We start from the raw sequence: 57,671 nt of genomic DNA, 5'->3' as shown, positions 1-57,671 counted from the left end.
AATTTCGTGCTGATACTTGCGCGCAGCGGCGCCGGATGCGGTAAACAGGGAGGTACCATTGCCGTAGGGGTTGGCATTGATGAGGCTGATGGCTTCATCCAGCGTGTCCACCTCCATGGCCACCAGCACGGGGCCAAAAATTTCATCGGTGTAGATCGACATCTCGGGGGTCACCTTGGTGAACAGGGTCGGCCCCACCCAGTTGCCATCGGGAGCACCTTCCACCACGCAGTCGCTGCCATCGAGCACACAGTCGGCACCGGCATCCTTGCCTTCCTGGATATAGCGCAAAACACGCTCGCGGGCCTGGGGATTGATCAGCGGGCCGTAGCCGGCCTTGGGATCATTCCAGAGACCCGGGCGCACCTGGGCCAGGGCTTCACGCAGCTCCGGAATCCAGTTGCGCGCCTCACCGACAAACACCGCCACCGAAATGGCCATGCAACGCTGACCGCCGGCCCCCACGGAGGCACCCACCAGGTTGTTGATTACATGCTGCTTTTGCGCATCCGGCATGATGACCATATGGTTCTTGGCGCCGGCAAAGGCCTGCACACGCTTCATGTTGGCGGTACCGGTGCGATAGATGTGCTCGCCCACCGCCACGGAACCGACAAAGGAAATCGCCGGCACATCGGGGTGATGCAACAGCTGGTCGACCTGTTCCTTGCCACCGTGAATGACCTGCAGCAGGCCATCGGGCGCGCCGGCCTCCTGGAACAACTCGGCCAGACGCATCGGCGTCAGCGGATCCTGCTCCGAGGGCTTGAGTACGAAGGTGTTGCCGCAGGCAATGGCCATGGGGAACATCCACAGTGGAATCATGGCCGGAAAGTTGAACGGCGTGATGCCGGCGCAGACACCCAGCGGCTGGGTATAGCTGTAGCAGTCGATCTTGCGCGCTACGTTTTCAACGGTTTCGCCCATGGAGAGAGACGCGATGTTGCAGGCGTGCTCCACCACTTCGATACCGCGCCAGACGTCGCCCTTGGCATCGTCGAAGGTCTTGCCGGTTTCCTTGGCCAGAATGGTAGCGATTTCATCGTGGTGCTGCTTGAGCAGGTCCTGGTAGCGCAGCATCAGACGGGCGCGCTCGGACACCGGGGTTTCCTTCCAGGTTTCAAACGCCTTTTTGGCTGTAGCCACAGCCAGGTCCACTTCCTCCACCGTGGCACAGGGCACCTGGGCGATGACTTCCTGGGTGGCAGGGTCCGTCACTGGAATCCACTGCTGGGTTTCGCTGCGGAGCATTTCACCGCCAATCAGAAGAGGAACGTGCTGAGTCATTACTATCACCTGCTTATGGTTACTGTTATCGGGTGTTGCTATTGGGTGCAGGCATGGCCACCGAGGCCGGCACTGCGCAATGGGTTATTTGTACCATGGGCACCCCCGTAGACAGATTGATAATCTTGCGCACTTGATGGACTATATTGCGATCAAATACATAGATACCCCAGGTTGGTAATGCCGCCATGAGTACCCCATCGAACTGGCCACTGACCAGCGACAGCATTCGTTTTGTTATTCCCAGGCGCATAGTGGCGTCGCTGGCAAGCCACCCACTGAGCCAGCAGCTCTACCCGCTGGGTATCGGCTATTATCAGCACGCCCGTGGACACCAGATGCAGCGTTCCACTCACGACGACAATCTGCTGATCTACTGCCTGGAAGGGCGCGGACGGCTGACCCTGAAGGATCGCACACGCACCGTAAAACCCGGAGATCTGCTGATCCTGCCCCGAGGCCTCAGTCACAGCTACGAAACCCGCAACCAGAACCCCTGGAGCATTCTTTGGGTGCATTTCGAAGGCGAGCTGGCCGCAGAATTCATCCGTCAACTCGAGCTTGATGACGGCTCCGCGCTCTTGCCACTGGGGATTCATTCTCGCCTGGTGGCTGACTTTGAGGCCCTGCTCGATGCCCGTCAGGCCAGCCATAGCCTTGCGTCCTTCATTCACTGCGCCAATCAACTGCGCCAACTTCTGACACATATTGCGCTTCTCAAGCCCATGGCCATCCGGCCGGCCAGCGACAACATGGATCTGGAAATCATTCACAGCCTGATGCAGGCGCGGTTGCACGAGCAGCTCGATATCGACACCCTCGCAGCAGCGGTGAGCCTGTCGAAGTTTCATTTCATCAAGAAATACAAGGCGCTGACCGGCACCACACCGATCAGCCACTTTATTCATTTGAAGATTGAACGGGCCTGCCATCTGCTGGATGTCACCAGCAAGGGCGTAAACGAGGTTGCCTGGGCATTGGGGTATGAAGATGCGTACTACTTTTCCCGCATCTTCAAAAAATCCATGGGCATGTCACCCAGCCAGTACCGTCGCATCCGCTTTGGTGACTTCAGTTACAAGAGCTGAAGCCCGCGCTCAGGCCGGCGGTTGCACCAGATTGTAGGGATTGCCGTAAAGATCCAGCACTATAGCCGACACGCCCCAGGGCACTTCACTGGGCTCCTCCGCCACCCGAACACCACGGGCCCGCAACAGCTCGCAGTCGGCGCGACAGTCATCGCTGGCCAGCACGCAGAAACCATTGGCACCGATACGGGCCTGATCGCCCTCCTGCATCGGCGGCATCAGCACCAGCTGCGGCCAGCCGCCTTGCATTGGCGCAACGGTGAGCCAGCGAAACCCGGGCATGAAGTCACTGTTGTCATCACAGACCACAAAGCCGAACTTGTCGCGATACCAGTCCAGCGCCTCGTCCTGATCACGCACAAAGACCGACAGATGCGTTACGCTCTTAATCGTCATAAAGCCTCCCACCCCATGTATGGACGCCGCCTCTCAATGCAGGCGTTATTTCTCAATACCGTTATTTCTCAATACCGTTATTTCTCAATACAAAGGGTAGGCAACTTCCGCGGGGCCTGCCCCGGCTCGGGGCAACTCAGCATTCAGATCAGTTCGATCGCCACCGCCGTGGCTTCGCCGCCACCAATACAGAGGGACGCAACACCTTTCTTCAGGCCGCGCTGCTTCAGCGCGTGCAGCAAGGTGACCAGGATACGCGAGCCGCTCGAACCAATAGGATGACCCAGGGCGCAGGCACCGCCGTGAACATTGACCCGGGCAGGATCCAGGCCCAGTTCGCGCACCGCCAGCATGGTGACGACGGCAAAGGCCTCATTGACCTCGAACAGGTCCACTTCATCGGCTGTCCAGCCCGCCTTTTGCAATACCTTCTCGATAGCCCCGATGGGCGCAATGGTGAACTCTTCCGGCAACTGGGCGTGGGTCGAATGGGCCACAATACGCGCCATGGGCTTAAGACCGCGCTGCTGCGCTTCGGACGCCGCCATCAGCACCAGCGCTGAAGCGCCGTCGGAAATTGAACTCGAGTTGGCCGCCGTGACCGAGCCATCTTTCGCGAAGGCCGGTTTCAGGCCACGGATTTTGTCGGGCCGGGCATTGCCGGGCTGCTCGTCGGTATCAACCTGGATATCTGCGCCACGTGCTGCCACAGTAACGGCGGCAATCTCCTCTTTGAAAGCGCCGGATTCAATGGCCGCCAGCGCCTTTTCCAGCGAACCAATCGCAAAGTCATCCATGGTTTCACGGCTGACATCAAAACGATCCGCCGCCTGCTGGGCAAAGGCGCCCATGAGCCCACCCTTGTAAGCATCCTCAAGACCGTCGCAGAACATGTGATCGATCACCTGACCATGCCCCATGCGCATGCCCTGGCGTGCCTTGGGCAACAGGTACGGCGCCTGACTCATGTTTTCCATGCCGCCCGCCACCATGGTCACGGCAGAGCCCGCCAGTATCTGGTCATGGGCCTGCATCACGGCCTTCATGCCCGAACCACACATCTTGTTGACCGTGGTGCAGCCGGTGGCGACCGGAATGCCGGCGGCCAGGGAGGCTTGGCGTGCCGGCGCCTGGCCCAGGCCCGCCGGCAGCACGCAGCCCATAAGTACTTCGTCGATATCCTCAGGCGCGAGGCCCGCACGGGCCACCGCCGCCGCGATGGCGGTGCCACCGAGCTTGGGTGCCGACACCGTCGACAGCGCGCCCATCATGCCCCCCATAGGGGTGCGGGCTGCACCCAGAATAACCACTGATTCCCGCTTCATAGATACCTCACAGTTTACGTAAACGTCAATTTAAACAAGTGCCGAGGGTTGCCAAATAGTGACTGCAACCCCCGGACCCGCCTCCGCTGCTTGAGCTTCAGGCGTGATGGATAGCCGTACTGTCCCGCGTTTCTAGCCTCCGGGTCAATGTCGGAAACACAAAAATAAGGGCTAACACCTACTACTTTAGTAGCATAAAGCTTTAACATCTTCGTCGATACGACTGCCACTTCCCTTTAATTTCAGTCAGTTACCATTAGTGTACAGACTGCGCTAAGCTTTGATGCAGCGCGAAGGATGTTTACGTTCACGTAAACTTGATTTACTCTCGGACCCAACTCAAGAGTCATACATGAACACACAGACCCGTTATTCCATCAGTGATCTTGCCAGGGAGTTCGACATCACGACCCGCAGTATCCGCTTCTATGAAGACCAGGGACTGCTGTCACCGGAACGTCGCGGCCAGACCCGTATTTACAGTCGCCAGGACCGGGTACGGCTGAAACTGATTCTGCGCGGCAAGCGCCTGGGATTTTCGCTCACCGAGTGCGGCGAGCTGTTCGAACTCTGGGATCACAGCAACAGCGGCAGCGAATTGCAGCTGCGCCTGATGCTGACGCGCATTGCGGAGAAGCGACAGGCGCTGGAGCAGCAACTGCGCGACATCGCCATGATGCAGCAGGAGCTCGACGGTGCCGAAGTACGCTGCAACGAAGCACTGAATGCCCTGGCACCTGCAGGCACTGCCGCCACGCCGGCGCAGGAATAAAGCGCCGCTCCCCGTTCTCCAGACGGCGAACAACAGATGGCGGGCGGCACGCACATTAACCATGCCGGCATTCACAGCGCCGGCTCCAACAATGCCGGTGCTTATGCCTGGCCGGGAAGGACGCCTCCATGCCGCAGCACAAGTCAAACAGTCAGGCACAACAACAGACACAAAAGCAGGGCCCGGTAACCGCGCTGAATCTGCCCATACCGGCGCTCAAAGACCTGCCGGAGCCTGTCGCACAGTACTTTTCCAAGTGTCAGGAAAAGCTCGGCCTGGTGCCCAATGTCCTCAGCGCCTACAGCCACAATCTCGAACAACTCGACGCCTTCACCCGCCTCTACAATGAACTGATGTTTGGCGACAGCGGCCTGAGCACGCTGGAGCGGGAAATGATCGCCGTGGTGGTCTCGGCCCACAACCGCTGCTTTTACTGCCTCAGCGCCCACGGTGCCGCCGTGCGACAGTACTCCGGCAATCCGCTGCTGGGCGAACAGCTGGTGATGAACTACCGGGTGGCCGACATTTCACCGCGCCAGCGAGCCATGCTGGATTTTGCCCAGCGTCTGACCGCACAGCCAGAAACCATTGAAGAGACGCATCGCCAGCTGCTGCGCGAGCAGGGTTTTAGCGATAGCGAGATCTGGGATATTGCCAGCCTCACGGGCTTCTACAATATGACCAACCGCCTTGCCGGTGCCGTCGAGATGCAGCCCAACCCCGAATACCACGCCAGCTTTCGTACCGGCACCGCGCCTGCTGGTGAACCGTCCCCGACCTGAATCCCGGCCCGGACACTCCCGCGGTCCGGACCACAACATTTCGACTGATTGAGCCATAACAACAAGAGGTTCAGATTTCATGAACAACGCGCTTCCCAGCTATACCAGCGGCACCTCGGATCAACCCCTGATCGGCATGACCATCGGCGACAAGTTTGACCAGACCGTGGCCACCTACCCGGACAACGACGCCCTGATCGTGCGCCACCAGGCCATACGCTGGAGCTATCGCGAACTGCAGCAACAGGTCAACCTGTGCGCCCGCGCCCTGCTGGCCATCGGCATCAGCAAGGGTGATCGGGTGGCGATCTGGTCACCCAATAATGCCCAGTGGACCACGTTGCAGTTCGCCACGGCCAAGATCGGCGCCATCCTGGTAAACATCAATCCGGCCTACCGCCTGCATGAGCTGGACTACGCGCTGAATCACTCCACCCCGCGCCTGCTGGTGATTGCCGAGAACTTCAAGAGCTCGGACTACACCCAGATGCTGTATGAGCTGGCGCCAGAACTGAAAGACTGCGCCGCCGGCAAACTGAAGGCCGCCCGGGTGCCGCAGCTGGAGATGGTGGTGAATCTGGCCCAGCAGCCCCATGCCGGCATGTGGAGCTGGGGCGATCTGATCGCCAACGCTACTGGCATCGACGAGGCTACCCTGGCCCAGGCTCAGGCCGGGCTGCAGTTCGATGATGCGATCAATATCCAGTACACCTCGGGCACCACCGGTTTCCCCAAGGGCGCCACCCTGTCGCACCACAATATTCTCAACAACGGCTTCTCCGTTGCCCGCAGCATGGGCTTTACCGACCAGGACCGGCTGGTCATTCCAGTGCCGCTGTACCACTGCTTTGGCATGGTGATGGGCAATCTGGGCTGCATCACCCACGGCGCCACCATGATTTACCCGGGTGAGGGCTTCGACCCCAAAACCGTGCTCGACACCGTGGCCGAAGAGCGCGCCACCGCCCTCTACGGCGTCCCCACCATGTTTATCGCCGAACTGGAACACCCCGACTTTGCCGGCTACGATCTCAGCTCGCTGCGCACCGGCATCATGGCAGGCTCCATCTGCCCGGCCGAAGTCATGAAAGCCGTGAACTCCAAGATGCACATGCAAGAGGTGCAGATCGCCTACGGCATGACCGAAACCAGCCCGGTGTCGACCCAGACCGCCGCCAATGACCCCTTCGACAAGCGCGTCACCACCGTTGGGCGCACCCAGCCACACCTGGAATCCAAGATCGTGGATCCTGCCACCGGCCAGATAGTGCCACGCGGCACCATCGGCGAACTCTGCACCCGCGGCTACAGCGTCATGCTGAAGTACTGGAATAATGAGGAAGCCACCCAAAGCGCCATTGATGCCAACGGCTGGATGCACACCGAGGACCTCGCCACCATGGATGACGAGGGTTATATCCAGATCGTGGGCCGTATAAAAGATATGGTGATTCGCGGCGGCGAAAACGTCTATCCCAAGGAAGTGGAAGAGTTTCTCTATACTCACCCGGCCATTTCCGATGTGCAGGTCACAGGTGTGCCGGACAAGAAATTCGGCGAAGAGCTGATCGCCTGGGTCAAGCTGCAGCCGAACGCCCCCGCCGTCAACGCGGACGAACTGCGCGCCTTCTGCAAGGGCCAGATTACGCACTTCAAGATCCCGCGCTACTTCAAGTTTGTCGATGAATTCCCCATGACGGTGACCGGCAAAATTCAGAAGTTCAAGATGCGCGAAATCTCCATCGACGAACTGGGGCTGGACCAGGACTGACAATGTCCATCGACCACCACTACGGCAATAACCTGCAACAGCAGCAGGCGCTGCTGAGCGAACTGCGCAGTGCCTGCCCCAATGGGGCTGATGCCTGGCAGCTCGCGCCCATTGATCAGCTACATACCGGCGGTCTGCAGGCCTCCTTGCACCTGCGCGATACATTGGCGGCCTGTCTGGCGTCACAGCCGGCGCCGCGCATTCTGGATGCAGGCTCAGGCGCCGGCGGCCTGCTGCGTCTGCTGGCACAGCTGCCAGGCGCGGATGTCACCGGGCTGGACCTGTGCCACAACCTCAACCGGCTGAGCCTGGCACTGTGCCAGCTGTACCAGCCACCCTGTTACCTGATGCAGGTCTCGGGCGATGCCCACTGCATGCCCTTTGCCAGCGATCATTTCGATGCCATAGTACTGCAGCACAGCCTGCTGAACATGCCCAATCCCGACCAGGCACTGGATGAATGCCTGCGTGTGCTCAGGCCTGGCGGCCACCTGGTGCTGCACGAACTGATTCAGGGGCCCGCCCCCGCGCAGATGCAGTTTCCGGTCCCCTGGGCACGCGAACCTGAGCAATCCCACCTGCACAGCGCTGGCACCCTGAGCGCACGGCTGCAGGCCCGCGGCTTTCAGATTCGCACCACCACCGACCTGACAGCATCCACCCTGGCCTGGCGCCAGCGTCAGGACAACCGCCCCCAGGCCCAGACGTTCAGACTCACACCCGCACTGATTCTGGGGCCAGACTTCCCCCTGATGTTTGCCAACCTGCTGCACAACCTTCGCCATGGCGCCGTCGGCGTGATGCAATACCTGGCATCCAAGCCTGCGTCAGATCCGCGTTTGCGATAACAGGCCCCTGCGCCCTCTCGCACCTCTCACCGATCTCAGGCCTCTCGCGCCAGCGGCACCTTTTGCGTCCAACCGGCCCCCTGGGTGCAAACAAACGCAGGATAATTAGGAAACCTTCGTTTAAGATGATGTTCGGAACAGCCTGTTGTAGCCCGCGATTGGCGCCAAAACACTGTGGCGCCTGGAGTACGGGGAATATATGGGTCGCTGCCGCCAGGCATGCACTTGCATCAGGCGCGAGGCCTGACCTACAGTGGACGTTGTGGACCCTGTCAGCCGTGCTACGACTGTGGGCTCATCTGATGGAATAGGTGTATCAACATGCTTTTAGCCAGGATAGCGCGTCTTTTGCCACCAGGCCCGATTGCGGGATACGGTCTGGCATTGCTTGTGTTGCTGCTTTTGCCGCTACAGGCCTTTAGCAATGAAGACTACACCCCGCTGGATGACTATCTGCAGCAACACCCCGAGCAGACTGAACGCATGGCAAAGTTTGCCAGCATCGTCAGCAGCCCTGCCGTTGCACTGACCGCGCCACAAAGTCGTCCCGTGCGCATCGCCATTATTTACCCAGCCTTTCAGACATCAGATTACTGGCGCCTGAGTATCCTTGCATTCGAGGCACGCCTGAAGGAATTGAACATCAGCTACGAGCTGCAGACGCATCTTTCAGGGCTCAGCGACGACCCCGCGGCGCTGGCGACCCAGCTGCAGCAGTCCCTGGACTGGCAACCTGACTATCTGGTCTTTACCCTGGGTGCGCTGATTCATCGCCAGCTGATCGAAAAAATTCTGGCACAGAAGACACCCAGGCTGATCCTGCAGAATGTCACCACACCGCTGCAGAACTGGTCCTCCCACACACCCTTCCTTTATGTCGGCTTTGACCATCAGGCCGGCACCCGATTGCTGGCGCAGGCCATGCTGGCCGACACCAGCACCCCGAAGCAGTACGCCATGCTGTACTCATCCCACGGTTACATCAGCCGCCTGCGCGGGGACACCTTCATCCGCCTGGGCAACGACAACCCCGTTACCCGCCAACTCGGCAGCTACTACACAGACAACGACAGCAATCTGGCGCGGGATGCAACGCTACAGGAACTGGACCGCCACCCGGACCTGAACATGCTGTTTGCCTGCACCACCGATACCGCCCTGGGTGCCATCGAAGCGCTGCGCATGCGTGGCAAGCTGGATCAGGTAACGGTGAATGGCTGGGGCGGCGGCAAGGCAGAGCTTGAAGCACTGCGCCGCGGCGAACTGGATCTTACCGTCATGCGCATGAACGACGACAACGGCGTCGCCATGGCGGAAGCCATCAAGGCCGAACTGGAACAGCGCTCCGACCAGGTGCCGCAGGTTTTTTCCGGCGAAATGGTTCTGGTTACGCGGGATACACCGCCAGATGAACTGAAGGTACTTACAGACAAGGCTTTTCGTTATAGTGCGGCGCAATGATACTGAAACTGAACTCAAGCAGGGAGGCGGCACTTGCGTAAGCTGAGCTTTACCAACACCGTTCTTGCCATTGTTATTGCCGCGACGCTCGCACTGTCGCTGCTGATACTGATACCCGCCTACCAGAGCTCGGAGCAGGTACTCGAGCAGGAGCAGTCGCTGTCACATCGCCGTCACGCGGCGCTGATCAATCAGCTATTCGAAAGCCATCTGCGGGGCATTTCACGCTCGTCCGCCACCCTGGCCCAAAGCCCTCAACTTATCCAGCAAACCAGCAGCGGCAACCTCGCGGGTATCAAGACGCTGCTGCAAAAAACCATTAACAGCCGCGGCGGCGAGCATATTCAGGCCTTTGCCGTCCAGCTCAAGGATGGCCCCCTCACTCTGGTGCCCGGTGCTGCGCTCTTCAATGTATACCTGCCACTGGCAGAGCTCGCATCGCGCCGCATTGTGCCCGATACCTGGGCCACCCTGACGACCCGGCAAAAGCAGCAGGACTACCAGCTACTGCGTCTGAGCATGCCGATTATTGCCGCGCCCTTTGGTGAAGTTGTGGGCTACCTGCACTCCTTCGTCATTCTCAATGACAATTTCTGGATACTCAACCAGATCCAGTCGCTGTCCGAAGCCCGCGCCATTGCACTCTATACCGACAACCGACGCATCGGCGCCCTGGCCGAGACACCGGACCAGCTGCAGCTGCTGGATGCCAGCAACCCTGCCACCGAAACCGGCACGCACGCTGATACCGATACGGATGCCGACGCCAACCAGACCCGCATCGCCGATGACAGCATTGTGCAACGGCACAGCCTGTTTATTGAGCCGGATAACCGCTTCGAAGTACGCCTGCTGCTGCCTGATTACGCCGGCATCCTTATGCGCCAGGCGTTTGCCGGCACTATCGGCTACAGCCTGCTCGGCGCCCTGCTGATCGGCGCACTACTGATCCTGGTGCTCTGCCGACTGGCGCAACGGCCGATACGTCTGCTCAGCCGCTACATCGATTCGGTCTCCGGGAAAGACCCTGCATTCACGGCACCCTCGCCTGAACTGAAGCCGCTGGCCAAGGCCGTACAGACCATGCTGCAGCGCGTGCAAGAAAATGAACAGCGGGTCAACGCCCTCCTGTCCCATACGCCCAGCCTCATCTTTCTAAAAGACAGCAATCTGCGCTATCGCCTGATCAACCCGGCCTGTGCCCGCACTATCGGCCTGAGCGCGGATCAGATCATAGGCCTGCGCGATAAAGACCTGTACCCCGATGCCCTGGCTCGGCAACTCGGCCAGGCCGACCAGCAGGTTCTGACTCAGCGCAGCCAAGTGCACATCGAATACAGCGCAGAGACCGCGGACCGCGGACCGCGTGACTTTGTCGGCACCCTGTTCCCGATTCTGAACAGCGAGGATGAAGTCGAGGGCATTGGCGGCGTCATGCAAGATGCTACCGAATACAGGCTCGAAACCGATCACCTGAAACTGACCGACCAGGCACTCAACAGCACCCTTGAGGCCATCCTGGTACTCGATAGGCGCGGCAATATCATCACCGCCAATGCGGCCTACCAGCGCATCAGCGGCTTTAGCCAACGGCAAGACCGCGGTCAGCCTTTCAGCCCTCTGGCGCAACAGCCAGAATTGCTCGAGCAGCTGGAACACGCAGGCCAGCTGCAAAGCGAAGCCATGCTGCTGCAGGCTAACGGCGATGCAATGCCGATCTGGCTGTCTGTTTCACGCCTGCAAGGCGATGCCCCAAACAGCCACCAGGAAGAGCGCTACGTCGCTGTCCTCGCCGATATCAACCGGGCTCAGAGCGCCGAACAACAGCTTGAGATTGCCTCGCGCTACGACAGCCTCACCGGTCTGCCGAACCGTCAGCAGTTCTGTGCACAACTGGATCAGATACTGCACAAGGCCGAGAAAAACGGAGATACCGTGGCGGTACTCTTCGTCGATATCGATGATTTCAAGAGCATTAACGAAAGCCTGGGCCATGCCGTGGGTGACCAGCTGCTGCGCGAAACGGCCAAGCGCATCGAAGCATGCCTGGCATCGAGCGAAACCCTGGCGCGCCTGGGCAGCGACGAGTTCAGCATTATTCTGGACAATATTCCCGATGCCAGCAGCAGCCATACCATAGCACGCTCGATTCAGCAGGCCTTTCAGCAGCCGTTTTCCCTCGCAGACTCAGAGACCGTGGTGACCTGCAGCATCGGCATTGCGCTGTTCCCCGATGATGCCAGGGACGCCCAGACGCTGCTGGCCAAGGCCGATACCACGGCGCACCACGTCAAGCAGCAGGGCCACAACGCCATCCACTTTTTCGACAATGGTGTGAACCAGCAGGCGCAACAGCACCAGCAACTGAACGACGGCCTAAGACGCGCCCAGTCCAACGGTGAGCTCTTTGTGCAATATCAGCCGCGCTTTGATATCGACGGTCAACGCATCCTCGGCGCCGAAGCACTGCTGCGCTGGCTGCACCCTGAACAGGGTCTGATCCCCCCGCTGACCTTTATCTCCCTCGCCGAAGAGTCGGGCATGATACTCAAACTGGGCCCCTGGGCACTGCAGCAGGCCTGCACCGACGCCATGGAATGGAACCGCAACAGCCCATACCCAATCCCGGTCTCGGTCAACCTGTCGCCGCGCCAGCTACGTGACCCGGAACTGATCCCCGACATCTGCGATGCCCTTAGAGTCAGCGGTCTGGCGCCCGAGTTGCTGGAGCTGGAAATCACCGAGAGTGTCGTTATCGACGACATCAACCGCATTCTCGGCACCCTCTATGAACTGCGTGACATGGGCATTTCGCTGTCCATCGACGACTTCGGCACCGGCTACTCCTCCCTGGCATACCTGAAGAAACTGCCGGTCAATACCGTCAAGATCGACCGCTCCTTTGTAATCGACATCCCTGGCAATACCGATGACGAAAGCCTGATCGAAGCCATTATCACCATGGCCCACAGCCTGCGCTTCAAGGTCGTAGCTGAAGGCGTCGAGACCAGGGCACAGCAGGCGATTCTCAAGAAGCTGGGCTGTGACGAGCTGCAGGGTTTCCTGCTGGCACGCCCCGGCAGCTGCGAAGAACTGATAGAGCTTGCCAGGAACTCCCATAGCGATAGCGACGCCCTGTCGGAGATTCTGCTGCGACACTAAAGCGCCATCCTTAAGTTTCCCCTGTTGCCAAAGCAGGGCCATTGCCTTGGCCCTGCCCTTTGGGCAGAATGAATCAAATCTGCCACCGCCACCGTTCGATTTTGCAGCGGGCCCGCGGCCATGCCACAGGCAGGAAACCCAAGGGAGTGTCCATGCGCAAACTGATCCCCACCCGGCCCCTGGCGTGTCTGCTGAGCAGTGCAGCCCTGCTCTTTGCCGCACCTGCCCAGGCCCAGACACCCGTTGCCGCCGACAACCTGCAGCCCGGACTCGAGGTCTGCTATATAGACGGATTGATTCGCCATATTGATGAGATGGTACGGCTCGAAGCGACCAAACCCTGCGAGCCCGGCCCCAACCTTCGGCTGCTTAACTCCAGTGTCGGCGGCGGTACGGTGCTGACCAGCAACCTGAACGACGGCGTCATGGCACGGATCACAGGTTTAATTCACCTCGACACCGCGGGCACCTACCTGTTTACGTTTGAATCCAACGACGGTGTACGGCTGGAAATTGACGGACAGATGATCCTGGAAGACCCGGACGTACACTCAGACCGCTACGCCGAATACGGCCGCATGGACGTCACCGAACCCGGCTGGTACCCGCTCACCGTGCGCTACTTCGAACGTAAAAGTACCTCCACACTGCGTTTCTTCTGGCAGCCGCCAGGGACTGAAGGTACCATGCCCAAAGTGCCGGCCGCAGCCCTCGCACACAAGGGCGCCTGACCCGCTCAGATTCAACAGCACCACCTTGACTTGCCACCGGCCAGGCAGGTAAAGAGGCAGATGCAGTAAAGCAGACGACCACTCTAGTCATCAGGCCCCGTACGGATATGGGGCTTTACATAGGGATATGTAACCATGCGTACTTCCGTCCTCCTGCGCACCACCGCGGGCCAGCTGCGAAACATGCTACTCGCCAACGCCACCGCCAGACCCAACAACCGGGTACTGGAGGACATCCAGAACACGGCCAAAGACCTTAAAATCCTGTGCCCCTACTCCGCCGACAAGGCTCAGCGCATCAGCCAGTGCGCGCTGGCGTTTTACAGCGAAGCCCAGGACAACAGCAACGACAAAGCCGCGCAACACCTGCGCATGCTCGAACTCACCGCCCAGATAGAAGGCGCCGCCAGGGTGCACCAGCACAAGGGTAATTAGCCGTCTGTCGGGCTTAACACCAATCTACTCGCCTCGGGTATCACATCCATGCAGCCGAGTGGAAAGGCCGACAGCCAGCACCCGGCATTGTGATTTGTGATCACAGAAGAATTGAAAAGCAGCCATGCAGAAACAAAAACAGCCACTCGGCTTGACCCGTTAGTGGCTGTTTTTGGTACACAATTTGGTAGGACTAAGCGGACTCGAACCGCTGACCCCCACCATGTCAAGGTGGTGCTCTAACCAACTGAGCTATAGTCCTGAAGAGATGGTGCGTATTATAGTGACGCCGACTTTGAACGCAAGCCTTTTTTGCGATTTATTCCCGATTGCTTTCAGCAACTTAGCTTGCAGCTTGGAAGCTTCATTTTGGCCAACCAGACGGGACTGAAAGCCGCTTCAGAGCGGCTTGGCCATGGCTTTAGCGTTCAAACAGTGACAGCCGTCTCGCCCAGATAGGGGCTGATATTTTGCATCGCCCGCGACACATACTCCTCTTTCTCTCCCACAGGTGCCACGTAATGCAGGGCGGACTGCGCCGCGTCCATGCCCTCCAGACGAGCAATGACCCAGGCGGCAAGGTATTGAGATGCAAGACAGCCGCCGGCCGTGGCGACATTGCCTTTGGCAAAAAAGGCCTGGTTGAGCACCTCTATGCCGGCATCCTGCACCCAGGGCTTTGTCGTCAGGTCCGTACAGGCTGGAATACTCCTGAGTAACCCAAGCCTTGCCAGCAGCAACGTGCCGGAACATTGCGCCCCCAGCAACTGACGGGAGGGATCAAGCTGCAACTGGCTCATTATCGACGCATCCGCCACTATCTGCCGCGTGCGCATGCCGCTGCCAATAATGACCGCATCAGCCGTGCTTGCCTCGGCAAGCGATACCTGACTTTCGAGCACCACCCCGTTCATCGACCGCACGCGCGCAGCAGGGCTGGCAATGGTCACGCGCCAGCCTGGCTTAGCTACGCGATTCAGGATGCCGAGCGCGATCAGGGAGTCGAGCTCGTTGAAGCCATCAAAGGTGAGAATGGAAATATGCATACTGTCGGAGTCCTGTTTAACCACGCTTGCGAGGCCCGACTCTATGCTCCAAAATCAGGACAATCAAATTATTGTCATGGATACATTCCCATGCCCCGCGCCCAATACAAACGCCTGGTGGACGCCTTTGCCGCCGATATTCGCGCAGGCACCCTGGCGCCCGGCACTCGCCTGCCCACCCACCGCGAGCTTGCCGCCCGGGAAGGCCTGGCCCTGGTGACAGCGTCGCGGGTTTATGCCGAACTTGAAGCCATGGGTTTGACGAGCGGAGAAACCGGCCGAGGCACCTTTGTGCGCGAAACAGCACTGTCCCCGGCCCAGGGTATCGATCAGCAGGCAACGGCCGCAAACATGGTCGATCTCAACTTCAACTACCCCTCACTGCCGGGCCAGACGGAACTGCTGCGCGGCGCCCTGCGCCAGCTTGCCGCCTCCGGCGATCTGGAAGCCCTGCTGCACTACCAGCCCCACGGCGGACGTACGCACGAGCGCGCCATCATTGCCCGTCACCTGAGGTGCCGAGGGCTATCGGTCAGCGCGGAGCAGGTACTGATTGTGAGTGGCGCACAGCATGGCCTGGCAACAGCGGTTATGGCACTGCTGCAGCCCGGTGATGTAGTTGCCACAGATGCGCTCACCTACCCTGGTTTCAAGGTACTCGCCCAGAGTCATGGGCTGGAGCTGGCCCCCATCTCGGCGGCAGACCAGGGCCCTGATCTGGAAGTACTAAAACAGCTATGCGAGAGCCGGCAAGTCCGTGCCCTCTACGCCATGCCGACCCTGCACAACCCAATGGGCTGGGTCACAGGCCTGAAACAGCGCCAGCAACTGATCGCTATTGCACGCAAGCACGACCTGCTCATTATCGAGGATGCTGCTTATGCCTTCCTGGCACAACAGCCCCCCGCTCCGCTGGCGATGCTGGCCCCGGAGCGAACCCTCTATATCTCCGGCCTTTCCAAGAGCGTTGCCACCGGGCTTCGCATCGGATTTATCGTCACGCCACTGCCCTGGGTGCCAAGAATCGAGCGTGCAATCCGGGCGACTACCTGGAACACCCCCGGCGTTATGACCGCCATTGCCTGCGGCTGGATTGACGATGGAACCGTTACTCGCCTGGAAGCCGAAAAGCGCCAGGATGCAATGCAACGCCAGTCAATGGCACGGGAGATACTGGCCGGACTGCAATGCAGCGGCCACCCGGCCTCCTACTTCCTCTGGGTTAACCTGCCGGAGGAAACCCGGGCCGACCGGGTGACGATGGCGCTACTGCAGAAAAATATCGCCGTTTCTACTGCCGAGCCTTTCGCAACATCCGAGCAGGTTCCCCATGCAATACGCTTGGCACTGGGATCGGTGAAGCTGGAGGTACTTGAAGTCGCACTACAAACAGTGCGGCGCGTTATCGAGGATTGCTACTGCCAGGTCTGACGGGAGAAACAATGAAGACGCTGACATCTGCTTTATGCACCTTGATGCTTCGCCGTAGCCATCAGGCACAAAAAAGCCCCCGACATTGCTGTCGGGGGCTTTTTTAAAAGCAGCTTACATTAAGCTGTTTTTTTGGCAGCATTAACGAAAACGTCTTTGCTTTCAGTCAGGATAGCCTGAACTTCAGTGAAGTAAGCCTTGGTGCTTTCTGCAGCGACCTGAGCATCAGCCTTCAGAGTCTCAAGGTTCTTCTTGGCTTCTTCAGATTTTGCAGTAACAAAAGAAGTCAGAGCTTCAGGGTTTTTGATTTCAGAAACAGCTTTGAAATCAGCCTGTGACTGAGCAATCTGCTTCTCGATAGCCGCTTTCTGCAGTTCAAACGCCTTTGTCATTGTAGCGGTGTTCAGTTCGATCAGTTTCTGAACAGGAGCGCCAAAAGCAGAGAAGTCAGCAGTAGGAAGATTCTTGAACATGTTTGTGTACCTATTGGTTAAGAGAAGTTTTGGTTAAAAGTAGTTGATGTGAGGAGTCTATACCTCGTTATGCTGCAGCGCAACAAACAAAAACTACGAAACCCCCATGCTTTCTATAACTAATTGTAAATAAACAAATAAATTTATTTTATTTGTTTTTGTGCACTACAAAATAATGCCGACAAATGTCTTGCCGGCCCAGCGGCCTCCGCCTTAACGGCACGATCGAACAGCGGCATTCTCAAGACGGGCATACCGGCCAGGTACCTTAGCCTCTGCCTGGGATATCCAGCTGCTGGCTCAAAAGCTTGCATGCCTCAGCCCAGGGCTGAAAGGCGCCTCGGCCTTTAAGGTGATCAAGCCCGAGTCGGGTCAGGGTATTGGGCGTAGCTATACCGGCACTGAGCTCGCGCAGGCTGTTTTCTGACCTGTCAGCACCCATCGCCGCCGCACCCGAGCTGGCACTCAGAATCAAGGCACGGGCCTTTTCAGGCGCAATTCCCTGTTGCTCGAGCCATTCGCTCACCGTCGCAAAGAGATCGAGCAACCAGCCGTTGTAGCAGGCAGCAATTGTTGCGAGTTCGAACTATTCTTCATTGTCTAGGGGGATTACCGAACCCAGGCAACCGAACAGCACCTTGACCTCTGCGCAGGGCGGACAGATCGGAACAGCGCCGGCGATACAGGAGATCACCAACTGGTCGCCACGAAAGCGACACTCGGCCAGCACGGGGTTAAGGAACTCGGGCCGGACTGCGAGCAGGATCCAGTCGGCGGTATCAATCACCGCCTGATTGGAAGCCACAACCTCACAGCCGTAATCCCGACCGAGCCTTGCTGACAGCTCGCGGTTGCGCGGCGACACAACAATACGGCGATTGTCGCCGCCATTGCGCAGCCCGGCGACCGTATAGCTGGCAAGATGACCAGCACCGATAATGCCCAAGGTTTGAGTCATGGTAGGAAGGTCCTTTACGCTTTTTACGAGAGGGTGAAATCGTGGATTAAACGACCGTCCCTTCTACATGGATAGATCATAGTGATCGTACCCTGCAATCGTGGACACGATTCAGCGGGTCACAAAGTAAGGCTATGCGCGGCCTTGTAGGCAAACAGGAGAGAATCATGACCGAGATTATTATTGCAGCAACAGGACTGACCGCGCTTGTCGTTATCATCTGTGCCCATCGCTTCCGCGCCAGTCCCCTGGATGGCTTCAACAAAGGCATCTGAATCATATCCCTTGTCTGCCAGCACCTGGTCGGGCGTAAAGCCATCCAATAGCGCCTCGGCTTGCCCGTATTCCGATGCCTGCCCTGGCGTCAGCAGTAGTCGTACCGGGTTGCCCAGGGCATCTACGGCCGCATGGATTTTGGTGCTCAGTCCGCCTCGGGACTTCCCCATGGCTTCGGCGTCTTGCTCTGTTTTTTTGCGGCCCCGTGCTGATGGACTCGCACAATGCTGCTATCGACCATCAGCTGTTCAACATCAGCGTCCTCTGACAGCGACTCCATGATTTTTAGCCAGAAACCCTTGTGAGAACAGCGGTTGTAACGGACGTAAACACGGTGCCAATGTCCATAGAACTCGGGCAAATCCCGCCAGGGCGACCCCGTCCGTGCAATCCACAGAACCGCCCCAACGAACAGGCGGTTATCACGTGCAGTCACGCCTCTGTCGCAGGACTTGCCAGGTAGCAAATGCTTGATGCGCTCCCACTGATCGTCACGTAGCCAGTAGTACCTAACCAATCGTTACCTCAAATGTAACAAGGTTACCGAGTGAGGCCGGTTGCTTCAAATGAGGACGCGCTCTAGCACTAATTACATGGAGAACGATGTAGGCAAGTCCGACCCCTGCTTCGTTGACCGTGGCTATCATGGTTCCGGCGTTGACGGCATCCGGATCATTATTGCCGGGCAGAAACGCGGTGTGCCGGAATCGGAGAAGCGCTAGATGCGACCACGCGACTGTGTCGAGCCGATCATCGGGCACCTGAAATCAGACGACAAGATGAAACGGTACTTCCTGACAGAAGTTCTGGGCGATGCGCTCAACGTACTGCTGAGCGCCAGTGGCCAGAATCTGCGCAAGTCACTACGGTGGCTTTATTTTTGTGCTGGGAAAGTACCGCCCGTTGTTGCGGTATATGCTCACTCGCTTGCTGAAAGCATTAAAAAGTGACCCCGAAGGAATAGCGGCTGCTGCTCGAAACGCCATTTTTCAGGGTCAACTAAATACCATCGACACCGCACGCTGTCAGAATTTTTGACGTGCTACAGTGCTGGTGCAGGCAGGATTGGCGTACCTCTGGGCTTCTGGCCGTGGTTCGCGAGTCCCTATCCGCCCCGGAGCTATCTGGGATGCCTTGACCGACCCTTAAAGTGAAATTATAATTTCAAGAATTGAATATTTGTGGAGTTATAGTGTCATGAGCTCTGTCACTACCGTAACGGCGGGCAAGCAAAAGCGCACCGCTGTTATTTTTCCAAAAGAGCAGAGGATTCTCCAGCAGCTGGGTGAAAACATCCGCCTGGCGATGAAACGGCGCAAGATCACACAAGCCATGATTGCTGACCGCACAGGCTTATCCAAGCCAACCCTGCGCAACATCGAGCGGGGAGAGTCAACGGTTTCTATCGGTCACTACTTGCGTGTGCTCGCGGTATTGGGCTTGGCAGACGATCTGGCCAAGGTCGCGTCCGATGATGAAATGGGCCGTAAGGTACAGGACATCGAACTGCTTTCCAGAGCAAAATCGGTCACGAAGCGCACGCCGTCACCGGTGCCAACCCCTACTGATAAGCGGCATCGCATGACACCAAAGCACGACGGGAAAAAGAGTACCGCTATTCAACCGAAGGAAGCGCGCTCTTCGACTTTAAAATCGCTAATCGGCTCAGCGATGAAGAAGGCAAAAGAGCAACGGAGGGAGAGCGTCAAAAGCACGTTGCCCAACAGAGAGTCAGATGGAGATGACACATGAGCCGCGATATCTATGTCTATGCCGACTGGGTCGGTGATGAGCCCGAACTGATTGGTACCCTGACCGCAGATCTGGTGCGCGGGAATGAGCACTTCAGCTTTTCCTATGCACCTGAGTGGCTACAGCCAGGCTCCTCGTACCTACAGATTGATCCTGAGCTGCAATTGTTTGAGGGCAGTCAGCACCAGGGCGGTGATAGAAACTTCAGAACCTTCCTGGATTCCTGTCCAGATCGCTGGGGGCGTCTACTGATGCAACGGCGTGAAGCGGCCCTGGCTCGTCAGGAAGAACGGCGTCCAAAAACCCTGCAGGAGTCCGATTATCTGCTCGGGGTACACGACCTGTACCGTATGGGAGCCATGCGCTTTAAATCCGACATCGAGGGACCGTTTCTGGATGACGACGAGCGCCTCTCAGCGCCGCCTATCACATCCCTGCGTGAACTGGAGTTCGCTGCCAGGCAGATTGAAGATGATGGAAAATTTGACGACCCTGAGTACATGAAGTGGCTCTATATGCTGATTTCTCCAGGCTCATCCCTGGGCGGTGCCCGTCCCAAGGCCTCTGTTGTGGACGAACACCAGAATCTCTGGATCGCCAAGTTCCCCAGTCGTTTTGACGATCACAATATCGGCGCCTGGGAGTACCTGACCTACCTGCTCGCCGTTAATGCGGGTATTGATATGGCAGAGTGCCGCATTGATCGCTTCAACTCGAATCACCATACCTTTCTAACCCGTCGTTTCGACCGTGAGGGAAGTACCCGTCTGCATTTCTCATCGGCCATGACACAGCTTGAATACTACGATGGTGATCAGGGCGCCAGCTACCTGGAGATTGCTGAGTTCCTGACGAATCACGGGGTCCAGGCCAAGGACGACCTGGCACAACTGTGGCGCCGCATCGTCTTCAACATTGCGGTGTCCAACGTTGACGACCACCTGCGTAATCACGGGTTTGTATTTGATGGCGCAGGATGGCGCCTATCCCCCGCGTACGACATAAATCCAACCACCATGGCCACTGGCCTGCATCTCAACATTGATGACAAGGACAACAGCTTGAACTATGAGCTGGCATTCGAGGTTATCGACTTCTTTCAGCTCAGCCTGGAGGAGGCCGAGAGCATCTTTATCGAGATATTGGCCTCGGTTGGAGAATGGCGCGAAGTTGCCAACAAAATCGGCATCCCACGGTCCGAGCAGGAAACTATGCAGTTTGCATTCAAGACCGAAGAAGAGTGAAACTAAACCTTCATAAATAGGAAGATTGGGTATTTTTAGTTTCACTATCTCTGACGGACCAAGAACAACGGGCATTGGTAGAAGACTTCCGGCGGTACAAGACCACAGGAGAGCTCCCGGGCACTTTTGGGCGCGACGCACCTTATGATCACTGCCATTGGTATTGGCGGAAGAAGTGAAGCACATCCACTTGGCAGATGACCGAAGCCTTGGCATGTCCAAGCAAATCAGTACCGCCGCACCTGCGATATCCACTTGGTTTACTGCCAGGGCGCAATGCTCGATGACCATTATCTGCTGATAGCGATACTCTCACCTGACACACACGTCCAAACCCGAAACAACAACGTAATGATCAAACTTGGGCTCACAGCTGAGCTGTTTCGTCAAAAATATTAATAAGAATGCGTAGACCATCAACAGCAAGCCCCACTCTGCGAGCGGAATAATCGAGGCCGCTGATATCTCCGGTCGGGATGGCCTTCGCTTCGCTCGGCGGTCTCTCGCTTACGCTCGAGTCGAACCCTCTTCTCGGGTTCGAATCTATCGACCTTCAAAACAAAAAAGCCCCGCTCTGCGAGCGGAAAATCGAGGCCGCTGACATCTCCGGTCGGGATGGCCTTCGCTGCGCTCGGGTCTAACCCTCTTCTCGGGTTCAAATCTATCGACCTTCAAAACAAAAAAGCCCCACTCTGCGAGCGGGGCTTTTTTGTTTTGAATATGGCGGTGAGGGAGGGAAACACCCACAGTTCTTAATAACTCTTAAAAATCAAAAACTTAAAAAACAACATCACTCGAAAAACACCACAAGTGTCATAGGTAAGTAACCCAACAATAGCGACAGATACTGGTACTGTCAATCAAGGCATGCAGATACGTGGGAACAACTATGGGGAGTGGTTGCGGGCACCTTCATCGCGACTGACCAGTTAATCCATGTCTCCGGATATTGACCTTAAAAAACATCTCCACCGCAACTCATGTGGCATCTGTGCAACTTTCGCATATAACACTCACGCCAACCTGTGCGCTTGTTCGGAGAAGCTTGTACAAACCAACCTCAATCTTGGCAAGTGATATCATGTAGACAGACACAGTGTTGCCAGCATGACGAGATTCTTGTCGAATCAGGCGCTCGGAACAGATTTTGGCGGTGTGGTAAAATTGGTAGACACAGGGGATTCAAAACTCAACCCCTCTAGTGCTAATTTTATGGTAAAGCGTTGATATTGCTGTTGATTTTTCTTCATCGATCAGCAAAAATGCCATGTAGACCCGTGTAGACATACACAGCGTTGCCAGTGTGGTGAAATTGGTATACACAGGGGATTCAAAATCCCCCGCCCTTAAAAGCGTGCCGGTTCGAGTCCGGCCACTGGTACCATCTCAGAAGAGGCTTGCAGCAATGCAGGCTTTTTTCGTATCTGGCCCATGAAAACCTGCTAATGCCAGGCAGGAGCCCCGATCAGTCATGGTGCAGCACAAAGGGACGCTGCAACAGACGCCTGGGTGAGTGAAGAAGTGCTGCATACACCCGCACCTTGCTTGCGCAGCGAGAAGCCATTTGCAAGCCAAGTTGAAAACGGGCTCTCTCACAATGACCAAACACAGAGACTAGCCGATGAACTTCAGAGACCCATTCGGACGCCAGGCGAAAAGAAGCGAGCGCGAATACGCCTCGCTACGGCAGAAACTGCCAGGCGCAGGCGTCACCACCCGGGCCGATGCCGAGCAGCTGATAGAGAACGTAGGCAAACGCGGCAAGTACGGTTTAATGATTATTATTCCGCTGACGTTACTGTTGATACTGCTCATACCCGAAGGGCGTATTATTTTCGGCGCAGCCGGTACTATGATGGGTCTGTGGGCATATATAACCAGCCGCAAGATTCAGGGTCACGTTCAGCGTTATATCCAAGAGGAGCTCACCACGGACAGCGACTGCGAATCAGCGCCCCCCGACGACTCCGCAACCTTGTAGTTGCAGCCAGGCAGCCTTTTCCGGCTCAAGATCATCGCGACTGCGAGGTCATCAGGACCCGCCGCTTGTTCCCAACCGAGACATTCGTGATGAAGGCGCTCTATCCCGCCTTACATCATATCGCCAAGAAGTGGACGATGCCGATACGGGCCGGGAACAGGCGATAGGACCGTTCAGTATCCTCTTCGGTAATCGCCTCTGACTGTAATATATCGCCATTAACACGGATAAATTTACAGTCTCTGGTTGGGGCTCTGTTGATGTTTGGTACCAGATCCGGCCACCGCAGAGACATCGGCAACCGTAACTGTGTGTTATCGCCAATGAAAAGCCCCTGCCCACTAATACTGTGCAGGATCACTGCGCGAGCCATCTGTACCGGCAGGGTCAGCACAGCACTCAGGCCGGCGCAGAGGTTCAGACTTTCAGTCGTGCAGGATGATGCTGCTGGCGGCCAGCGGGATACCGTAGCCTCCCCCCTTGCTGCCCGAGCCCCAGGCTTGATAAAAATTGGCCAGGTCGCCGTCTTCATCGCTCACACTGCATAATGTCAGCCAGCGGCAGAGCTTTCGCGGCAACACACTTTCCAGCGCGCTTTTTATGCTGTTGCAACGGGTATCGAAAAAGGTGCCCGTGAGAGCATTCGTCCTTAGGCTGTTCAATGTCGAGTCTCGCAAACGATAAGGTCCCTCGGCGTCCTCAAGCTGCCCCAGCAACTCAGTAGGTGTCTGATCCTTGCCTGGAATCTCACCCTGCAGTCGCAGTGCCTCTTCGCACAGCAAGACAAGCAGGTCGGTATCCCCGAGGGCAGGCCGCCGCACCAGCTCTTCACCCGCCAGGTACTGACGCAGCACCATGCGGTAAAAAGCATAATCCAGCATTCCCAGCTCTATCCTGCGCAGCAGTGTGCCAGCGCCATCAAGAACTCTTAGCTCAGCCATATCGGCGGGCAGTTCAAGCGTTAAGGTACGTTTGTGCGCTTCCAGCTCTCCCAGGTTGATCAGGCTGACCAAGTCTCGAAAACTCAGCGACTCAGTAAGCTGCAACATCAACGGGGGCAGTTCATCACGCATGCGGATAAACGGGATATCGGCCAGCACCACCTGTGCATCGCGTGCATCCACCGTCTGACCTGCAAACGTGGTTAACGCCTGGCTATACGGGGTTGGATAGCGAAAGGCCTTTACCGACTCAAACGGCTCACTCACCAGTACATGCGATAACAGATCACCCGGGCGGCCTAACAGACTCATGGCGTAGCCCAGATAAAAGGTCATGGTTTTGCGCCCGCCGGCAATGGATGCATGTACCGAGCGGTCCGGGTCATCGGTCAGGTTGCGCACGCACTGCATAATAAAGTCACCCAGAGCTTCGTGATCTTCCAGGCTGCGCGCATCGCTGACTTCAAGACCGTCGGCGCCCCGCACCACATCAATCTCCACCTGCGCCGGCGCCAGCGGTGTACAGCCATAATCCGCCGCCAGCTGATCCAGTGTGGTCTGCAGGTCGTGCAACTGATCGCGACCCACCGTGGTGGTTATCACCTTGATGCGATCCGGCCAGCGCAGTCCGTCACGCGCAATGGCATACAGCGTTTCAGTGATCACCGCCGGTGACATTCCCGTAACCGACAATAGCGTGTGCGACATACCCTCTCCTTTTCGCCAATTCCCTGCGGCATCTGTCCGCCGTCAGCCTGTTCCTGAGCCCATAGCCAAGCTTGTGCAGCGCCAGCCAGGTGGCCCGCAGCATTAAGCTGCTCTGCATCAACCTCAATGGGAATTTGCTGATTGAAACAGCTGCGCTCAGAAAAAACCACCTGGATCGTCAGCCGCCACCCAGGCGCTATCGAGTATCTCGCACGCCAGGGGTTTCGCGGTAAACAGCAGGGCCACCTTGATCCTGCCCTGTTGCAGGCCGGTGACCGCGTTATTGGCAACCTGCCGATGTCGATGATCGCCCGCCTGGCGCCTCTGGGCGTCGAATACTGGCACCTCTGCATTCAGGCAACGCCTGCCGAGCGGGGCATCGAACTGAGCGCAGACCGTCTGCACGAGATGGGCGCCAGCGTGCGTCGTTTTCTGGTCACGGAGCAACCCTGATGCACTCAGTCGCGCGTGATCTGGGTCCGCCCCTGGCGATACTCCATCGTGCCTGCGATCATATCTGTACGCTCGCCGCCGAGGTTGGTATTGATGGTTCCCGCCTGCTGCAATGCCTTCCTGCGCCTGGCCAGATGGCCAAAGGCAACTCTGTACCGGTCATCGAACCCCGTTACCGCGGCACCTGCAGCGCGCTGCTGTACATTAACCGTACCAGCACCGGCCGACTATGGCCCTTTCTGCGGCTGCACACGTTCAAGGATGGCGGCCAGGAACGAACCTTCAACGGTCTGCGCTGGCAGTGCACCAACGCGAACAGCCAGACCCCAATGTCCCGCGTGGCGCTTCGAGCCACCCGGGACCCGGCGCTGGAAAATGCCCGACGCCTGCAACGGCATGGACACTTTGAACGCCAGTATTGCGCGGCGCCGCACCTCGGCCCTGACCATCCCTGGCTGGCACAGCGGCTGACCGGGCTGGCGGATACCGCGCTGCTCAGCCGCCTGCCAGTGCGCTGCCCACAGCCAGGCCAGCTCCTCATTCCCTTTGGTAACCCCCACCAGGGTTATACGGGTTTTCATCAGATAACTTTCAGCCCGCACGGTGACCGCAAACGCCACTTCGTGCGCGAAGCCGGGCTGATGAGCGGCAGCTTTATCCGTATCCAGCCAAAACCCGAGGCAACCGCACGGATCCCGGTGCTCATCTGTGAAGGGCTCGCCACGGGCCTCACGCTGGCGCTTGTCTGGCCTGGTGAAGTCCGCGTTGCACTATCGGCGCATAACCTGGCCGCGGTAAGGCGCAACACCCCGGGTCCGGTGATCTTCTGTCACGACAACGATATCTGGAAGCCCAGGGTCGGCAACGTCGGCAAGCACTGCGCGCAGTCCGCCAGGCAGCCTGGTGACCGCTTGTGTTACCCGACTTTCAGCCGCGAGACGCTGGCCCGCGCCCGCCCCACAGACTTTAACGACCTGCTGCGCTTAGAAGGATTCAGCGCATTGCACTCCACACTGGAGCGGTTATGGCTAGACGGCACTACCTGATCGGGTACGACATCAGCGACAACCGCAGCCGGCGCCGAGCACTGCGTATTTTGCATGCACTAAGCCTGAGTTATCAGGACTCAGTGTTCGAACTGCCGCTATCCAGCATAGAGCTAAACCACTTGCTGGAGCAGCTACTGCCACTGCTGGACGGACAAGACCGGCTCTATGCCATCTGCCTGAACAGCATGAGCAGCTGCTGGCAACTCGGATGCGGCGCCATGTCCCCTACAGGCCCGCTACTACTTATCAACTAGGATCATCCATGACCCATGTGATTTTGGATCGACGCCAGCTCAGCCTGGAATACGCCACAGACTGCATTATCGTGCGTGCGCCTGAACAGCCGCCCCGAACCCTGCCGCTGAGCCGCATTGATCAGGTGATCTGCATGCACAGCGTACAACTCACCACCCAGCTCATCGGTCAGCTGCAAAGCCGTGGAATCGATCTCATCGTGCTGAACCAACGCCATGAACAAAACAGCTTTGCCCTCTTTGCCAACCAGCAGCGGCAGGTTGAACGCCGCTGCCGTCAGTATGCGTGGCAGCAGTCCCTGACCCGGCGCCTGCCCATTGCCGTTCAGTTTTGCCGCCACAAGTTCAACATCCTTAACCGGCTGCTGACTCACACAGCCACAGGTGAGGCGCTCCACCAGCACATAGAAGTGGCGCTGCGCCAGCTCGGCAGCTGTGAAGACGATGCCCAGCTACGCGGTATCGAGGGCAGCGTACAGCGCCTTGCATTCGCGCACTGGCGTGAACAGCTCCCGCCACAGCTGGGCTTCAGCAAGCGCGAGCGCCGGCCACCACCCGATCCGGTGAATGCGGCGCTTTCGCTCACCTACACCCTGGTGCACCAGGAGGCGGTACGCCAATCACTGCGGTATGCCCTGGACCCGCAACTGGGGTTTTATCATCGCCCGGCATACGGCCGAAAATCCCTTGCCTGCGATCTGATGGAGCCCCTGCGCCCCCAGGTAGAAACCTGGGTCGTGCGGCTATTCAACAGCGGTCTGCTTGACCGGCGTCATTTTTCGACTCGCCCTGGTGGATGCCTGCTGGGAAAAGAGGGCCGCCAGCAGTTCTATGCCGCCTATGACGAGGTCTCGACGCACTGGTCACGACAACTCGGTGCCGGTGCGCACTGGCTGTCGCGGCGTATCGACCGCGACTGTGAGGAAGCACTGTGTGACTAGCCACTGGTACCTGCTGGCTTACGATATCCGCTCGCCACGCCGGCTGCAGCGGCTGCAGCGATTTCTGAGAACCCAGGCCTACGTATTGCAAGAATCCGTATTCGCCTGGCAAGGCGATGACGAAGCCCTGGCCATACTGCAAGTACAGCTACTCAAGCTGATTCGCCCTGGCGAGGATGACCTGCGGGGTTACCGCATACCCGCGAACACACTGATACACTTTTGGGGTGCCTCGCCGTTTCTGGAGGGTGTTTTCGATAATGGCTATCCGGCACATCAACTCCACGACTTCAAACAGTCATCGTCGGTCACACATCCAGACATCATGGCCGCGGATACCCACGCATAGCGGCTATTTATTGCAGTCATTCAGAACTTTCGGCATGCTCACTGAAGCTCGGAACTGGTAGCGCTCTTTAAGCGAAACAACTGGTTATTTTTTAGCCAACTTTTTGGTTGATTTTCGATCACCTAAAAGCCACGGCTAAACGCTTGAAAACAGGTCTGTTTTTTCAGGCTCGGAGTCCGAGACCTGCCCCGAAACCGGAGGGGATTAAGACGTACAGCTGCCATTTCAATGGCACGAGCTTCAGTCCGAGACCTGCCCCGAAACCGGAGGGGATTAAGACCTACGCCTAGTGCATCACACACGGCTTTAGGTCCGAGACCTGCCCCGAAACCGGAGGGGATTAAGACTGTTGGCGTTTCCCGACAGGTCAGCCCAACCGCGTCCGAGACCTGCCCCGAAACCGGAGGGGATTAAGACGCCTTACGGTTGCGTGCATCGGCCAGTTTGTCTGTCCGAGACCTGCCCCGAAACCGGAGGGGATTAAGACTATGCCGTGTGCCCGATTGGTCACTTCTCCGAGGTCCGAGACCTGCCCCGAAACCGGAGGGGATTAAGACGGAATGACGAGTACACGTGAGTTGTCCTCTGGGTCCGAGACCTGCCCCGAAACCGGAGGGGATTAAGACCCTGGGGGTGACTCCCCAGGCGATATCCGTGTCCGAGACCTGCCCCGAAACCGGAGGGGATTAAGACATATCTTAGAAGTCAATGCGACCTCTTTATAGTCCGAGACCTGCCCCGAAACCGGAGGGGATTAAGACCTTTTAAGATCGTCACCAAAAGAGATTTTCATGGTCCGAGACCTGCCCCGAAACCGGAGGGGATTAAGACATTTCAAGAATCTCAACTTCCCTTGCATTATCCGTCCGAGACCTGCCCCGAAACCGGAGGGGATTAAGACTTCAAGCTTAGTTACCTCAGTAGCGTTTTCAGTCCGAGACCTGCCCCGAAACCGGAGGGGATTAAGACGTCATGACAGGTACGTTTGTTCTCACTGTTAGTCCGAGACCTGCCCCGAAACCGGAGGGGATTAAGACCAAACTCAACTCTCTGGCTGCTAGTTGTCGGGCTTGTATTGAATTACCCAGTCACGCTGCACGTTGAATAGCAACTGCATATGGCACCCTGGCTGGCACGGCCAACCGGTACCTTGAGCAAGGAGCAGCGGCCCGCGAGCATCCCTGACTGTGCAGACTGCCAAGCTTGGCAACACCCCTAACGCCCCTGCATGCCAATAGACTGGGAACCAATGAAACGGCAAGCACCGGGGAAATCACCATGAGCCAGACTGACACCAGCACGCAGCACATAATTGATATCGCTGTAACCATGAGCCAAGTCGCCAAGGCTGAAGGTGAACAGATCGAACCCGAGGACCTGTTGAGCGGCATCGATTATTTCCTCTGTGAAGCCAGTCGGTTACTGACAACAGAGGCAATTCTTTCACTGACGCCATCGCAGTGGGCCGTCATCATTTCACACACCAACGCGAACGGCCTGGCTGCAGCTGAAGTACTGAGCATGCTGCTGCAGACCGGTATCGGCCAGGCACCCCAAGCTATCCGGGACTTTGCGGCAAGCCGGCCGCCGATACGACTGCCGGAACGGAATCCTTCCCTCCCAAGGTCGCGCTTGCGCCTGGTTAAGTAGAAACTCAGCGCACTGCCCAAGCCGACCCATCGGCAATCAGACCGTTAACGCAGTGGCGGGTATTCCATTTCGATATATACAGCCTGGAACTCGTGCGCTAGATTGATACCGGGCCAGGACGCCCCTTGCTGAAAAGGAACAAGAACAATGAACTCAGGCGAATTCTGCACCACTTTTATCGCGGGGCCCGCGATCACCACTCTGCTGTTCCACGCTTATCCAGAACGTTCCTTTTTTCTACCTGCTCATCCGGGCAGCATGCTACGCGGTGCACTGGGGCATGCCCTGCTGTCACGCTTTTGCAACTGCGGTACATCGGGGCACCGCAGCGAGTGCTTCTACGTGCATCTGTTCGAGGGTTATCGGCGCGCAAATCAGGACGGCATTCCCGCAGTAATGTTCACCCCGATAGACCAAGACCGGCACCTGCGGGCCGGACAACACTTCCGGTTCCGGCTCAATTTAATCGGCCTTTCAAAAGCACTGCAGACGGCTGTGCAATCTGCCATGACAACCGCGCTGCTCAAAGGGCTAGGCGAGTCGGACATCCCTTGCCGACTGCAACAGGTTACTCCAATCACGCAACAGATCTTACTGTCCGGCGCTGCGACTACCCTGGAGTTGGTAACCCCCTGGCTGATTAAACGCAGAGGGCGACCTCTACAGGCTGACGAATTTCGGGTGCACGACCTGCTCGTCGCACTTGCGCAGCGCCAGCGCATGGTCAATCGCCACTTTGAGCTTGATCTCCCAGTGCCGGATAACAAGGACCTGCTGACACTGGCCGACCAACTGACCGTTACCTCGCAGCTGCAGGACGTCTGCTGGCAGCGCCATTCGCAACGACAGGCTAGTCGGCATCCTCTACAAGGGGTGATGGGTCAGCTGCGAATACAGCATCCCAACCCGGAAGGGCTGCTGCCCCTCGGGCAGCTCCTGGCCAACGGCACTGCCCTGCATGGCGGCGGCAAGACATCGTTCGGCCTGGGTGCATTGCAACTGACAGCCCCGGCATCAACGCAACACAACTTTAACACTGTGACGGGTACCGCTCTGTAGTGGCCTCACGGACTTTGCGATGGATGAACGTATGGATATGGACAGGATAGAGGCCGAGTTCTCTCTCACTACACCAATGTTTCTGGGCGAAGCAAATCAGGCCTGTGCGCAACAGATCAGGCCACCGGCTATCAAGGGGGCATTGCGCTTCTGGTGGCGGGCGCTGAACTGGGCACGCCTGCGCCAGCAGGCACCGTCGGATCAGGTGGCTTTACAGCAACTACATCATGAGGAATCTGCCCTTTTTGGACAGGCGACCAGAGACGAAAGCCGCGGACCATCCGGCCAGGCTGGATTCCTGCTGCGCGTCAGCCAGCAACATGTGCATGTGTCTGATCAGGATTTTGCGAATACGCCTGAATTGCAGTATCTGCTGGGCCAGGGGCTTTACTCCAAAGGGCTGAAGCGAAGCTATCTGCAGTCTGGTGGTCACTTCACGTTACAACTGGCACTGAAGCGTGGCCTTACCGACGGGCAAAAGCAGCAACTGATCGAGGCCCTGCTCTGCTTCGGCTTACTGGGCAATCTCGGCAGCCGAGCCCGCAAAGGTTTCGGCTCTATAACGATCAACCGACTGGAGGTATCCGGGCAGCCGCAGCCTCTCCCCACAAATCAGACCGAGTACAAGCACGCCATTGCCGAACTACTGGGGCCGACCGCAAAAGCGGATGAACCACCCTTTTCGGCTTTCAGCCGCCTGAGCCAGTTGCAGGTCGGTGCCAGCGGTAACGACGCGATCGCCCTGTTAAGGCAACATGGTTTTGAGATGGGCATGTACCGGGGCTATGGGCGCAACAAGCTTACATTCGGCCGGGAGGCTGAACAAAAATTCAAGCCTGACCATGACTGGGCCTACGAGGTCAGCGAGGGCAAACGTCAGGGCCGTCTGCCCAGCCGGGCCGTATTCGGTTTGCCCCACCCCTATTTTCTAAGCAGTACCGGAAAAAATGTCAGCATTGATGTTGATGTTGATGGCGTTAGCGGCGGCCGACGAGCCTCCCCGCTCTTCGCCCATCTGCACCGCCTGCCGGATGGCCAGTTTCTGCTGATTCACCTGCTATTACGGTCGCTGTTTTTACCTGACAGCGCCAGTGTCAAAGTAAAGGGTAAGGGCGCTGCCCATTTTGAACTGAGCGGCAATCACGTGAACCAGCAACTGGACTGGCAGGTACTGGATACCTTCCTGGCGCGCTTCAACGAACGGGATGTCATTCATGTCTGAGCAATATTTTCATTTCACTCTGGGCCCGGTCCAGGCATTCGTGGCACAGGCACGGCGGACGCGTGATTTCTGGGCGGGTTCTTTCCTGTTGTCGTGGCTTGCTTCAGTAGCAATGCAGTCGGTACAGGCGCAGGGCGGGCGTATCGAGTTTCCCTTGCCCGATGAAGACTACCTCGACTGGCTGCAAGGCAAAGGTAAGGGGACCCCGCCGCAACAGGGCTGTATTCCGAACCGATTCAAGGCGGCTCGTGCCATAGTACCGGCATCCTTTGACCCGTTGCAGGTAACAAACAATGTGCAGGCTGCCTGGCAGGCGTTGGCCGATCAGGTCTGGCAGGGAGATTTGGCCGGTTTAGAGCACCCCAGCATCGAACAAACCCAGTCAGTCTGGCAGCGCCAGGTCGAGCATTTTTGGGAGATAAGCTGGTGTCTCACCCCTGACCCGACAGCCACCAACCTGCTCGACAGGCGTAAAAACTGGCGCACTTACAATCCGCCAGCCGAACCCGGTGTCAGCTGCATGATGATGGAGGGCTGGCAGGAGCTGTCAGCTGAGCCACGCCCCGGCAAAGCGGTAAATACCTTCTGGAAGGCACTTGCCGAGAAAGCGGGCAAAAGCATTAATACCGATCTGCGCCCCGGTGAAACACTCTGTGCCATTGCGTATATCAAACGTCGCTTTGCACACTACTTTCATACACTGGAACTGCCCTTTAGCGGCCAAAGTGGCATCGATCAATGGACACTCAAGGGCTGGAGACTGCCCGTGAATGTACCTTCGGTCAATTATTTGGCGGCCGCACCCTGGTTGGAGAAAGCGATCCTGGCGGCGGCTAAAGATACGCAGCTGCGCGAAGAAATTAGTTTGCTCAATCTGGATCTGGCAACTCTTGATTCAGGGCATGAGGGGGGCACCCTGAATCTGAACCGGATCGATAAAGCCTGTCACACCTTTAACATTCCCGACTGGAAGTGGCAGACCGTGAACGGCCGGTACTTCTATGAGGAAGAGCTCGCCTTGCTGGCAAAACGCAGCGACGATGCCCAGGAACGAGAGATTCTTAACAGCATCCAGCAGCGGCTTCACACCGTGCAGCGTCAATTGGGAAAGCCGAGCGACTTTTATTCCATCCTGCTTATGGACGGCGATGCGCTGGGCAGCCAGATGAGCAATGCCACCAAACAGACGGGTATCAGCAGAGCACTGAATGCCTTTACCCGCAAAGTACCTGACGTGGTGCAAGCCCACAGTGGCTTTTTGGTGTACGCCGGAGGCGACGACGTGCTGGCCTTACTTTCAGTGGACGACGCCATCGCCTGTGCCGATGCATTGCGTCAGCTCTACACCCACTGTTTCGCTAAGGTTAATCAAACTCTAGGTCAAAACGCCATTACCACCAGCTTGTCGGCGGCGGTATTGTTTTGTCATTACAAGTCGCCCTTCGCACAGAATTTGGCCAAAGCGCACCCACTGCTGGACAAAGTCGCTAAGGAAAAAACGGGGCGAAACAGTCTGGCAATCGAGGTCTGGAAGCCCGGCGGGCTGCATTGTCGGTGGTCCAGTCCGTGGGAGCGCGGCGATGCTCCAGCGCCCGCAGCGCTGATCAGATCCCTGACAACTGAGCTGATGCATTACCGCAGTACGGATAAACAATTCTCCCGCAAGTTCCTCTACAAGCTGGAGGCCTTGATCGAACAGCTTGGGTTGAATAAGCCGGTTGCTCAGGCAGAAGATCTCTCGATAGATAATCTTTACCTGCGAGCCCTGATCCGCGCTGCGTGGCAGCATAGCGGTAAAGCCGTCGGTGAATTGAATGCCACATTGCTGGATGAACTGCTGCACATGACGGAATCCTGGAAACGCGAAGACAACGGGGTGACGGTCAAAGAGCCAAGGCTGACAAATGATGCACTGAAGCTCTTGCATTTCCTCACCACAGAGCAAATTAGTGCTTCCCCATCGTCCGCTATGTCGGAGGCCAGCGTATGAATAAAACTCTGGAGATACGATTCACACCCATCGATACCTGGTTCTTCCGTGATGCCCGACCCCATGATACCGCGGGTGCAAGCCGCTTAAGCAGCCTGTTCCCACCGCCCGTCGCCACGCTGACAGGTGCAATCCGAACACGCCTGGGTGAGGCGCTAGGAATTGACTGGAAACAACATGTCCGCTCAGAAAATGATCTGCTTGGTGCGCAATCTGTGGGCGATATCAACCTGTCGGAATTAATCGGTTACGGCGATAACAGCGGCCTGCTGCGCTTCGGTCCGTCGACGCTGTTGTACCATGGCGAACCACTCTATCCAGTGCCAGCCTACCTCCTGAATACTGGGGATGACAGGCTGGTGCGTTTGCAGCCGGGCAGTCCGATCCTCTGTGACTTGAGCCGACCCGATGCCGAAGGACGCCTTGGTGCTGTGGTACTGCCAACCCTCCCCGAAGGTATCCAGAACGCCAAGCCACTGGAGAGCTGTTGGACGACGGGGGCTGGATTGCTGCGCCTGTTAAACGGCGACGTTCCGGCCAAAGGAGACCTGAAAAAAGCCGAAGAACTTTTTGTGCTTGAGCCACGCCTGGGTATTGCCCGTGACAATAGCCGTGCAACCGTGGTGGAAGGTCTGCTGTATCAAACCGAGCACCTGCGTTTACTCGATCCTGTGTCAATAAGCCTGACGCTGACATTGCCCGCGGCGGCAGCGGATCAACTAATCAGCCAGATTAAGGCTGACTCCATTCAGCGCCTCGGTGGTGAAGGACGTATGGCAAGCCTGAGCGTTGAGATCATATCGGAGCCCAGGCCCGTCGCTTTAAAGGCGTCTGCGAAAACGCGCGGCCTGATTCTCACATTACTGTCCCCCGCTCGCCTGCCAGGCAGTTGCGCAACACAGCCGCTGCCGGGATTCTCGGTGGCCTTTGCCACGGATGGCAGCGGCTTGCAAACCTGGCAGGGGTCTATCGCCGGAATAAAGATGCGGCTGGTAACAGCCGTTACCGGCAAGGTGCAACGTACCGGTGGCTGGGATCTGCAACGCCGTGCACCCAAAGATGTGGTCAGCCTGATGCCAGCGGGCAGTAGCTGGTTTGCGGAAATCGATGATACCCGTACCGACAGACTCACAGCAGCAGTCCAGGCCCTTCACGGTCAGGCGATTGGCGAGCAAACCGGATTCGGATATGGCCAGCTGGCGTGTGGTCTCTGGCAGTCCAATTGAGCAAGTTACAAGGAAGCAAAACTGATGCGGAATAACCAACTTTTTGGCCTGCGTGCCGAAACCTCCATCCACGCCGGCACCGGCGAGTCGGACGGTAACATTGACCTGCCGATCATGCGCGAGCAGCACAGTGGCTGGCCCGTTGTGTTTGGCTCGGCGGTGAAAGGTGCGCTACGCGCAGCGGCAGAGCAAGCTCTGCAACATGATACCGAAACTCTGCTGACACTATTCGGTCCCGACACCCAGAATGCCAGCGATCATGCCGGCGCACTGATGATCAGCGATGCTCGCCTGCTGGCACTGCCGGTCCGCTCACTGACCAGCCAGTATCGGCTGGTCACGTGCCCGGAGCTGATCAAGCGCCTCGCCCGTGATGCTGAACGCCTGGGTTTCTCGACCCTGGAGCTGGGCGCCCTACACGAACCTGACGACGAGAACATTCTTACCGCACAGGACGAGAAACACGACTATCTCTTTCTGGAGGAGTATGCCTATCAACGTCAGACCGCTGACTTGGGCCTACTGATCAGTGTACTGGCAGAACTGTCCGGTCTGGACGAACGTGATATCACAGCCAAACTGGCGGTGGTGAGCAATGACAGCTTCGCCCATTTGTGCCAGTCCGCCATTCCTGTACAGGCACATATCGCCATCGACAACGATACGAAAACCGTCGCACGCGGGGCCCTATGGCACGAGGAGTCCCTGCCGCCGGATACATTGCTCTATATCGGTATCAATGCAGCAAAGTCGCGCCGGGAAAGCAGTCCTATGACGGCCCAGGATGTGATGACAGCATTGACCGATCAGGTATTTGGCCAGTTCCCTTACCTGCAGCTCGGTGGCAACGAAACCACCGGAATGGGCTGGTGCAAAATCAACGCATTCAGCAAGGGGTGAGCGTGATGGCAAAGTACAAAAAGCAGGGATCCAGAAAAACCAGTCCAGCTGCAGCGCCATCCATTTCCATTAGCCCACGTAAAAGTGTCGAGACGGCCAGCCGTCAGCAGACTATCGCACAACAGCGCGCAGGCTTCGCACTGAAGAAGGTGCTAGCTGTGACGCCGGACAAGGAGACAGCTAATAGATTCAAAGCCTACGCCAACAGCCTGCCGGCAATGATTCAGACCAACGGTATTGGTCAGGCACTGGCGTTCGCCAAAATGAAAGGCAATGGAAGAGGCCCGGAAGCGAGCGCCTGGCTGGCACTGTACAAGGCAGTCAGTGAATGGCTGACCACCGGTGAGCGGGGTATCTGGCCTGCGCAGCAGGATGTTATGGAGGCCATTGTGGCGGGAGACCAGTATCAGTACCAGCGTGCCCACGCCGAAGCCCAGGCCTTGCTGAGCTGGATCAAACAGTTCGCCCGCGCTGAAATTGCCGGAGACAGCCATGAGTGAGTACAGCTACTGCCCCTTGCCATCCGCAAACCGTAGTCGTCTTGCAGCGGCACACAATGATGACGGCCATAAGGGGCTTGTGTTTACCCGCCTGTTCCAAGGCTATAACGCGAAGTTCGATAAGGATAAGATCGACCCCGCAAGTAAAACCAAGGCGCTGCAGGATTGTGCGGGCCGGTGTGGCAACCCAGAGGCACTGCAGGCGGCCTGTGAGCGGTTAACAGCCCTGACAGGCAACCTTGGAGGAGAGCTGCGCATCTTCCGAACCGACTGGCATTTTGTCACAGGCATGGGCAATGCCAGCCCGATCGAAAATGGTTTTACATGGCACCCGACACTCGGTACGCCCTATATCCCGGGCTCTACGGTCAAGGGATTAGTACGCGCCTGGGCGGAAGCCTACACCGATTTGCCCAGCGCAGAGATACGTCGCTGGTTTGGCAGTTCGGCCAGGCAAGTTGGCATGCCCGCCAATGATAGCCCCGACGGTGAAAAAATTACCGAGGAGCACCAGGCGGGCGAACTGATTTTCATGGATGCAATTCCACTGGAACCGCCACAGCTCAGCGTCGATATAATGACGCCCCATATGGGGAAGTGGTATGAACTGGGTCACAGTCAAGATAAGAAAGCCATCCTGCCCGGTGACTGGCATGCGCCCGTCCCGGTGCCGTTTCTAGTGACCCGTGAAGCCAAGTTCATTTTTTCCATTGCTCCGCGCCGTGGCAGTACAGTGGATTTGGCTCCGGTGTTGCACGCACTTGAACAGGCACTCGCCTGGCTCGGCGTCGGCAGCAAGACCGCGGCGGGCTATGGTCACATGACACTCGAAAAAGGGCTGACGGAAACACTGCAGGCAAGCACGCTGAGTGAGGACGAGCAGATGTTGCAGAAACTGCGCCGCCTGTTTACCAATGAGCAGGCGTTTGGTCCAAACCCGGCCAGCAGCGAGGTTAGACTGTTACTGCAGGCGATGGCCGAGAAGCAGACAATCCTCAACTGGCCAGCCGACAGTCAGCAGCGGCTCCTGGCCGTCGCGGAGGAAGCGCTGAAATTCCATGATGGAGACCGCTGGAACAAACAGACAAAAAAGAAAAAGCCGTCGCTGTATCAGAGGCTCAGCGAGCTCATCAGTGGCTAAAGTACAATCTCTTCATTGCCAGAATTAGAAATACTTTGCGTAATCACCACGCATCAGTGAATGCAATAAATAATCGTGCTGGAGCAAGAGTGTAAATGAAGAAAACACTGATTACTTTCTTGGGCCGAACACGAAAAACTGAACAGGGCTACAATAAAACCGCCTATGTCATCGACGGCGAAACCCATGAGCCTTCCGCTTTTCTGGGTTTCAATCTGCAGCGCCACCTAAAGCCGCAACGGCTGGTTGTGATGGGGACGGCGGGCAGCATGTGGGATCACCTGTTCGACGGCGATATCAATCTGGGTGACCTGGCCGAAGACGAACGCCTGACCCTGGCCGATGCAGTAGAAAACCAGGCTGTCACCCAGCAACAACTGGATAGCCTGCGCCACTTGCTGGAAGAGCGCCTGGACACCGAGGTTCGGTTGCAGATTATTCCCTACGGCCATGACCTGGCAGAGCAGGTCCGCCTGGTCGAGTTGATGGCAAACCATGTGCAGTCCCAGGACAAGGTCCATCTTGATGTGACCCATGGTTTCAGAAACCTGCCAATGGTTGCGCTACTGGCCGCCATGTACCTGCGCGAGATCCGCCAGGCCCGGATTGAGGGCATCTGGTACGCCGCCTACGACCCCGGCAAGCCAAGCACGACCGTCAATAATATCGAAGGCCTGCTGCGTGTTGCCGACTGGCTCACCGCCATGAGCTCTTACACCAAAGACGGCGACTATGGTGTCTTTGGCAAGCTGCTGGGGAAATCTGCCCATCTTCTGAAAAGCGCCGCCTATTTCGAGCGCACCAGCAATCCGGCCAAAGCCAGGGAGTGCCTGAGCAGCTGGACAATCGCGGACAACTACCCGGATGACCCGGTTGCATCGCTGTTTGCCGATGAACTGCAGCGCCGAATCGACTGGCATAAAAGCCAGTCACGCCCAGACTACGAAAAGCACCTGGCCTGTGAGTATCTGAACCGACGAGATTACCTGAGAGCGGCAATATTTGGCCTGGAATCCAAGATCACCGAACAGACATACACGCAAAAACTGCCGGATGACTACGCAAGACGCAAGGAAGTGAGTGAGCAACTGAAGCAGTCCGCTGATTTCAGCACGCTCAACAATATGCGCAATGCGCTGGCACACGGCTTGCGCAGCCCAGACCCGGCGCTGGATCGCCTGCTGGCGAATGAAGACAAACTTCAAGCAGAGCTTAGGCGTCTGTTCAAGGCACTGAAAATAACGTCTCCCGCCACCTGAAACTCAAAGCACGCAGGCCCCGGAGGAATACCAAAGCCCTGCCGGGGCAGCGACTGCAGCCGCAAGTCCCCACCCAGAAACTACCGCTTACCCAGGTTTCGGACGTACTACCCTCCGCAGTACAGAGCGGATCGCGAGTCTTAATCCCCTCCGGTTTCGGGGCAGGTCTCGGACAAAGAAACATTTTTGGTTTAGCGAGTTGGTACAGTCTTAATCCCCTCCGGTTTCGGGGCAGGTCTCGGACGCACTCAACATGGCGGTGCGACAGCACTTCCAGTCTTAATCCCCTCCGGTTTCGGGGCAGGTCTCGGACAAGCAAGGCATATCTCTCGGCAAGTTAATGGGTCTTAATCCCCTCCGGTTTCGGGGCAGGTCTCGGACTCAATTAACGAGGTACAAGCAGATGGATATCGTCTTAATCCCCTCCGGTTTCGGGGCAGGTCTCGGACAAAGAAGAAGGTATCACAGTTGAAGGTTTGGGTCTTAATCCCCTCCGGTTTCGGGGCAGGTCTCGGACGCCAAGGAACCAGCCAAGCGTCTTGCTCAGCTGTCTTAATCCCCTCCGGTTTCGGGGCAGGTCTCGGACCGCAAATCGCGGCGAAAGCGGCACATGGAGCTGTCTTAATCCCCTCCGGTTTCGGGGCAGGTCTCGGACATATAGAGTGGCGCCGGCGGCTACCTCTAACGGTCTTAATCCCCTCCGGTTTCGGGGCAGGTCTCGGACGAGCAACAGAAGCAGGTCGCGCTGTTGTGTGGTCTTAATCCCCTCCGGTTTCGAGGCAGGTCTCGGACCTTGAATGTGTCCGTTGAAATGAAGGACGAACAGTCTTAATCCCCTCCGGTTTCGGGGCAGGTCTCGGACAAACGTAAGGCTATGGAAGTGAGCGTCGTGGTCGGTCTTAATCCCCTCCGGTTTCGGGGCAGGTCTCGGACTATTGGGATATGTATTTTATACTGAAAAGTACCGTCTTAATCCCCTCCGGTTTCGGGGCAGGTCTCGGACGCTGCACAGGCCGCTATTGCGACTACCAACGCTAGTCTTAATCCCCTCCGGTTTCGGGGCAGGTCTCGGACAGATAAATTATTGACAATGTACCCCCCACTATCGTCTTAATCCCCTCCGGTTTCGGGGCAGGTCTCGGACCTGGCGGTCGCATGACCCGTCAGCGCACCATGTCTTAATCCCCTCCGGTTTCGGGGCAGGTCTCGGACGCTTATGGTCAAAGCCAGTGCCGATCTCGTCTAGAGTCTTAATCCCCTCCGGTTTCGGGGCAGGTCTCGGACCCCAGCCCATCTGCAAATGTACCATTTGTTACGGTCTTAATCCCCTCCGGTTTCGGGGCAGGTCTCGGACCGGAACCCGCTCGAAACTCGGCTAGGTGCACCGTCTTAATCCCCTCCGGTTTCGGGGCAGGTCTCGGACATCTTTGGCAAATATTTACAACGCTCTATTAATGTCTTAATCCTCTCCGGTTTCGGGGCAGGTCTCGGACGCCAGTAGCTACTCATCCAGCGACACTGAGTTGTCTTAATCCCCTCCGGTTTCGGGGCAGGTCTCGGACACGAAAGAACAGCCAACCACTTTTACGCCATGTCTTAATCCCCTCCGGTTTCGGGGCAGGTCTCGGACCTTAGGTAAGATCCAACACGCCCTGTTTGACGTCTTAATCCCCTCCGGTTTCGGGGCAGGTCTCGGACTTTGGTTCTTCTTCCTCTGATGATTCTGATGAGTCTTAATCCCCTCCGGTTTCGGGGCAGGTCTCGGACCACTATCGGTACACCAGGAAGCGATGCCCACGGTCTTAATCCCCTCCGGTTTCGGGGCAGGTCTCGGACTGAAAAAACTTATGACATGGTTTATCAGATCAGTCTTAATCCCCTCCGGTTTCGGGGCAGGTCTCGGACGTCAAACGTATGAATCAGGGAAAAAGTTTGCTGTCTTAATCCCCTCCGGTTTCGGGGCAGGTCTCGGACGGTGTAGGTAACGTCGCTATTCACATCTACATGTCTTAATCCCCTCCGGTTTCGGGGCAGGTCTCGGACCAAATAAATGTGTTATTTCGGATATCCAAGTAACGTCTTAATCCCCTCCGGTTTCGGGGCAGGTCTCGGACTCCGAGCTTAAAAAATATCTCATACAATCAATAGCTTGAACAGCTGTTTTTAGTGATCGATTTTTAGCCACAAAGTTGACTAATATTTGACCTGTAGTCACCCTCATTTAAACCTCCCATTCTGCCAGTCTCCCGTGAACGGCCAATAATCCTTCCGGAAAAAAGCACGGGCTTCAATAGCCGCCAGTCCGGCTCCCCTGCCGCGCCGACCGCATGCCAAGCTTGCCAACCCCCGCTCACCCGCAGCCCAGCGATAGTATGGCACCTGTCATCAGCGACACGGGCTTGTGCTGTTGTGTCGGCGGGTAAACGAAGGGTGGATGCCGCAAGGCGGAGGTACGGATGAGCGGGTTGCTGAATGTGCTGAGCAGGACATTGCTGGATATGACCAACGAAGCGAAAGGAGAAGGCAGGATGACCAACGACCAGGCGATTGCAGCGAGCGATCTGATCGATAACCCCTCACCGCGCTGTGCCTGCATGGTCGTGCTGGATACCTCGGGCTCCATGTCCGGCCAGCCGATCAGGGAACTGAATGACGGGCTGCAGCGCTTTCTGGAGTCGCTGAACCGAAATGAAGTGGCGGCCTGCTCCGTCGAGGTGGGCGTCATTACCGCCGGACAGCAGGTGGACGTGGTTCTGCCGTTCGTCTCAGCCATGAATGTCGACGGGTTCCAGCGTTTCGACGCCAGCGGGCCAACCCCGCTGGGGGCCGCCGTCGAGCTGGCGCTGGACACGCTGGAAAAACGCAAGGGCGAATACCGCAAGACCGGCGTTGCCTACTACCAGCCCTGGCTGGTGGTGATCAGCGATGGCGCGCCCACCGATCACTGGCAGAGCGCCGCCCAGCGTGCCAAGACGCTGTCTGGAAATCGCAAAATGGTTGCGCTGGCGGTCGGGGTGCAGGGTGCGGACATGCAGGTGCTGGGCGAGTTTTCCAACCGACCGGCGATCCCGCTCGATGGCCTCAAGTTCGGCGAGTTCTTCGAGTGGCTGTCCGCCAGCATGAGCCGGGTCTCCGCCTCGGCGTCGACAGCGTCGCGGGTGGATCTGCCGCCCATGGACAGCTGGGCCAACATCTGAACAGGCCAAGGTCGCGGGGCGGTTTGTTCAAGCAAGGGAGAGGAACAGGATGAGTCAACTGTGTGTGTGCGACCCTCAGGGGACTGCCAGGGCGTTGGGCCCGCTATTGGCAAAAGGTGGCGAAGGCGCTGTGTACCCACTCCGGGAGCGGAACGATATTCTCATCAAGTGGTATCACCCGGAACAGTTGCGCAAGCGCTCATCCATTCTGCAGCCCAAGGTCGAAGCCATGTGTGGCATGGCCGCCGCGCAGAAGCTGGACAGCCTCAGCTGGCCGCTTTTCTCTGTCTATGACGAAAGTGGCAGCTGGATCGGCTACACGATGCGCCGGGCACAGGGCAAACAGCTGTTCCTGCTGGCACATGCCGTGCTGTACAAGCGGCACTTTGGGCAACTGGATCGGTCCAGGATCGTCGGATACCTGCTCGACCTGCTGGCCCGCATCGAGCAGCTGCACCGAGCCGGCATCATGATCGGCGATTACAACCTGAACAACTTTCTGGCCGACCCGCAGAGCGGCAAGGTAGCGCTGCTGGATTGCGACAGCTACCAGGTGCACGCCGGCAAGCACCGCTTTGCCTGCCCGGTGGGCAGCGCCGACATGACGCCCAAGGAACACCAGAACCGGGCCTTCAGCGAACTGGTGCGTACGGAACAGAGCGAGGCGTTTTCAGTGGCGATAGTGCTGTTTAAATGCCTGATGCTGGGGCGACACCCGTACGACATTGTTGGCGGCGAAGATCCTGTCACCAACCTCTGCCGCGGCAATTTCGCTTACGGAACCGGCAATCGGGGGATTCCGCAGGGGGCCTGGTACAACATCTGGAGTCACATGCCGCACCGGCTCAAGCAAATGTTCATTACGACCTTCACCGATGGTGCCGACGACCCTCAGTGCCGACCCTCGCTGAGTGACTGGCAAGAGGCACTGCAGCTGTATGGGCGCGAAATGGCCAAGGGGTGGCATGCCCGCGACATAGTACCGGCTCAGCCCAAGTCCAGTGAGTACCGGGGCAATCGCGCCGAGCCCTGAGCTGGCGCACCTCCTCAGCCCATCCTGCAAAAACACACAGAGGTGAACAAAGATGCCCAGGAAGAAGAAACTTGGCGCCGCGCGCAACCCGGTCGTGACATCCATCCGCGTCAAGCCGCGCCGACACGCGCGCACGCCGGCACCCGTCGGCCCCGTGCGAAAGGCGACCCGCCCTGCGGCCTCGAAACGGGCACCGGTACAGCCATGCCCGGCGCCCGCCGCTGTGACACAGATAACCCAGGCAGCCGCACCTGTCTGGCATGCCCAGTATGAGGCTGTGGTCGGTCTGTCGCATCGCGACAGTCGTTATCCGCTACCCTGCCAGGATGCGGTGCTGGCGCAGGTATCATCGCGCCCCATGCTGCTGGTGGCAGACGGCGCCGGCAGTTCAGCGGTCTCGGAAATCGGTTCGCAGTCTGTCGTGACCGGACTTGCCCGGCTTTTTCAGACGCTGGAATACCTGCTGGCAGAGCTGCTGGATAGCGATGACGCCAGCGACGAAGCCCGTACGCGCCAATTCGCGCTTGTGATCGTCAAGCATGCGCGGGGAATACTGGAGGATCTGTCCCGCGCGCACCGCCGGGCGCTCGGTGATTTTCGCTGCACACTCTCGGCCGTCATCCTAGGTCGCAAGCGACTGATCTGGCTCAAGGTGGGGGACAGTCCCCTGGTGCTGGAGCATGAACGCCAGCAGGCCGGGGCCAGCAATGAATCCGAGCGCAAAGACCGGGTACTCAGCACGCTGGGCCACAACGGCAAGGGTGAATTCGCCAACCAGACCGTTTTCATCGACGAGAAGCTGCAGCCAGACGAGGTGCAGTTCGGTCTCTTGCCCGTCCACCAGCTGACCGGCGTGGCCGTGATGTCGGACGGTGCCGCCGAGCGGCTGGTTGCCACGGACGGCTCAAAGGCCAGCATCCAGCTGAGCCAGTGGTTCGCCGCATTGCGCAGCGACACCTTCAGCAGACGCGCACTGACACGCTTTTTTTACTCAGACGACTTCACCAAAGGCAGCAGCGGTGACGACTGCTCGGTGGGGATGCTATCGCTGATGCAAACGGTGGGTTAACTAGCCGCCGCCAAACAAGCTGCACCAATCCTGCGTTCGGAAAGCCAGCCGGCGCAGCACCCCCGCCCCGCCCCGAACTGTGACCCGCTAATCCCCTCCGGTTTCGGGGCAGGTCTCGGACGGAAGGCATTGAGAACCTGCCCGACTATGTTACGTCTTAATCCCCTCCGGTTTCGGGGCAGGTCTCGGACGGTAAACGAGCCAGCTGATGGCCCGCTTATTATGTCTTAATCCCCTCCGGTTTCGGGGCAGGTCTCGGACGACATCGCCGCTGAATACCACTATGACACCACGTCTTAATCCCCTCCGGTTTCGGGGGCAGGTCTCGGACGAAGGGAAGGGGGCTGAGCGTCACGCTGACAGTAAGTCTTAATCCCCTCCGGTTTCGGGGCAGGTCTCGGACCGTCTGGGTGCCTGACCCGGTGGTGGTGCAGGTCTCGGACAACAACAGAAGCCGGGAGGGAAGCGGATGTTCGTCTTAATCCCCTCCGGTTTCGGGGCAGGTCTCGGACAGTGATTATTACGTTTCGCGATCATTTTAGGAAGTCTTAATCCCCTCCGGTTTCGGGGCAGGTCTCGGACGGTATCCCCGTGTACACAAGTGACCTCGCTAAGTCTTAATCCCCTCCGGTTTCGGGGCAGGTCTCGGACGCAATCTTCGATCAAGAAGTCTTTGATTTGGGTCTTAATCCCCTCCGGTTTCGGGGCAGGTCTCGGACTCATCCCCAGATCTCACAGTACGTTACTAACGTCTTAATCCCCTCCGGTTTCGGGGCAGGTCTCGGACACCAAACGAACGTTTTGTAGTTCCATTCTTGCGTCTTAATCCCCTCCGGTTTCGGGGCAGGTCTCGGACATTAATGAATTTCCAATTAACTATGAAGCATTGGTCTTAATCCCCTCCGGTTTCGGGGCAGGTCTCGGACTTCAAATGCCTCCACAACCATTACAGAGGTAGGTCTTAATCCCCTCCGGTTTCGGGGCAGGTCTCGGACTGTATTTGGATTTATAGGCTACGAAGCCTTTTGTCTTAATCCCCTCCGGTTTCGGGGCAGGTCTCGGACTTTGATGGTGTACATGGGGTATATCTCCTAGGTCTTAATCCCCTCCGGTTTCGGGGCAGGTCTCGGACAAAAAAAGAGGGGCTACGGCCCCCCTTTTTTGTCTTAATCCCCTCCGGTTTCGGGGCAGGTCTCGGACCGTATGCAGGGCGATGACCGCCACCGCCTGGTCTTAATCCCCTCCGGTTTCGGGGCAGGTCTCGGACATTGAGCAAGCCCGGAAACAGATCGAAGATATTGGTCTTAATCCCCTCCGGTTTCGGGGCAGGTCTCGGACTCCGAGCTTAAAAAATATCTCATACTATCAATAGCTTGAACAGCTGTTTTTAGTGATCGATTTTTAGCCACAAAGTTGGTTAATTTTTAACCAGAAGTAACCCTTCATAGATCGACCTTTCATTGCTGTTTTTGCTCTACCTGCCTGCTGATGAAACCCGCTGTTTCTGCGCAGCCAGGGCCACCGACACAGATCGACCTGACACAGAACGCGGATAGCCGCGTTAGCCGCGTTAGCCTGTGAAAACAACAGGCTGCGACCGGCAAGGTGGGCACAGCCTGTTGGGCTCAATGAAAGTTAAATGGCAGGCACTGTTTCAGGGCTTTCAGCAGCTGGGGCCTGGAAGCCTCCCCTTGCAGTAGTTTTTCCAGCGCCTGATGCGGGGCGCCCGGAAGCGCCCGCTGCAATTCGGCCATTTTGCCGTTGAGCGGTTCACAGTAGGGAGCGGCTATATCCAGCCTGCTCCCGAGGGCCTGCAGCACGCAGCCAATCCACTTAAGCGTGCTGTGCGGGATCTCATCGCACAGGTGGATGGCCTGTTGCAGCAACTCGCTGGCCTGTGGCCGGTTACCGGCCTCTGCCAGCAGCCAGGCCCGGTACGCCAGAATCAGAGGCCAGGGGTGATCCTCGCCCTCCTGCCAGCGACCCTGTGCGTTCAGGTAAAGCTCGCGCTCTGCTGCCATCTCGGATGGATAACGCACGAGCGCTCGCAAATAGAGTTGCTGTGTGTAACGCATACTGGAATCACTGCTCGCAATATTGCTTGGGATGCGTTCGGGGCTGCATCCAAACACACTGGAAAGGTGCTGATCGAGCTGTTTTTTGAAAGACTCGAACGCCGTCGTCGGGTCATTCAGCCTGGCAAAAAGCACATAGGTTCGGGTTTGCCCGATTTCCCTGGCGGCCAGTTCCTGATCGGATAAGCGTGTGAACACCGCGATAGCCTGCTCGAAGGATTCGACAGCCTGCGCAAATTCTCCCCGAAATGCCAGCAACTGCCCCCGGGTAGAGTGCAGCTTGGCATGATTGAGCAGTCCGAGCGTCGCAATCGGCAGTTGCAGCCACTGTTGCACAAAATCATCCATGCTGCTGAAGTCGAATGCATTGGTCGCGGCAACCACGGCCCTGAGGATGATCTCGCAGGCCTGGGGAGCGTCTTCGTCGATAAGCTCATTCGCCAGTGTTACCGCTTCTGCCACCATTTGCGGGTTGCACAGGCCCCGGTGATTGTACACCGCCAGACAGGCGGCCTTGTGCTGGAGCTGCAGCAGACGGGGAATATTGGCGTCCTGGGGTTTGTAAGCCTCCAGCCAGGCAATGGTTCTCATCAAGCCGGCAAGGGAATAGGTCTTGTGCCGAAGCTGCACCTGCACCTCATTCAGATAGGCGCTCCATAACCTTGGTTGCTGTCGTACCTTTTCGCCCAGCTGAGCGATACAGCCGCTCAACAGCGTAAAGGCCTGTTCGCTATCGTCGCCCCCTTCCTGCAAAAGCTGATACCAGTCGGCAGGACGCAGCGCCAGGCCTCCCTCCAGGCTGAGCAGCATCCGTTCGTAGGCACGGTCATCGGCGGGATGCAGCAGGCAATGATCGAGCAGCGCAAAGTGTTGCAGCAGCTTTTTCTTGATCGGTTGCGCACTGCCCCAACAGTTGGCCACTGTATCCACGTAGCCATTGAAAGGGCTTGCGTTTTTGTCGATAAAGCGGATATCCAGCGCCAGGCGGGCGTAACGCTCAGGGATTAGTTGCTGAAGCTCGGCCAGGATAGTTTCGGTACGTATCTTCCAATCCACCTTGCTATCCCAACCGCCGCGCTGCTCGATAAGGAACTCAACCCGGGTTGGCGCAGAGGTTTTTAACGGCAGCAGGCGAAGTACCCAGCGCACCAGTTGATCAACCTGCTGCAGCCAGCTGAACCGGCTGGAGACTCGATCCTGGCTGGAAAAGCCGAAGATGCCCACGGGCTGGGACGTCAGCTCGCGTAGCACGGCCTCAATACGCGCATCACTCTCATTGGTTGCATGAAAGCTGGGCTCCAGGGCGGCCAGCTTGCAGTGTTCGGACAGGGCCAGTGCAACGACTTTACCCACATTTTTATCGCTCTCGTTGAGTGCATCGACCTCCTGGTCGAAGTGCTGGCCGGTTTCATCCACCAGTATGGTCCAGTGCTCAGCGGGGTTCAGGTTGGTGAGCGCGTTCGGATGCCCGTCTGCCCTTAGCCGTAGCGCAGGAGAGCGGATGCTGTAGTTTTTATTGTCCTGATGCTTCGCCTGCTGTGTAACGATATATTCCCTGCGCTTTTCGAGTTCCAGGCGCAAATGTTTGGCAACCGGGGCCTCAGCCTTCGCTACGGTTGCGTCGAACCATTGCTCGAATTCGACACTGTCGCCCAGCGCCCCCAGCTTTTTGTACAGCTCAGCTACCAGCGCATTGGCCGCATCACCCCTGCGTTTTGCCCGCCGCATTTTTTGATCCAGATTGGCGACTTTGTCGATAAGGGTTTCGGCCTCCAGCTCGAGCCTCTGCAACTCTTTTTGGAACTTGTCTTTACCCCAGGCGTGACGCAGAAAGGTTGTGTGAACGATGCCGCTGGCCCGTTTGTTGGCGTCATCCGCTGCATTCTGATCCCCCGCCGACCTGTTCGGCCGCGGCGCTTGCGCTGGCGGCGGATGACTGGCGTCGACTTGCCTGGACCAGGTCTGCGCACCCTGGTGATGAAACAGTTGCGCCTGCGGCCATAACTGACTGCCTTTGCGTATCAGTGCATTATTGCTGTTCATGCCCGCAATAATGCACGCGATATGCGCGCCCAGGCCCAAGGCTGCCAGTTGCTCCAGCTCATTGGCGGTAATATCGTCACCCAACTGCAACTCAGATCGCAAATTATATTGCTGGGGGCGTTGAGACGGGGCTCCGGGAAGTAAAAGCGTAATATCCATACTGAGCATTTCACCTGTGTATTAAATTCGTGTTTGAGATCATGGGGATGCAATGAGGCCGCAGCGTTTTATGTCAGTTTAAGAGCCTGTAAAAGGCTGTTTCTATCGCTACAGAGCGTAATTTCGCTTCCCTCGAAACGTGCTTCGAACAGATCCCAGTGTTTTTTCTGACTCAGTTTTTCACGGAACTGCGGGCCTATGAATAGCAGCTTGCGGGTTTTACCTAAGCGGTTGCCAAGGCTCGACAACTGATGCTCCACCGACCGGATTTCAGTCTCCGGTGGCAGGTCGGCTTTAATCTCCACCAGGTAGCTTATGCCCTCGTGATGTACGAAGAGATCGGTTTCACGCCCAGTCTCGGACACCCCCGTTATCTCATCACTCACCACGACACCGCGTGCCATGTGCTCGGGGGGGATTCCAGCCTCTTTCAGCCACAGGAAGGCAAGCTCTTCCAGCCAATCTCCACAGATCCATTTGCGCAGATCTTTACCCGATTTTCTGGCGCCATTGCCCGGCAGTATCAAGCGGCTAGCTTCCAGACGGAACTGCCGAGGCGCGAGCGCTGAAAATTGCTGTAACCAGGCGTGCATGGATGGCAGCAGTTTTTCGTCTTGCAGAAAGTCACAAAATAAAAGCTCAAGGTCAGCGCGCTTATACGCCGGATTATCACGCCCGGCCGACCAGATCCGCTCCAGCGCGTCAAACAGCTGCAGCAAGCCTGGCTCCCGTTGCTCCAGCCCTTCCCAAAGAGCGGCGGCCAGCGGGCCCGTGAGGTGCTCAGAATCTCGCAAACCACCGCCAACCCGCACATCGCCGGCATAGAGCCGAGCGACCTGTAACGGGGATGCGGTCACGGGTAGCAGCGGCGCCCTATCTGATTGCCACTGATTGTTGTGTAGCTGCAGCACCTGAATTTTGTTCTGACCAATCCCCTTGTAGTGCAGCTGCTGGCAATCCAGCGAGGTCAGTAATGCCATACTGAGGGCCTTGGTGCCGCCGGTGAAGTTCAGGATCGAGGCGTTATCTGTGGGCGTGTGTTTACTCAAGTATGGCTTGAGCGTGGACGCCACCCAGTGCAGCACAGCAGCGATATCTTCGCCGTTAAGCGCGGCTTCGGTGTCAGGTCTATGGATCTGTACGCCTGGAAGCTCCGTCTTTAGCACCGCCGCCAGCCGTTTTGCGCCCTGCTGGGCTTTTGGGAAATCGCTAACGATCAATATCAGGTGACTGGGGCGCATGGCAAGACAGGCTTCCAGTTCGGGAAGATTGAACTCCGAAGCAATACATAGATAGGTAATGGGTGTCAGATCATGTATGGCCAAACCGGCTTCCTTGTTTCGAGTTAAAGGGGAACTGCCTCGTATCATTAGGTGCAACATCACCCTCAACACAGGCGGAACTGGGCGACACAAAAACCGCGATACGAGCGATGCTCACCCCAGGCGCTTCCAGAATCGCCGGGCAGCGAGCATCAATCGACAAGGATGCGAATCTGCTTGTGCGGGTTGGGCAAGGGTATGCCATATCCGCACCCCTTGTTTTTGATCTTGCCGGTAACGAGTAGCGCCTCGCCATTCTCATCGAACATCTGCGCCGGCATCAGGCACTGCACCAGATTCGTTGGCAGGTGCTTGGTGAGCTCCTGTTGAATGCTGTTCAAATAGGTACTGAACTGGGTATCGGTCACACCGCCTTTGTTCCGAACGGCCTGCAGGCTGCGCTCCAGATTCGAATGCTGCTCCCAGAGGCTGTCGTTTTGCAGCAGCTCGTCAATCAGTTCTTCTACGCTACTGCCTAAGCACTGAATACCACGCAGCTCGGCAAGCGTCATCGCCATTTGAATTGCGAGCACGGAGTCAGGCTCCGAACGGCCAGGCCTGGCATAACCACCTCGATCGCTGGCCTGCAGCGTCTCTGCTGCAAGCAGCAAATACAGCACCCAATGCCACAGGTTCGAGATGTGAATATCTTTCGCCACCTCTGAATGACTGGAATAGACCCGCAGCCTGTACTCGCGAGGGTAGATATCCAGCCTGAGCGCCTGCGGCTCGTCCCCGAGGTTGATCAGGTTAACCAGCTCGCGGAAGTTAACCTGTTCGCTGAATTCCTTCAGCAGCTCAGGCACCAGGCGCCGCTGTCGGATGAAGGGGATGTCAGCCAGGGTCACTTCGGCATCCCGGGCATCCAGAGTGGTTCCGTCACGCAGCCGTATGGGGTGACTTTCGCGAGTCGGATAGAAAAAGTCAGGGTGGTTCTCATAGCCTTCGCTGACCAGCACATGGGACAGACTGTCGATGCGCCTGCCGAACAGGCTCATGGCATAGCCCAGGTAAAAGGTCATGGTCTTGCGGCCGCCCGCAATCGAGGCATGAATCCCGGTATTCTCATCCCTGGTATAGTCGCGTACCGTCGTGACGATGAAGTTGGCCAGCGCCTCGTGGTCTTCAACGCTACGGGCATCAACGACCGGCTCTCCATCTTTCCCCGGGACCACAAGAATATCGTCCCTGCTGAACGGTATGCGGGGGTTATCCAGCACAGCGCAGAGCCGATCAAGGTGACCGTCCAAGACCAGCCCCTGCCACAACCGCTCCGCACCTTTGGACGTAGTGATGATCTTAAGTGCCTGAGGCCACGCGCTTCCCTTGCGATTGATACTAAACAGCGTTTCGGTGATGATCGCAGGCGACATACCGCTGACAGCCAATAACATCGTTCTCATTCGCACAACTCCTTGTGATGATGGTTTGACCCATTATCCCCTACAAACCACTGCCACTTCCGTCACACAAGCTTGGCTAGCGCTCAGCGTGTTATACCCTACCCCGCTTGGCAACGACAGCCGGATCATAGCTCGCTGTATCCCGATTACGTCTCGATTAATCAAAGCAAAAACAACGGACGCAGCCACCTATAAACCCCTTATATTAATCGCCATCCGCCTCCGCAAAGTTCTGGATATCCTCAGGAATTGAGGCAGCAAGTCTGACCAGCAACTATCTGAGGGCACGTTAATTCGCAGGCCAATTCGACCGTTTCAGAAACCAACTGGATGAGGCCTGAGCAGCAGTACTGTGGCGTACGATGTGTGCTCTACCCTATGAAGGCAATACTTTAGACACGACTAGTACCGGCACGGTATTGATGCAATGATTCCCGGCACTGATTTAGGTGATAGGCCGCAGCTAAGGTGTTTTATAACAAGACAAAATGGTGCGATCTCAACCGAGTTCAGCCACATGCAGGGGTACATAGTGTTTGATAGAGATACTCGATCACTGAGCCCCAACGCGAACAAGTAAAATACGCTGACTTGCGTTGAACTCAATATAGGGGATCCAAGGGGTTTACCCCTGGCCGCGGAGTCTTACGGAAAAGCGCAGCTTTGAAGTAAGACATAGTCGGTCACTCGGTCTTGATTTTATCAAGCTAAAAAAAAAAACGAAAAACCATCTCTTATAACCAAGAAAACTCTTTTATTTTATCTTGTTGTCATCAAGTCTTATCTAAGAGATATCGAGAAGTAATATACCCTATTCCGGACAGATATTTTTAGCAAAGCATGCGGAATTTCAACTCAACAATGATTATGGATCTAGACTCGAGCCATGAGATAAAACGGTGATTTTAACTGTGGTGTCTGTTAGCAGTCAGATAGCCGGCAACACTGAGGTTGCCGCCAAGTTTGATAGACCTAACATGGTAAATTTCCTGTACGCAGGTAACGCTGCCACATTGCGTTCGCCGGGTAGTGCGGATTGCCAATGCAGTCGAGGATCAGTAACGGCGGTTCCTCTGTCACAACCATTACACGAACGGCAACAGTACCGTTCGATAGGTATTTTAGATCGTGATTCAGTGAGCGAAAAAACAGGCGGTGCTTAAATAATACGCGCATAACTTGCATCGATTATCCTCCAGCAGGTCTACGAGCTTAGCAAAGTAGAGACGATAAGCTAACCGACACCAATGAATTTAAATTATAACTCCATAGAACCTAAAGTCGGCATTATACGCGCCAGTCTAAACTCAGAAAGTTCGCGATCATTAAAGACATAAAGCCACCGACTCATGAGTACTTTTACAAAAATGGAGAGCTTGGAAAATGGCAACTCTGAACGGGATGGACGACCTACCGGAGCTGCAAAATAAATCCCCGAAATATCGGTACTGAGCCCCTCGCGCAGTTGAGTGAAGCTAAGTTCATCTTTAACCATCCAGTCATAAAATATGCCGTAGATTTCTCCAATAGAATAGCGTAGAAGAAAGTGAAGCGCTCGATAGTTTATCGTATTTTTAAGTAAATATGGCCGATCTGTAAAGTCTGGAAACTCCCATTGTGTTAGGTCGGAAGAGTTCAATGCAGACTGAGCACCCTGAACCGCCACACGAAGAATATCATGCATAATCACATCAACGAAATATAATGACAAAAGTGGGTTTGTCCTAAAAACATCCAATCCATTTTCGCCGACAAGAAATTTATCAATTTCGCCCCTTGATAGACAGGAGGAACTTTTATAATAAATAACTCGATCACGCGCTTTGTGCTTGCAGCTACATGAGCAGTCCGCGAGTAATCGTCCTGCAAGATCATTTTCCTCACACAGGTCCAATACCTTCTCCAGCCCTTCTTCAGTCGGCAGTAAGGCGTCGGTAAACGCAATCGGACAAGCAGGAGGATTGTACACAGTCCAGTGATCTGCACATGCCCTCAACGTATCGCAAATGAACACCACTTTTAGACTGTCAGTGCGTTTGTTCGTCTGAAGATGATGCATATGTTCCTCGCTCGTCCCTGATTTGGGGAAAATGTATCACGTCTCTAAAATAGGGACAATGATCAAGACGATTAACAATACTCGCTACGATGACCTGATTCGCTGGCTACGCTGCGCCCGTGAAGAGGCAGGCTTAACCACGCGAGAGCTGGCAGCGCGCCTGGATGAGCCCTTTCAGTTTGTTAGCAAAGTAGAGCTCGGGCAGCGCAAACTTAATGTCTACGAGTATGTGCAGTACTGTGAAGCGCTAGGCCTAAACCCAGGGGATGGACTGGTGCTTCTCAAGAAGAAATCACCGACAGCCTGGTCTGGCAAGCCTACAACGACTGCGCCGGATCTGTAACCGCGCCTCCTACCCCGTTGCCAGGCTGCGTATGTGCCATCAACCGCAGTTGAACCACATAGTTATCCAGCACATCCGCGAGCACCTGATCGCTCGAACTGGTGCGCTTTCATGAACTGCTGCAATTGCTCTAATCGCGCCCTGACAGCATCACCTTCGCTCCGAAAAGCCTGAGCATCGATCCGCACCTCGCCGTCAAGCTAGAAAGCCGCCACCTGCTGCGGATGACGCACAAACTTTGAACCAACGCGGGACGCGCTGCCTATGCGTTGCGCAAGCAAACGCTCGACCCGGTGTTCGGCATTATTAAAATGGTGCTCGGCTTTCGCCAGTTCTCGCTGCGCGGACTGACAGGAGTGACCGGGAATGGCCGTTGGTTGGTCTGGCGTGGGATTTAAAGCATGGCCGTATTGCGACTGCAGTAGGGAAATACGAAGGGATTAGCTCGTAAATACGTAGAAATCCTCAAACATTGCCTATTTTTGGTTGTGTCGAGCCTGCCAGACTCTCTAGTCCGACAGGCTAGGAAAGAGCGGATTTTTGGCATTCGATGGCAAATATGACAGTAGATTGCAGATAAAGTGATAGGGATAGAGCTGTGGGATTCGTATCAATAGGCACTACTTCCTTTTTTGGCTTTCTCCCCCCGATGGAATAGCTCGATAACAACGCGTCTTAGCCAACAGTTGTCAGCAACCCGGTGAAAACGCTCGTGCCAGTGCTGGTGACGCCCGGTGCCGATTGTGACTGCGGTTCGGCGGGAAACGCTGGTTTATCACGGCGCTCCGCGACCAATGACAATGCCCGAGGTAGTAGTTCGGCAGGCAAGCTCCGCCCGATAGCGCTTCCATCGCTCGCAATAGGCTGCGGCCCCCCGGCGGATGTCAGCTTCGCCTTCCGGCCCAATCTCGCGCTTCGGCTTCGCGGGACTGCCCACGACCAGCGTGTTATCGGGAATTACCATCCCTTCGGTGACGAGGGCACCGGCACCTATCAGGCAATTGCGGCCGATCCTTGCACCGTTAAGCACCATTGCGCCCATGCCGATAAGACTGTTGTCGCCAATCGTACAACCGTGCAGCATTGCCCTGTGGCCGATGGTACACCCCTTACCAATCCGCAACGGATAGCCGGGATCGACATGCAGAACCGCATTGTCCTGCACGTTGCTCCCTTCACCGATCTCGATGGTGTCGTCGTCAGCGCGCATGACTACCCCAAACCATATACTGGCGTCGCGGGCGAGACGCACATCTCCGACCAAGATGGCGCCAGGCGCGATCCAAGCCTCCCCGTCGTCAGGTCCCTGAACGCTCATATTGTTTAGGTCAAATAGCCAGCCGGTCATTATGCCAACTCCTCTTGTTATGTGATGTTGGGTGTACCGCCCGCGAAATGCTGGCGGCGCAGAGGCCGTGGCGACGCAAGACTGCCACGGCAGCGATATCAGAAAGAAACTTTGTCAGCACCCTTCAGTTCAAGCATCTCGCGCGCCTCATCGGGGGAGGCAATTTCCAATCCAAGCCCCTCGATGATCTGCCGTGCAGCCTGTACTTGTTCGGCGCTGCTGGTCGCCAGACGACCGGCCGACGCCCAGAGCGAATCTTCCAGACCCACCCGCACGTGGCCGCCCATAGCAGCCGACATCGCGGCGATCGGCAGCTGGTTACGGCCCGCACCCAGAACCGACCAGCGGTAACTGTCGCCAAACAGACGGTCAGCGGTGCGTTTCATGTGCATCACGTCATCGGGATGCGCACCAATACCGCCCATCAGACCAAATACCGTTTGGATTAACAGCGGCCCCTTGACCAATCCTGCATCCATGAAGTACTTGAGGTTATACAGATGGCCTGTGTCATAGCATTCAAATTCGAACTTCGTGCCATTGGCGCCCAGCGTAGTGAGAATGTGTTCGATATCCTCGAACGTGTTGTGGAACAAGATACCCTTGTCACCGATATAGTTCCGCTCCCACTCGTGCTTCAGCTTCCCTTCAAAGCGTTTGAGCATCGGAAAGAGGCCAAAATTCATAGAGCCCATGTTCAAGGACGCAAGCTCAGGCTTCCATTTGGCGGCGGGACGGATCCGATCCTGGATGCTCATGGTGGGGGCGCCGCCGGTAGTAATGTTGACCACGCAATCCGAGCGCTGCTTGATAACTTCAAGAAAGGGCTTAAAGGCTTCGGCAGTCTGATCGGGGCGACCGTCCTCGGGGTTACGGGCGTGCAGATGAACAATCGCCGCCCCTGCCTCGGCCGCGCCTATCGCGGCTTCGGCGATCTCGCTGGCGGTGACTGGTAGATATTCCGACATGGATGGTGTGTGGATTGCACCGGTGACGGCACAGGTGATAATAACTTTACGCTTGGTGGTCATAATTAAGTTCTCCTAGTGTTAGTCGTTGTCGCGTAGAAATCGGCCCAACTCGGCCAACCGCGTATCCCGCCGGCGGCTGAGTTCCTGCACCTGTGCGGGCGCGGGCAGATCCGCTGCAATGATGTCGGCGGCAGTTTCGGTGAAAGCCTCCCCCCGTGCGGCGCTGTCGCTCAGCCGCGCCATGGTGGGGCCGTAGCGGTCAAGATAATCTTTCACCCCCCCCGGCGCGTTCAGATTGATCGTCGCCATCGGTCCCAGCAGCGCCCAGCGCCGCCCCAGGCCGTGGCAGATCGTGTCGTCCAGCCCCTGTGGGGTCACGATGCCCTGCTCAATCAGCCGGAGCGATTCGGCAAGCAACACTGCTTGCAACCGGTTCAGCACGAAGCCGTCGATCTCGCAGGCTAGGCGAACAGGTACTTGCGCCACGGCGCGCATAAACGCCTCGGCGCGGTCCATGACCTCAGGCGCGGTATCAGGGCCGGGGCATAGTTCCACCACCGGAATGACATGGGGCGGGTTCACAGGATGCGCCACAAGGATACGTGCCCGCCCCGGCAGACCTGTGGCAAAGCGCGAGGCGACAAGCGCCGAACTGGATGAGGCGAGGATCGTTTCCATCGAAGCGATGCGATCGAGTTCGGCATATATCTCGCGCTTGATTTCCAGCTTTTCTGGGCCGTTTTCCTGAACCCATTCCACCTTGTCGACGGCAGCGGCCATATCTGCACAAACCGTCACCTGCGCAAGGGCAGCTGGGTCGTCGCCACTCAGGTGGCAGGCTTCAGCCAGTTCGTCGAGTGCGCGCGCTCGCACCTTGGGGTCCGGATCCCACAGCCGCACCTCGCAGCCTGCCCGCGCAAAAACCAATGCCCAGGCTCGGCCGATCAGGCCACCGCCGATAACTGCAACGCGTCGTGTCATTTGGAGTTCCTCCCGCCGCGGCGGCTGTGTTGTTCCGTCTGAGCCTCCCAGATACGCAGAGTCTTCTGCAGATCGCTGGCAGCCTCAGTGATGTCGCGGATGATGGCCTGTTGCAGGGCTTCGGGATCGCCATCCCGCAGCGCCTGCAAGGCAGCGCAATGACTGGCCATCGATTGGTCGAAATGCATCGGCGCCGCGACAGCGATGCGGATAAGCGGCCCCACCCGCAGCCACAAGCCCTTGATCTGGTTCATCAGGATCGGCCTATCTGCTGCGCGATAGATGAGCGAATGGAAGCGCCAGTTGTTTTCCAGGTACATGTCGACATCGCCGGTTTCAGTAGCGCTTTGCATCAGATTGAAGGCGTTGCTGATGACGCGCATCTGGGACGGTCCGATCCGGTTTATTGCCTGTGCTGCGGCGAAGCCTTCAAGATTGACGCGGATATCACGGATATCAATCAATTCCGCATCCGTCAGGATGGGGACGCGCAGAACACGGTTGCCGCCGAACGTCTCGAGCCCGCCATCACCCTCAAGTCGCCGCAAGGCCTCACGCACGGGGGTGACGCTGGTTTCCAGAACCGCCGCCACTTTGCGCAAGCTGATTTCTTCGCCCGGGCGGAAATAACCGCTGATCAGGGCATGACGTAGTGTCGCGTAGACCAGCGATTGCGCGGTCGCACCTTCCTGTAGCGCCAGCGGGCCCAGCCGGGCCCAACTGTCGCGCTGGACGTCGTTCATAGGAGGTTGAATAGGCTCACCCAAAGTGTGATCTCACTTAAATGTTGTTTACAGAAAGATTGCA

48 protein-coding genes, 2 tRNA genes, 4 pseudogenes and 3 CRISPR repeat arrays (1 of these 57 only partly in view) are annotated in these 57,671 nt (G+C 57.1%); of the genes and pseudogenes, 35 read left to right on the top strand and 19 right to left on the bottom strand.

Features of this window, described 5'->3' with window-relative positions; all coding sequences use genetic code 11:
• A protein-coding gene (locus tag A8C75_RS06925; RefSeq protein ID WP_067379877.1) for a CoA-acylating methylmalonate-semialdehyde dehydrogenase crosses the window boundary here: on the bottom strand, positions 1 to 1,287 show its 5' portion. 207 nt of this gene lie to the left of the window's left edge; only the first 1,287 of its 1,494 coding nucleotides appear in the window; it begins with the start codon at positions 1,285 to 1,287; its stop codon lies off the left edge, out of view.
• A gap of 188 nt (positions 1,288 to 1,475) precedes the next feature.
• Here A8C75_RS06925 and A8C75_RS06920 point away from each other — a divergent pair, with 188 nt between their 5' ends.
• Positions 1,476 to 2,375: an AraC family transcriptional regulator gene (locus A8C75_RS06920; RefSeq protein WP_067379874.1), complete on the top strand. Its 900-nt coding sequence runs from the start codon at positions 1,476 to 1,478 to the stop codon at positions 2,373 to 2,375.
• Positions 2,376 to 2,384: 9 nt separating this feature from the next.
• On the opposite strand, the gene A8C75_RS06915 is transcribed toward A8C75_RS06920, so the two are convergent.
• A complete protein-coding gene (locus A8C75_RS06915; RefSeq protein ID WP_067379871.1) occupies positions 2,385 to 2,771 on the bottom strand; it encodes a VOC family protein in 387 nt (128 codons plus the stop codon).
• A 143-nt stretch (positions 2,772 to 2,914) separates the two neighbouring features.
• Positions 2,915 to 4,096, bottom strand: a complete 1,182-nt coding sequence (locus A8C75_RS06910; protein WP_067379868.1) for an acetyl-CoA C-acyltransferase — start codon at positions 4,094 to 4,096, stop codon at positions 2,915 to 2,917.
• Between the two features lie 352 nt (positions 4,097 to 4,448).
• Between A8C75_RS06910 and A8C75_RS06905 the strand changes: the two genes are divergently transcribed.
• The 8 genes from A8C75_RS06905 to A8C75_RS06870 all read left to right on the top strand — a co-directional run bounded on the left by A8C75_RS06905 (position 4,449) and on the right by A8C75_RS06870 (position 14,058).
• Positions 4,449 to 4,868 (top strand): MerR family transcriptional regulator, encoded by a 420-nt coding sequence (locus A8C75_RS06905; protein WP_067379865.1) that lies wholly within the window; start codon positions 4,449 to 4,451, stop codon positions 4,866 to 4,868.
• Positions 4,869 to 4,996: 128 nt separating this feature from the next.
• On the top strand, positions 4,997 to 5,650 hold the full coding sequence (locus A8C75_RS06900) for a peroxidase-related enzyme (protein WP_067379862.1): 654 nt from the start codon (positions 4,997 to 4,999) through the stop codon (positions 5,648 to 5,650).
• A 79-nt stretch (positions 5,651 to 5,729) separates the two neighbouring features.
• Positions 5,730 to 7,421 carry an AMP-binding protein gene (locus A8C75_RS06895; RefSeq protein ID WP_067379859.1) on the top strand — a complete coding sequence of 564 codons (1,692 nt, stop codon included), beginning with the start codon at positions 5,730 to 5,732 and terminating at the stop codon, positions 7,419 to 7,421.
• A gap of 2 nt (positions 7,422 to 7,423) precedes the next feature.
• The gene (locus tag A8C75_RS06890; RefSeq protein WP_067379856.1) at positions 7,424 to 8,269 is read left to right on the top strand and encodes a class I SAM-dependent methyltransferase; all 846 of its coding nucleotides are present in this window, start codon (positions 7,424 to 7,426) and stop codon (positions 8,267 to 8,269) included.
• A 321-nt stretch (positions 8,270 to 8,590) separates the two neighbouring features.
• Complete coding sequence (locus A8C75_RS06885; protein ID WP_084783835.1) at positions 8,591 to 9,730, top strand: substrate-binding domain-containing protein; 1,140 nt, start codon at positions 8,591 to 8,593, stop codon at positions 9,728 to 9,730.
• 33 nt (positions 9,731 to 9,763) lie between these two features.
• Entirely contained in the window at positions 9,764 to 12,892 is a 3,129-nt protein-coding gene (locus A8C75_RS06880) for an EAL domain-containing protein (RefSeq protein WP_067379850.1), read from the top strand.
• Positions 12,893 to 13,044: 152 nt separating this feature from the next.
• Positions 13,045 to 13,623: a PA14 domain-containing protein gene (locus A8C75_RS06875; RefSeq protein ID WP_067379847.1), complete on the top strand. Its 579-nt coding sequence runs from the start codon at positions 13,045 to 13,047 to the stop codon at positions 13,621 to 13,623.
• A gap of 135 nt (positions 13,624 to 13,758) precedes the next feature.
• Positions 13,759 to 14,058, top strand: coding sequence for a hypothetical protein (locus A8C75_RS06870; RefSeq protein ID WP_067379844.1), 300 nt, complete (start codon positions 13,759 to 13,761; stop codon positions 14,056 to 14,058).
• 185 nt (positions 14,059 to 14,243) lie between these two features.
• Here A8C75_RS06870 and A8C75_RS06865 read toward each other — a convergent pair.
• Both A8C75_RS06865 and A8C75_RS06860 read right to left on the bottom strand, forming a co-directional pair.
• Positions 14,244 to 14,320: transfer RNA gene (locus A8C75_RS06865), tRNA-Val, on the bottom strand.
• A gap of 166 nt (positions 14,321 to 14,486) precedes the next feature.
• Positions 14,487 to 15,104, bottom strand: a complete 618-nt coding sequence (locus tag A8C75_RS06860) for a DJ-1/PfpI family protein (protein ID WP_067379842.1) — start codon at positions 15,102 to 15,104, stop codon at positions 14,487 to 14,489.
• A gap of 90 nt (positions 15,105 to 15,194) precedes the next feature.
• Here A8C75_RS06860 and A8C75_RS06855 point away from each other — a divergent pair, with 90 nt between their 5' ends.
• On the top strand, positions 15,195 to 16,535 hold the full coding sequence (locus A8C75_RS06855; RefSeq protein WP_067379839.1) for an aminotransferase-like domain-containing protein: 1,341 nt from the start codon (positions 15,195 to 15,197) through the stop codon (positions 16,533 to 16,535).
• 119 nt (positions 16,536 to 16,654) lie between these two features.
• On the opposite strand, the gene A8C75_RS06850 is transcribed toward A8C75_RS06855, so the two are convergent.
• From A8C75_RS06850 to A8C75_RS24240, 5 genes and pseudogenes are all read right to left on the bottom strand, one after another.
• On the bottom strand, positions 16,655 to 17,008 hold the full coding sequence (locus tag A8C75_RS06850) for a hypothetical protein (RefSeq protein ID WP_067288586.1): 354 nt from the start codon (positions 17,006 to 17,008) through the stop codon (positions 16,655 to 16,657).
• A 268-nt stretch (positions 17,009 to 17,276) separates the two neighbouring features.
• Positions 17,277 to 17,579 (bottom strand): pyrroline-5-carboxylate reductase dimerization domain-containing protein, encoded by a 303-nt coding sequence (locus A8C75_RS24250; RefSeq protein WP_084783831.1) that lies wholly within the window; start codon positions 17,577 to 17,579, stop codon positions 17,277 to 17,279.
• A gap of 15 nt (positions 17,580 to 17,594) precedes the next feature.
• Positions 17,595 to 17,966: an NAD(P)-binding domain-containing protein gene (locus A8C75_RS06840; protein WP_067379833.1), complete on the bottom strand. Its 372-nt coding sequence runs from the start codon at positions 17,964 to 17,966 to the stop codon at positions 17,595 to 17,597.
• A 293-nt stretch (positions 17,967 to 18,259) separates the two neighbouring features.
• Positions 18,260 to 18,412: pseudogene (locus A8C75_RS24245) on the bottom strand (IS5/IS1182 family transposase); the annotation flags it as partial.
• Entirely contained in the window at positions 18,388 to 18,759 is a 372-nt protein-coding gene (locus tag A8C75_RS24240) for an IS5 family transposase (RefSeq protein WP_067379828.1), read from the bottom strand. The pseudogene A8C75_RS24245 and the gene A8C75_RS24240, both read right to left, overlap by 25 nt.
• Positions 18,760 to 18,853: 94 nt before the next feature.
• On the opposite strand from A8C75_RS24240, the pseudogene A8C75_RS23910 reads away from it, so the two are divergent.
• From A8C75_RS23910 to A8C75_RS23305, 6 genes and pseudogenes are all read left to right on the top strand, one after another.
• Positions 18,854 to 19,123, top strand: a pseudogene (locus tag A8C75_RS23910) (IS5/IS1182 family transposase); the annotation flags it as partial.
• 316 nt (positions 19,124 to 19,439) lie between these two features.
• On the top strand, positions 19,440 to 19,994 hold the full coding sequence (locus A8C75_RS22960; protein ID WP_084783827.1) for a helix-turn-helix domain-containing protein: 555 nt from the start codon (positions 19,440 to 19,442) through the stop codon (positions 19,992 to 19,994).
• A complete protein-coding gene (locus A8C75_RS06820) occupies positions 19,991 to 21,238 on the top strand; it encodes a type II toxin-antitoxin system HipA family toxin (protein ID WP_067379822.1) in 1,248 nt (415 codons plus the stop codon). The genes A8C75_RS22960 and A8C75_RS06820 overlap by 4 nt, the downstream gene beginning before the upstream one ends.
• A gap of 216 nt (positions 21,239 to 21,454) precedes the next feature.
• A pseudogene (locus A8C75_RS24235) lies at positions 21,455 to 21,637 on the top strand (type II toxin-antitoxin system YafO family toxin); the annotation flags it as partial.
• An 898-nt stretch (positions 21,638 to 22,535) separates the two neighbouring features.
• Positions 22,536 to 22,622, top strand: a tRNA-Leu gene (locus A8C75_RS06815).
• 237 nt (positions 22,623 to 22,859) lie between these two features.
• Positions 22,860 to 23,219, top strand: coding sequence for a hypothetical protein (locus A8C75_RS23305; protein ID WP_067379818.1), 360 nt, complete (start codon positions 22,860 to 22,862; stop codon positions 23,217 to 23,219).
• A gap of 425 nt (positions 23,220 to 23,644) precedes the next feature.
• Here the strand turns inward: A8C75_RS23305 and csm6 (A8C75_RS06800) are convergent, their stop codons facing one another.
• On the bottom strand, positions 23,645 to 24,868 hold the full coding sequence (gene csm6, locus A8C75_RS06800; RefSeq protein ID WP_084783823.1) for a CRISPR-associated ring nuclease Csm6: 1,224 nt from the start codon (positions 24,866 to 24,868) through the stop codon (positions 23,645 to 23,647).
• A 141-nt stretch (positions 24,869 to 25,009) separates the two neighbouring features.
• On the opposite strand from csm6 (A8C75_RS06800), the gene csx16 reads away from it, so the two are divergent.
• From csx16 to A8C75_RS06715, 17 genes are all read left to right on the top strand, one after another.
• Complete coding sequence (gene csx16 / locus A8C75_RS06795) at positions 25,010 to 25,321, top strand: CRISPR-associated protein Csx16 (RefSeq protein WP_084783821.1); 312 nt, start codon at positions 25,010 to 25,012, stop codon at positions 25,319 to 25,321.
• Positions 25,321 to 26,367 carry a hypothetical protein gene (locus A8C75_RS06790; RefSeq protein ID WP_067379810.1) on the top strand — a complete coding sequence of 349 codons (1,047 nt, stop codon included), beginning with the start codon at positions 25,321 to 25,323 and terminating at the stop codon, positions 26,365 to 26,367. Before csx16 ends, A8C75_RS06790 begins: the two co-directional genes overlap by 1 nt.
• On the top strand, positions 26,346 to 26,624 hold the full coding sequence (gene cas2 / locus A8C75_RS06785) for a CRISPR-associated endonuclease Cas2 (protein ID WP_067379807.1): 279 nt from the start codon (positions 26,346 to 26,348) through the stop codon (positions 26,622 to 26,624). Before A8C75_RS06790 ends, cas2 (A8C75_RS06785) begins: the two co-directional genes overlap by 22 nt.
• Positions 26,625 to 26,632: 8 nt before the next feature.
• Complete coding sequence (gene cas1 / locus A8C75_RS06780) at positions 26,633 to 27,565, top strand: CRISPR-associated endonuclease Cas1 (protein WP_067379804.1); 933 nt, start codon at positions 26,633 to 26,635, stop codon at positions 27,563 to 27,565.
• Positions 27,558 to 27,914 (top strand): CRISPR-associated endonuclease Cas2, encoded by a 357-nt coding sequence (gene cas2 / locus A8C75_RS06775; RefSeq protein ID WP_067379801.1) that lies wholly within the window; start codon positions 27,558 to 27,560, stop codon positions 27,912 to 27,914. The genes cas1 and cas2 (A8C75_RS06775) overlap by 8 nt, the downstream gene beginning before the upstream one ends.
• 174 nt (positions 27,915 to 28,088) lie before the next feature.
• Positions 28,089 to 28,951: a CRISPR direct-repeat array (repeat unit 37 nt; unit sequence GTCCGAGACCTGCCCCGAAACCGGAGGGGATTAAGAC).
• Between the two features lie 241 nt (positions 28,952 to 29,192).
• The gene (locus A8C75_RS06770; protein ID WP_067379798.1) at positions 29,193 to 29,564 is read left to right on the top strand and encodes a hypothetical protein; all 372 of its coding nucleotides are present in this window, start codon (positions 29,193 to 29,195) and stop codon (positions 29,562 to 29,564) included.
• 147 nt (positions 29,565 to 29,711) lie between these two features.
• On the top strand, positions 29,712 to 30,623 hold the full coding sequence (locus A8C75_RS06765; protein ID WP_067379795.1) for a CRISPR system precrRNA processing endoribonuclease RAMP protein Cas6: 912 nt from the start codon (positions 29,712 to 29,714) through the stop codon (positions 30,621 to 30,623).
• A 19-nt stretch (positions 30,624 to 30,642) separates the two neighbouring features.
• On the top strand, positions 30,643 to 31,845 hold the full coding sequence (gene cmr1 / locus A8C75_RS06760) for a type III-B CRISPR module RAMP protein Cmr1 (RefSeq protein ID WP_084783815.1): 1,203 nt from the start codon (positions 30,643 to 30,645) through the stop codon (positions 31,843 to 31,845).
• The gene (cas10, locus tag A8C75_RS06755) at positions 31,838 to 33,835 is read left to right on the top strand and encodes a type III-B CRISPR-associated protein Cas10/Cmr2 (RefSeq protein ID WP_162272096.1); all 1,998 of its coding nucleotides are present in this window, start codon (positions 31,838 to 31,840) and stop codon (positions 33,833 to 33,835) included. Before cmr1 ends, cas10 begins: the two co-directional genes overlap by 8 nt.
• On the top strand, positions 33,832 to 35,061 hold the full coding sequence (locus tag A8C75_RS06750; protein WP_067379788.1) for a type III-B CRISPR module-associated Cmr3 family protein: 1,230 nt from the start codon (positions 33,832 to 33,834) through the stop codon (positions 35,059 to 35,061). The genes cas10 and A8C75_RS06750 overlap by 4 nt, the downstream gene beginning before the upstream one ends.
• Before the next feature lie 24 nt (positions 35,062 to 35,085).
• A complete protein-coding gene (cmr4, locus tag A8C75_RS06745; RefSeq protein ID WP_067379786.1) occupies positions 35,086 to 35,961 on the top strand; it encodes a type III-B CRISPR module RAMP protein Cmr4 in 876 nt (291 codons plus the stop codon).
• A gap of 5 nt (positions 35,962 to 35,966) precedes the next feature.
• The gene (cmr5, locus tag A8C75_RS06740) at positions 35,967 to 36,461 is read left to right on the top strand and encodes a type III-B CRISPR module-associated protein Cmr5 (RefSeq protein WP_084783811.1); all 495 of its coding nucleotides are present in this window, start codon (positions 35,967 to 35,969) and stop codon (positions 36,459 to 36,461) included.
• The gene (cmr6, locus tag A8C75_RS06735; protein WP_067379785.1) at positions 36,454 to 37,602 is read left to right on the top strand and encodes a type III-B CRISPR module RAMP protein Cmr6; all 1,149 of its coding nucleotides are present in this window, start codon (positions 36,454 to 36,456) and stop codon (positions 37,600 to 37,602) included. The genes cmr5 and cmr6 overlap by 8 nt, the downstream gene beginning before the upstream one ends.
• Before the next feature lie 95 nt (positions 37,603 to 37,697).
• Positions 37,698 to 38,861 (top strand): TIGR02221 family CRISPR-associated protein, encoded by a 1,164-nt coding sequence (csx2, locus tag A8C75_RS06730; protein WP_067379783.1) that lies wholly within the window; start codon positions 37,698 to 37,700, stop codon positions 38,859 to 38,861.
• 137 nt (positions 38,862 to 38,998) lie between these two features.
• Positions 38,999 to 40,975: direct repeats of the CRISPR family, unit length 37 nt; unit sequence GTCTTAATCCCCTCCGGTTTCGGGGCAGGTCTCGGAC.
• A 342-nt stretch (positions 40,976 to 41,317) separates the two neighbouring features.
• The gene (locus A8C75_RS06725; RefSeq protein WP_227819852.1) at positions 41,318 to 42,058 is read left to right on the top strand and encodes a vWA domain-containing protein; all 741 of its coding nucleotides are present in this window, start codon (positions 41,318 to 41,320) and stop codon (positions 42,056 to 42,058) included.
• Positions 42,059 to 42,107: 49 nt separating this feature from the next.
• On the top strand, positions 42,108 to 43,091 hold the full coding sequence (locus A8C75_RS06720; protein ID WP_067379781.1) for a kinase: 984 nt from the start codon (positions 42,108 to 42,110) through the stop codon (positions 43,089 to 43,091).
• Between the two features lie 52 nt (positions 43,092 to 43,143).
• Positions 43,144 to 44,160 (top strand): PP2C family serine/threonine-protein phosphatase, encoded by a 1,017-nt coding sequence (locus tag A8C75_RS06715; RefSeq protein WP_084783809.1) that lies wholly within the window; start codon positions 43,144 to 43,146, stop codon positions 44,158 to 44,160.
• Between the two features lie 365 nt (positions 44,161 to 44,525).
• A CRISPR array of direct repeats spans positions 44,526 to 45,498; the repeat unit is 37 nt; unit sequence GTCTTAATCCCCTCCGGTTTCGGGGCAGGTCTCGGAC.
• A 287-nt stretch (positions 45,499 to 45,785) separates the two neighbouring features.
• Here A8C75_RS06715 and A8C75_RS06710 read toward each other — a convergent pair.
• The 4 genes from A8C75_RS06710 to A8C75_RS23565 form a co-directional block, all read right to left on the bottom strand.
• Complete coding sequence (locus A8C75_RS06710; protein ID WP_157890232.1) at positions 45,786 to 48,362, bottom strand: hypothetical protein; 2,577 nt, start codon at positions 48,360 to 48,362, stop codon at positions 45,786 to 45,788.
• A 143-nt stretch (positions 48,363 to 48,505) separates the two neighbouring features.
• Positions 48,506 to 49,819, bottom strand: coding sequence for a PDDEXK family nuclease (locus A8C75_RS06705; RefSeq protein WP_157890231.1), 1,314 nt, complete (start codon positions 49,817 to 49,819; stop codon positions 48,506 to 48,508).
• 92 nt (positions 49,820 to 49,911) lie between these two features.
• Entirely contained in the window at positions 49,912 to 51,162 is a 1,251-nt protein-coding gene (csm6, locus tag A8C75_RS06700) for a CRISPR-associated ring nuclease Csm6 (RefSeq protein ID WP_084783807.1), read from the bottom strand.
• Positions 51,163 to 52,420: 1,258 nt separating this feature from the next.
• Positions 52,421 to 53,221, bottom strand: a complete 801-nt coding sequence (locus tag A8C75_RS23565; protein ID WP_157890230.1) for a hypothetical protein — start codon at positions 53,219 to 53,221, stop codon at positions 52,421 to 52,423.
• Positions 53,222 to 53,279: 58 nt separating this feature from the next.
• Here A8C75_RS23565 and A8C75_RS06690 point away from each other — a divergent pair, with 58 nt between their 5' ends.
• Both A8C75_RS06690 and A8C75_RS22945 read left to right on the top strand, forming a co-directional pair.
• A complete protein-coding gene (locus tag A8C75_RS06690) occupies positions 53,280 to 53,564 on the top strand; it encodes a helix-turn-helix domain-containing protein (protein ID WP_067286652.1) in 285 nt (94 codons plus the stop codon).
• 242 nt (positions 53,565 to 53,806) lie between these two features.
• A pseudogene (locus A8C75_RS22945) lies at positions 53,807 to 53,989 on the top strand (transposase); the annotation flags it as partial.
• A 350-nt stretch (positions 53,990 to 54,339) separates the two neighbouring features.
• On the opposite strand, the gene A8C75_RS06685 reads toward A8C75_RS22945, so the two are convergent.
• The 4 genes from A8C75_RS06685 to A8C75_RS06670 form a co-directional block, all read right to left on the bottom strand.
• On the bottom strand, positions 54,340 to 54,882 hold the full coding sequence (locus A8C75_RS06685) for a gamma carbonic anhydrase family protein (RefSeq protein ID WP_067387047.1): 543 nt from the start codon (positions 54,880 to 54,882) through the stop codon (positions 54,340 to 54,342).
• Between the two features lie 128 nt (positions 54,883 to 55,010).
• Positions 55,011 to 55,943 (bottom strand): 3,5-dioxohexanoate:acetyl-CoA acetone transferase, encoded by a 933-nt coding sequence (gene kce, locus A8C75_RS06680; RefSeq protein WP_067379769.1) that lies wholly within the window; start codon positions 55,941 to 55,943, stop codon positions 55,011 to 55,013.
• An 18-nt stretch (positions 55,944 to 55,961) separates the two neighbouring features.
• Positions 55,962 to 56,864 (bottom strand): 3-hydroxyacyl-CoA dehydrogenase NAD-binding domain-containing protein, encoded by a 903-nt coding sequence (locus tag A8C75_RS06675; RefSeq protein WP_067379766.1) that lies wholly within the window; start codon positions 56,862 to 56,864, stop codon positions 55,962 to 55,964.
• Positions 56,861 to 57,607, bottom strand: coding sequence for a GntR family transcriptional regulator (locus tag A8C75_RS06670; RefSeq protein ID WP_067379764.1), 747 nt, complete (start codon positions 57,605 to 57,607; stop codon positions 56,861 to 56,863). The genes A8C75_RS06675 and A8C75_RS06670 overlap by 4 nt, the downstream gene beginning before the upstream one ends.
• Positions 57,608 to 57,671: the final 64 nt, after the last annotated feature.

Source organism: Marinobacterium aestuarii (genome assembly GCF_001651805.1).
GTDB classification, from domain to species: domain Bacteria; phylum Pseudomonadota; class Gammaproteobacteria; order Pseudomonadales; family Balneatricaceae; genus Marinobacterium_A; species Marinobacterium_A aestuarii.
This window is presented reverse-complemented; position numbering and strand designations above follow the sequence as displayed.

Bases quoted from the DNA above. Each gene is read 5' to 3' on its own strand.
- cas1 (WP_067379804.1), top strand. From the start codon at position 26,633: ATGACCCATGTGATTTTGGATCGACGCCAGCTCAGCCTGGAATACGCC.
- cmr1 (WP_084783815.1), top strand. From the start codon at position 30,643: ATGGATGAACGTATGGATATGGACAGGATAGAGGCCGAGTTCTCTCTC.
- A8C75_RS23305 (WP_067379818.1), top strand. From the start codon at position 22,860: ATGAACTTCAGAGACCCATTCGGACGCCAGGCGAAAAGAAGCGAGCGC.
- A8C75_RS06690 (WP_067286652.1), top strand. From the start codon at position 53,280: ATGATCAAGACGATTAACAATACTCGCTACGATGACCTGATTCGCTGG.
- A8C75_RS06895 (WP_067379859.1), top strand. From the start codon at position 5,730: ATGAACAACGCGCTTCCCAGCTATACCAGCGGCACCTCGGATCAACCC.
- A8C75_RS06715 (WP_084783809.1), top strand. From the start codon at position 43,144: ATGCCCAGGAAGAAGAAACTTGGCGCCGCGCGCAACCCGGTCGTGACA.
- A8C75_RS22960 (WP_084783827.1), top strand. From the start codon at position 19,440: ATGAGCTCTGTCACTACCGTAACGGCGGGCAAGCAAAAGCGCACCGCT.
- A8C75_RS06860 (WP_067379842.1), bottom strand. From the start codon at position 15,104: ATGCATATTTCCATTCTCACCTTTGATGGCTTCAACGAGCTCGACTCC.
- A8C75_RS06685 (WP_067387047.1), bottom strand. From the start codon at position 54,882: ATGAGCGTTCAGGGACCTGACGACGGGGAGGCTTGGATCGCGCCTGGC.
- csm6 (WP_084783807.1), bottom strand. From the start codon at position 51,162: ATGAGAACGATGTTATTGGCTGTCAGCGGTATGTCGCCTGCGATCATC.
- cmr5 (WP_084783811.1), top strand. From the start codon at position 35,967: ATGGCAAAGTACAAAAAGCAGGGATCCAGAAAAACCAGTCCAGCTGCA.
- A8C75_RS06725 (WP_227819852.1), top strand. From the start codon at position 41,318: ATGAGCGGGTTGCTGAATGTGCTGAGCAGGACATTGCTGGATATGACC.
- cmr6 (WP_067379785.1), top strand. From the start codon at position 36,454: ATGAGTGAGTACAGCTACTGCCCCTTGCCATCCGCAAACCGTAGTCGT.
- A8C75_RS06870 (WP_067379844.1), top strand. From the start codon at position 13,759: ATGCGTACTTCCGTCCTCCTGCGCACCACCGCGGGCCAGCTGCGAAAC.
- A8C75_RS06900 (WP_067379862.1), top strand. From the start codon at position 4,997: ATGCCGCAGCACAAGTCAAACAGTCAGGCACAACAACAGACACAAAAG.
- cas2 (WP_067379807.1), top strand. From the start codon at position 26,346: ATGGCTAGACGGCACTACCTGATCGGGTACGACATCAGCGACAACCGC.
- A8C75_RS06750 (WP_067379788.1), top strand. From the start codon at position 33,832: ATGAATAAAACTCTGGAGATACGATTCACACCCATCGATACCTGGTTC.
- A8C75_RS06920 (WP_067379874.1), top strand. From the start codon at position 1,476: ATGAGTACCCCATCGAACTGGCCACTGACCAGCGACAGCATTCGTTTT.
- A8C75_RS06840 (WP_067379833.1), bottom strand. From the start codon at position 17,966: ATGACTCAAACCTTGGGCATTATCGGTGCTGGTCATCTTGCCAGCTAT.
- A8C75_RS06875 (WP_067379847.1), top strand. From the start codon at position 13,045: ATGCGCAAACTGATCCCCACCCGGCCCCTGGCGTGTCTGCTGAGCAGT.
- A8C75_RS06910 (WP_067379868.1), bottom strand. From the start codon at position 4,096: ATGAAGCGGGAATCAGTGGTTATTCTGGGTGCAGCCCGCACCCCTATG.
- A8C75_RS06850 (WP_067288586.1), bottom strand. From the start codon at position 17,008: ATGTTCAAGAATCTTCCTACTGCTGACTTCTCTGCTTTTGGCGCTCCT.
- A8C75_RS06855 (WP_067379839.1), top strand. From the start codon at position 15,195: ATGCCCCGCGCCCAATACAAACGCCTGGTGGACGCCTTTGCCGCCGAT.
- A8C75_RS06915 (WP_067379871.1), bottom strand. From the start codon at position 2,771: ATGACGATTAAGAGCGTAACGCATCTGTCGGTCTTTGTGCGTGATCAG.
- A8C75_RS06890 (WP_067379856.1), top strand. From the start codon at position 7,424: ATGTCCATCGACCACCACTACGGCAATAACCTGCAACAGCAGCAGGCG.
- A8C75_RS06720 (WP_067379781.1), top strand. From the start codon at position 42,108: ATGAGTCAACTGTGTGTGTGCGACCCTCAGGGGACTGCCAGGGCGTTG.
- A8C75_RS06670 (WP_067379764.1), bottom strand. From the start codon at position 57,607: ATGAACGACGTCCAGCGCGACAGTTGGGCCCGGCTGGGCCCGCTGGCG.
- cas10 (WP_162272096.1), top strand. From the start codon at position 31,838: ATGTCTGAGCAATATTTTCATTTCACTCTGGGCCCGGTCCAGGCATTC.
- csx2 (WP_067379783.1), top strand. From the start codon at position 37,698: ATGAAGAAAACACTGATTACTTTCTTGGGCCGAACACGAAAAACTGAA.
- A8C75_RS06770 (WP_067379798.1), top strand. From the start codon at position 29,193: ATGAGCCAGACTGACACCAGCACGCAGCACATAATTGATATCGCTGTA.
- A8C75_RS23565 (WP_157890230.1), bottom strand. From the start codon at position 53,221: ATGCATCATCTTCAGACGAACAAACGCACTGACAGTCTAAAAGTGGTG.
- A8C75_RS06885 (WP_084783835.1), top strand. From the start codon at position 8,591: ATGCTTTTAGCCAGGATAGCGCGTCTTTTGCCACCAGGCCCGATTGCG.
- A8C75_RS06765 (WP_067379795.1), top strand. From the start codon at position 29,712: ATGAACTCAGGCGAATTCTGCACCACTTTTATCGCGGGGCCCGCGATC.
- cmr4 (WP_067379786.1), top strand. From the start codon at position 35,086: ATGCGGAATAACCAACTTTTTGGCCTGCGTGCCGAAACCTCCATCCAC.
- A8C75_RS06820 (WP_067379822.1), top strand. From the start codon at position 19,991: ATGAGCCGCGATATCTATGTCTATGCCGACTGGGTCGGTGATGAGCCC.
- csm6 (WP_084783823.1), bottom strand. From the start codon at position 24,868: ATGTCGCACACGCTATTGTCGGTTACGGGAATGTCACCGGCGGTGATC.
- kce (WP_067379769.1), bottom strand. From the start codon at position 55,943: ATGACCACCAAGCGTAAAGTTATTATCACCTGTGCCGTCACCGGTGCA.
- A8C75_RS06905 (WP_067379865.1), top strand. From the start codon at position 4,449: ATGAACACACAGACCCGTTATTCCATCAGTGATCTTGCCAGGGAGTTC.
- A8C75_RS06790 (WP_067379810.1), top strand. From the start codon at position 25,321: ATGCACTCAGTCGCGCGTGATCTGGGTCCGCCCCTGGCGATACTCCAT.
- A8C75_RS06705 (WP_157890231.1), bottom strand. From the start codon at position 49,819: ATGTTGCACCTAATGATACGAGGCAGTTCCCCTTTAACTCGAAACAAG.
- A8C75_RS06675 (WP_067379766.1), bottom strand. From the start codon at position 56,864: ATGACACGACGCGTTGCAGTTATCGGCGGTGGCCTGATCGGCCGAGCC.